General features: G+C 48.9%; 37 protein-coding genes (1 of these 37 running past the window's edge). 9 read left to right on the top strand and 28 right to left on the bottom strand.

Features of this window, described 5'->3' with window-relative positions; genetic code table 11:
- Positions 1 to 120: 120 nt before the first annotated feature.
- The 10 genes from AB4Z29_RS23870 to AB4Z29_RS23825 form a co-directional block, all read right to left on the bottom strand.
- Positions 121 to 378 carry a transposase gene (locus AB4Z29_RS23870; protein ID WP_441945481.1) on the bottom strand — a complete coding sequence of 86 codons (258 nt, stop codon included), beginning with the start codon at positions 376 to 378 and terminating at the stop codon, positions 121 to 123.
- 82 nt (positions 379 to 460) lie between these two features.
- Positions 461 to 835: a hypothetical protein gene (locus AB4Z29_RS23865; protein WP_441945480.1), complete on the bottom strand. Its 375-nt coding sequence runs from the start codon at positions 833 to 835 to the stop codon at positions 461 to 463.
- A gap of 26 nt (positions 836 to 861) precedes the next feature.
- Positions 862 to 1,509, bottom strand: coding sequence for an HNH endonuclease (locus AB4Z29_RS23860; RefSeq protein WP_441945479.1), 648 nt, complete (start codon positions 1,507 to 1,509; stop codon positions 862 to 864).
- Positions 1,510 to 1,642: 133 nt separating this feature from the next.
- The gene (locus AB4Z29_RS23855) at positions 1,643 to 1,783 is read right to left on the bottom strand and encodes a hypothetical protein (RefSeq protein ID WP_183560203.1); all 141 of its coding nucleotides are present in this window, start codon (positions 1,781 to 1,783) and stop codon (positions 1,643 to 1,645) included.
- Positions 1,784 to 2,205: 422 nt separating this feature from the next.
- Positions 2,206 to 3,153, bottom strand: coding sequence for a carbon-nitrogen hydrolase family protein (locus tag AB4Z29_RS23850; protein ID WP_441945478.1), 948 nt, complete (start codon positions 3,151 to 3,153; stop codon positions 2,206 to 2,208).
- A gap of 198 nt (positions 3,154 to 3,351) precedes the next feature.
- On the bottom strand, positions 3,352 to 4,794 hold the full coding sequence (locus AB4Z29_RS23845) for a DHA2 family efflux MFS transporter permease subunit (RefSeq protein ID WP_441945488.1): 1,443 nt from the start codon (positions 4,792 to 4,794) through the stop codon (positions 3,352 to 3,354).
- 58 nt (positions 4,795 to 4,852) lie between these two features.
- The gene (locus AB4Z29_RS23840) at positions 4,853 to 5,437 is read right to left on the bottom strand and encodes a TetR/AcrR family transcriptional regulator (RefSeq protein WP_441945477.1); all 585 of its coding nucleotides are present in this window, start codon (positions 5,435 to 5,437) and stop codon (positions 4,853 to 4,855) included.
- A gap of 147 nt (positions 5,438 to 5,584) precedes the next feature.
- Positions 5,585 to 6,211 carry an FMN-dependent NADH-azoreductase gene (locus AB4Z29_RS23835; protein ID WP_441945476.1) on the bottom strand — a complete coding sequence of 209 codons (627 nt, stop codon included), beginning with the start codon at positions 6,209 to 6,211 and terminating at the stop codon, positions 5,585 to 5,587.
- 159 nt (positions 6,212 to 6,370) lie between these two features.
- Positions 6,371 to 7,030, bottom strand: coding sequence for a response regulator (locus AB4Z29_RS23830; protein WP_441945475.1), 660 nt, complete (start codon positions 7,028 to 7,030; stop codon positions 6,371 to 6,373).
- Positions 7,031 to 7,039: 9 nt separating this feature from the next.
- Positions 7,040 to 8,692, bottom strand: coding sequence for a GAF domain-containing protein (locus tag AB4Z29_RS23825; protein WP_441945474.1), 1,653 nt, complete (start codon positions 8,690 to 8,692; stop codon positions 7,040 to 7,042).
- 281 nt (positions 8,693 to 8,973) lie between these two features.
- Between AB4Z29_RS23825 and AB4Z29_RS23820 the strand changes: the two genes are divergently transcribed.
- From AB4Z29_RS23820 to AB4Z29_RS23805, 4 genes are all read left to right on the top strand, one after another.
- A complete protein-coding gene (locus AB4Z29_RS23820) occupies positions 8,974 to 9,915 on the top strand; it encodes a ribose-phosphate diphosphokinase (protein WP_441945473.1) in 942 nt (313 codons plus the stop codon).
- Positions 9,916 to 10,069: 154 nt separating this feature from the next.
- Entirely contained in the window at positions 10,070 to 11,575 is a 1,506-nt protein-coding gene (locus AB4Z29_RS23815) for a spore germination protein (RefSeq protein WP_441945472.1), read from the top strand.
- A complete protein-coding gene (locus tag AB4Z29_RS23810) occupies positions 11,572 to 12,672 on the top strand; it encodes a GerAB/ArcD/ProY family transporter (RefSeq protein WP_441945471.1) in 1,101 nt (366 codons plus the stop codon). Before AB4Z29_RS23815 ends, AB4Z29_RS23810 begins: the two co-directional genes overlap by 4 nt.
- Positions 12,669 to 13,796: a Ger(x)C family spore germination protein gene (locus AB4Z29_RS23805; RefSeq protein ID WP_441945470.1), complete on the top strand. Its 1,128-nt coding sequence runs from the start codon at positions 12,669 to 12,671 to the stop codon at positions 13,794 to 13,796. The genes AB4Z29_RS23810 and AB4Z29_RS23805 overlap by 4 nt, the downstream gene beginning before the upstream one ends.
- 66 nt (positions 13,797 to 13,862) lie before the next feature.
- On the opposite strand, the gene AB4Z29_RS23800 is transcribed toward AB4Z29_RS23805, so the two are convergent.
- The 8 genes from AB4Z29_RS23800 to AB4Z29_RS23765 form a co-directional block, all read right to left on the bottom strand.
- Positions 13,863 to 14,639 carry a DUF3891 family protein gene (locus tag AB4Z29_RS23800; protein WP_441945469.1) on the bottom strand — a complete coding sequence of 259 codons (777 nt, stop codon included), beginning with the start codon at positions 14,637 to 14,639 and terminating at the stop codon, positions 13,863 to 13,865.
- A gap of 29 nt (positions 14,640 to 14,668) precedes the next feature.
- Complete coding sequence (locus tag AB4Z29_RS23795; protein ID WP_441945468.1) at positions 14,669 to 14,974, bottom strand: chorismate mutase; 306 nt, start codon at positions 14,972 to 14,974, stop codon at positions 14,669 to 14,671.
- Positions 14,975 to 15,207: 233 nt separating this feature from the next.
- Positions 15,208 to 16,323, bottom strand: coding sequence for an LLM class flavin-dependent oxidoreductase (locus tag AB4Z29_RS23790; RefSeq protein ID WP_441945487.1), 1,116 nt, complete (start codon positions 16,321 to 16,323; stop codon positions 15,208 to 15,210).
- Positions 16,324 to 16,584: 261 nt separating this feature from the next.
- Positions 16,585 to 17,412 carry a carbohydrate ABC transporter permease gene (locus AB4Z29_RS23785; RefSeq protein WP_441945467.1) on the bottom strand — a complete coding sequence of 276 codons (828 nt, stop codon included), beginning with the start codon at positions 17,410 to 17,412 and terminating at the stop codon, positions 16,585 to 16,587.
- On the bottom strand, positions 17,409 to 18,293 hold the full coding sequence (locus AB4Z29_RS23780) for a carbohydrate ABC transporter permease (RefSeq protein ID WP_441945466.1): 885 nt from the start codon (positions 18,291 to 18,293) through the stop codon (positions 17,409 to 17,411). The genes AB4Z29_RS23785 and AB4Z29_RS23780 overlap by 4 nt, the downstream gene beginning before the upstream one ends.
- A gap of 93 nt (positions 18,294 to 18,386) precedes the next feature.
- Positions 18,387 to 19,679, bottom strand: a complete 1,293-nt coding sequence (locus AB4Z29_RS23775; RefSeq protein ID WP_441945465.1) for an ABC transporter substrate-binding protein — start codon at positions 19,677 to 19,679, stop codon at positions 18,387 to 18,389.
- A 101-nt stretch (positions 19,680 to 19,780) separates the two neighbouring features.
- Positions 19,781 to 20,842: a response regulator transcription factor gene (locus AB4Z29_RS23770; RefSeq protein WP_441945464.1), complete on the bottom strand. Its 1,062-nt coding sequence runs from the start codon at positions 20,840 to 20,842 to the stop codon at positions 19,781 to 19,783.
- Positions 20,820 to 22,616: a sensor histidine kinase gene (locus tag AB4Z29_RS23765; RefSeq protein ID WP_441945463.1), complete on the bottom strand. Its 1,797-nt coding sequence runs from the start codon at positions 22,614 to 22,616 to the stop codon at positions 20,820 to 20,822. Before AB4Z29_RS23765 ends, AB4Z29_RS23770 begins: the two co-directional genes overlap by 23 nt.
- A gap of 602 nt (positions 22,617 to 23,218) precedes the next feature.
- Here AB4Z29_RS23765 and AB4Z29_RS23760 point away from each other — a divergent pair.
- Positions 23,219 to 29,926: a DUF7507 domain-containing protein gene (locus AB4Z29_RS23760; RefSeq protein ID WP_441945462.1), complete on the top strand. Its 6,708-nt coding sequence runs from the start codon at positions 23,219 to 23,221 to the stop codon at positions 29,924 to 29,926.
- Complete coding sequence (locus AB4Z29_RS23755) at positions 29,923 to 31,602, top strand: DUF11 domain-containing protein (RefSeq protein WP_441945461.1); 1,680 nt, start codon at positions 29,923 to 29,925, stop codon at positions 31,600 to 31,602. Before AB4Z29_RS23760 ends, AB4Z29_RS23755 begins: the two co-directional genes overlap by 4 nt.
- Before the next feature lie 430 nt (positions 31,603 to 32,032).
- On the opposite strand, the gene AB4Z29_RS23750 is transcribed toward AB4Z29_RS23755, so the two are convergent.
- Positions 32,033 to 32,899, bottom strand: coding sequence for a sugar phosphate isomerase/epimerase family protein (locus AB4Z29_RS23750; protein ID WP_441945460.1), 867 nt, complete (start codon positions 32,897 to 32,899; stop codon positions 32,033 to 32,035).
- Positions 32,899 to 33,708, bottom strand: a complete 810-nt coding sequence (locus AB4Z29_RS23745) for a phytanoyl-CoA dioxygenase family protein (RefSeq protein ID WP_441945459.1) — start codon at positions 33,706 to 33,708, stop codon at positions 32,899 to 32,901. Before AB4Z29_RS23745 ends, AB4Z29_RS23750 begins: the two co-directional genes overlap by 1 nt.
- A 133-nt stretch (positions 33,709 to 33,841) precedes the next feature.
- On the opposite strand from AB4Z29_RS23745, the gene AB4Z29_RS23740 reads away from it, so the two are divergent.
- Positions 33,842 to 34,654: a helix-turn-helix domain-containing protein gene (locus AB4Z29_RS23740; RefSeq protein ID WP_441945458.1), complete on the top strand. Its 813-nt coding sequence runs from the start codon at positions 33,842 to 33,844 to the stop codon at positions 34,652 to 34,654.
- A gap of 29 nt (positions 34,655 to 34,683) precedes the next feature.
- Here the strand turns inward: AB4Z29_RS23740 and AB4Z29_RS23735 are convergent, their stop codons facing one another.
- Entirely contained in the window at positions 34,684 to 35,622 is a 939-nt protein-coding gene (locus AB4Z29_RS23735) for an aldo/keto reductase (protein WP_441945457.1), read from the bottom strand.
- Between the two features lie 28 nt (positions 35,623 to 35,650).
- Positions 35,651 to 36,652: a Gfo/Idh/MocA family protein gene (locus AB4Z29_RS23730; RefSeq protein WP_441945456.1), complete on the bottom strand. Its 1,002-nt coding sequence runs from the start codon at positions 36,650 to 36,652 to the stop codon at positions 35,651 to 35,653.
- Between the two features lie 219 nt (positions 36,653 to 36,871).
- Between AB4Z29_RS23730 and AB4Z29_RS23725 the strand changes: the two genes are divergently transcribed.
- Positions 36,872 to 37,708 (top strand): AraC family transcriptional regulator, encoded by an 837-nt coding sequence (locus AB4Z29_RS23725; RefSeq protein ID WP_441945455.1) that lies wholly within the window; start codon positions 36,872 to 36,874, stop codon positions 37,706 to 37,708.
- Between the two features lie 123 nt (positions 37,709 to 37,831).
- Here the strand turns inward: AB4Z29_RS23725 and AB4Z29_RS23720 are convergent, their stop codons facing one another.
- Genes AB4Z29_RS23720 through AB4Z29_RS23710 form a run of 3 tightly spaced genes read right to left on the bottom strand, consistent with a single transcriptional unit; the run spans position 37,832 to position 40,384 of the window.
- Complete coding sequence (locus tag AB4Z29_RS23720) at positions 37,832 to 38,842, bottom strand: Gfo/Idh/MocA family protein (RefSeq protein WP_441945454.1); 1,011 nt, start codon at positions 38,840 to 38,842, stop codon at positions 37,832 to 37,834.
- 28 nt (positions 38,843 to 38,870) lie between these two features.
- On the bottom strand, positions 38,871 to 39,719 hold the full coding sequence (locus tag AB4Z29_RS23715) for a sugar phosphate isomerase/epimerase family protein (RefSeq protein ID WP_441945453.1): 849 nt from the start codon (positions 39,717 to 39,719) through the stop codon (positions 38,871 to 38,873).
- Between the two features lie 23 nt (positions 39,720 to 39,742).
- Positions 39,743 to 40,384 (bottom strand): carbohydrate-binding family 9-like protein, encoded by a 642-nt coding sequence (locus tag AB4Z29_RS23710; protein WP_441945452.1) that lies wholly within the window; start codon positions 40,382 to 40,384, stop codon positions 39,743 to 39,745.
- A 165-nt stretch (positions 40,385 to 40,549) separates the two neighbouring features.
- On the opposite strand from AB4Z29_RS23710, the gene AB4Z29_RS23705 reads away from it, so the two are divergent.
- Positions 40,550 to 41,455, top strand: coding sequence for a helix-turn-helix domain-containing protein (locus AB4Z29_RS23705; protein ID WP_441945451.1), 906 nt, complete (start codon positions 40,550 to 40,552; stop codon positions 41,453 to 41,455).
- A gap of 64 nt (positions 41,456 to 41,519) precedes the next feature.
- On the opposite strand, the gene AB4Z29_RS23700 is transcribed toward AB4Z29_RS23705, so the two are convergent.
- The 3 genes from AB4Z29_RS23700 to AB4Z29_RS23690 all read right to left on the bottom strand — a co-directional run.
- Positions 41,520 to 42,569 carry a LacI family DNA-binding transcriptional regulator gene (locus AB4Z29_RS23700; protein WP_441945450.1) on the bottom strand — a complete coding sequence of 350 codons (1,050 nt, stop codon included), beginning with the start codon at positions 42,567 to 42,569 and terminating at the stop codon, positions 41,520 to 41,522.
- Between the two features lie 210 nt (positions 42,570 to 42,779).
- On the bottom strand, positions 42,780 to 44,141 hold the full coding sequence (locus AB4Z29_RS23695) for an ABC transporter substrate-binding protein (RefSeq protein ID WP_441945449.1): 1,362 nt from the start codon (positions 44,139 to 44,141) through the stop codon (positions 42,780 to 42,782).
- 58 nt (positions 44,142 to 44,199) lie between these two features.
- Positions 44,200 to 44,541: the final stretch of a carbohydrate ABC transporter permease gene (locus AB4Z29_RS23690; RefSeq protein ID WP_441945448.1), read on the bottom strand. Its footprint extends 501 nt past the window's final position; the window shows 342 of its 843 coding nt (coding positions 502–843); the start codon falls outside the window, past its right edge; it ends in the stop codon at positions 44,200 to 44,202.

Below are 44,541 nucleotides of genomic sequence, written 5' to 3'. Positions count from 1 at the left end.
GTTATTGAGTGTGAACCACTTGCAGCCAGAATGGATCGTCTTTTTGACGAGCGTCTTAAACTTTCCCTAAAACCAAAAATTGGTTAATCAACAGACCTGTACTTTGTACAACGTAGCCCCTCAGGCGGCAGCACATGTGAGGTTTCTATTGCACTTTCTGCATCGTAGTCTCCAATATAGCTCATCTTGTTTATAAACCTTAACCCAGTCTCTAACCGTTGTATCATGCACACTAATCTCCTTGGCTGCTTCCGAATCGGTTGATTCTTCAGCCATAATACGCAGGACGACCTGCTCCTTAAATGCTTTGTCGTATTCCTTTCCTTGTCCCGTTTGAACCCCTCCGTGATTTATTATAGATGTTTTCTTCGTGTCCATCTATTCGGGCAAGGTCAGACATCTATTCGCATGGACGTATAGGGCGGAGTTTCGGTCAACTAAGAGCCTTAAGATAAGCGCTTTAAGCTAGCGCTTTTCGTTTTGTGTTTTTGCGCTTTGCGCTTTGCGTTTTGCGTTTTGCGTTTTGCGTTTTGCGTTTTGCGTTTGCGTTTTGCGTTTTGCGTTTTGCGTTTTGCGTTTTGCGCTTTGCGCTTTGCGTTTTGCGTTTTGCGTTTTGCGTTTTGCGTTTTGCGTTTTGCGTTTTGCGTTTTGCGTTTTGCGTTTTGCGTTTTGCGTTTTGCGTTTTGCGTTTTTCATTTTTGTGTTTTTGTGTTTTTGTGCTTTTGTGTTTTGCGCTTTGCGTTGTGATTTTTGAGCTTTGTGTTTTAGTTTCGAGTTTTAAGTATTTGTTTTGACTACGAGTTTTGACAATTCGATGCGAAACTATTGTGCACACCAAAAAGGACCTGTTCGCAAGGAGAATCATTCCTTGAAAAAAGGTCCTTCGTTGTTCATGAAAGCATGCAGGTCCTGATCGGCTTTGGACTGGTTGCAGGCGTTGCAGGCACACACGCAATTGAGCGGAGTGGTATGTCCGCCTTTCGCGCGAGGCAGCATATGATCAATCGTATCGCCGAATTCACCGCAAAAATAACAAATGTGGTTATCTCGCTCCAATATATACCGCCGAAACTCCTTATTGCTGAACAAGCGTCTAATCGTATGCCGGTTGACGATAACCGCAGCTTGCTCTTTAATAAGCGTTACTGCAAGCTCCAGCTCTATTTCCTGGTACCATCGCCGTCCCTTGTCCGTCTTCCCCCTCATCCAAATTGTGCCCTGGCGCGTTTTCTTCAGCGCTGCCGGGTCGTTAGGAAGCGGTATCGTAGGCATGTGCGGCATGGTGCGCGGCTTTCGCGCTTTTTCAATTTCTGTTTTGACTTTCTCGCCTTGAACGGCAATAGTCGGCGGCTCAAGCTTCGCTATCCGAGCCTTTCGGCATGTACTGCATGCGCCGCGCCGTGATCCTGCACTGGCACGTCTGCCTGTTCGGCGCAAAAACTCTGACAGCGGCCTCATCTGCTTGCAGCTTGCACAAGGCTTTGTAACTAGGGGTTCGGTTTCATCCATCGGCTATTCCGGGCTTGCCTTGCATGCATGCAGCGCCCGTCTACTTCCCCTCATGTTTTTCTACTATTGTAGCACTAATTTATACTCGAAGGGAGTATGAGCCGCGCTTGATGGATGAATCCGTACGATTGGATTAAAAACGATTGCCATTATCCTCTGAATCATGATCCTCCCACCTACGGGAATAGGCTTTATTCGTTATCCAAAAGGTTATCCACGCTAAAATAGCAACAATGATGCCCGCCGCAATCCATACGCCAACTGGCACTTCCATTTGATCATCTCCTCCAAAGTTTTGCGAAGCAAACGCTTAGTTTTGTGATACAAAACTTGCTTCGTAACCATATTCTTAGTTTTGCGAAGCAAAACTGCTTCGTAAGCAAACGCTTAGTTTTATGATACAAAACTTGCTTCGTATCCATATTCTTAGTTTTGTGAAGCAAAACTGCTTCGTAAGCAAACGCTTAGTTTTATGATACAAAACTTGCTTCGTATCCATATTCTTAGTTTTGCGAAGCAAAACTGCTTCGTAAGCATATCCTTTGTTTGGCGAAGCCAAACTTGCTTCGTAAGCATATCCTTTTTTTGGCGAAGCCAAACTTGCTTCGTAAGCATATCCTTTTTTTGGCGAAGCCAAACTTGCTTCACTTGCATTCATCTTTTTTCGCTAAGCAGGCATAGCCGCATCTACAACATTCAGCTAAAGCTTACGATGTTTTGCTTGGCTTCATTAACCTGCAGCTGGAATACGTCGGGTCTATTGTAATGTCCTGCAGCGTCGAAGTCGAACCGACTTGCCGTAACGGATGCCATATCCAGATCCGCATAAATAACGGTCTCCGTATCGTATACTGGCTCAGCTACATATTCGCCCAAAGGACCTACGATCGCGCTGCCTCCTCTGCAAAGAATAGTTGGATCATTTGCAAGCTCAGCATATCCGTTGAGGCTCTCCGGATAGGATTCCTTGGTGGCGAACTGGTTGCTCGACAGCACGTAACATCTACCTTCGCAAGCGATATGCTTAAGGGTTGCCTGCCATGTATCGCGCGCATCAGCTGTCGGCGTTACCAATATATCGATACCTTTGGCATACATCGCCATTCGCGCAAGCGGCATATAGTTTTCCCAGCAAATCAAGCCGCCAATACGCCCAAAAGGTGTATCAATAACGGTCAGGGTACTTCCGTCTCCTTGTCCCCATAATAATCGTTCGGAGCCTGTCGGAATCAGCTTGCGGTGCTTGCCAAGCAGCTTGCCGTCGGGACCAATGTATACGATGCTATTGTATAACGTTGATTGACTGTATTCTTGGTCGCGCTCTACAACGCCAATAATCAAATAAACGCCTGCTTCTCTTGCAATCTCTCCTAATAGGTCCGTGTCCGTACCGGGAATCGTAATTGCACTGCTCCCATATTTTGCCCAATCCTCGCGTCCTTCCATCGTTCGGCTGCCTACCCTGGCGCCAAAGGAAAACCCCCGCGGGTAGCCGCCAATAAATACTTCTGGAAACAGCAGCAGCTTAGCACCATTTCCTTTAGCTTCTTGGACGTATGCCGCTATTTTTCGAAAGGCAGATTCTTTATCGAACAAAATAGGAGCTGCTTGTACGACGGCTACCTTAACCTTCTGCTCACCCATATCGTCAATCGTCTCCTTTTCCATGCAGAACAACATAATTAACCGATTGCAATAGGTTTAGCATACCTCCGAGTCGACTTGCTGTAACCGTCCAATTGGTTGTTAATGCACCCAACCAATTTATCGCTGCATACAAAAAAGACGTTAGCTGTTTGGCTAACGTCTTTTCCTGCGGCTAACTTCTAATCGCGCTAAAAACTAATGCTGTTTCTCAACATGAACTCGTTTAATAAACAAAGCTACGATCAAGCCAACGATAGCGACTACCATCGCGAAGATAAATGCATTCTGAATGCCGGCTGTCATGGCAAGCGGTGCATTGGCCGGATCTGTCGGATCAGCGACATCCTTCATAAAGCTGTTCATGCCTGCGGTCATAATGCTTACCGCTACTGCTGTTCCGATCGCGCCTGCGACCTGCTGCAGCGTGTTCATGATTGCCGTACCGTCTGGATACAGCTCGCGTGGAAGCTGATTAAGACCATTCGTCTGAGCTGGCATCCATACCATCGAAATACCGATCATGAGGCATGAATGCAGCACAATGATCAGCGCGATTGTGGAAGCAGTCGTAATGCCCGAGAAAAACCAAAGTACGGCTGCAACGATAGCAAGCCCAGGTATGACCAGCCATTTCGGACCGAATTTATCGAACAAGCCGCCCATGATGGGAGACATAATCCCATTAATAAGTCCGCCTGGCAGCAGGATAAGCCCCGCTGTCAATGCACTTAGACCTAGACCGCTAATCAAATACATCGGCAGTACAAGCATCGATGACAGGATGACCATCATACAGATAAAGACCATCAGCGTTCCCACAACGAACATCGGATGCTTAAAGGCACGCAAATTCATCATCGGCTGCTTCATCATAATCTGGCGAATCGCAAATATAACAAGTGCAACGATACCGATAATCATAAACGAAACGACCTTCGTGCTCGTCCAGCCGCCTTCTCCTTCACCCGCGCTGCTGAATGCAAACACAATTCCGCCAAAGCCGAGTGTCGAGAATACGAGCGAAAAAATATCGATTTTCGGTTTTGTAATCGTAGATACGTTCTGCATAAACATAATGCCGAACAGAAGCGCAATAACCAAGAACGGCAATGATAGCCAAAAAATCCAATGCCAGCTCAAATTTTCAATAAGAAGACCAGCAATAGTAGGACCTACTGCAGGAGCAACCATAATAACGAGCCCGATTACTCCCATTGCTGCCCCGCGTTTTTCAGCAGGGAATATAATGAGAATCGTATTGAACATGAGTGGAAGAAGAAGTGCCGTGCCAATCGCTTGAATAACGCGTGCTGTCATCAGCACCTCAAAGCTTGGCGCAAGCGCGGCCACAAGCGTGCCGAGCACTGAAAAGCTTACCGCAGCGATAAACAGCTGCCTGGTGGAGAACCATTGCAGCAGCAGCCCTGATACGGGTACTAAAATACCAAGTGTAAGCAAATACCCGGTAGTCAGCCATTGAACTGTCGGTGCCGTAATGTTGAATACTTCAATTAAATCGGTAAGCGCTACGTTTAACGCCGTTTCACTGAACATCCCGACGAAACCTGCTAAAAGCAGGGATATCATAATGGGTACAACTTTAAATTTCTGCCCTGCCTGTTGTTTCGTTTCTGTCATTGTTGCTTGCAAGCATTCCACTCTCCTATTTCTATCTATCTTTGTACATGTCCCTCAATCAGAAGGAGGGACATTGATTTATGACATACGGTACACATTTCGCTGCTGTAAGAAGCGGCTGCTTGTCGCGATTCGTCAGCGTAAGGATGAGCGCACCTTCCAAAAGCGAGATAATAACGACTCCGATTTCCTTCGCTTTCCCCTGCTCCATGCCAGCGGCAATCAGACGGTCAGAAATGACCGCTTGCCATGCGGCAAACACAGCTTGTCCCGCACTCCTAAGCTTCTCGCTGATCGACGACGTTTCCACCGCCATCCAGAAGCTAAACGGCATGTAGCCTTTATAATTACACTTCTCGGCATCCTCCGCCATATCTAGGACAAATGACTGAACAGCATCAGAAGGCTCATCGAACTCAGCGAACTTGCTGGACCACTTCTCGATCACAAGATCTCTCGTGCAGTTAATACATTCCAGCGCCAGCTCTTCCTTACCATCTGGAAAATAATAATAAAGCGAGCCCTTCGGACAATCGCTCTCTTTAATAATTTGGCTCAACCCCGTTGCATGATACCCTCTCGTGAAAAAAAGCCTTGCTGCCGTCTCAAGGATAATTTGTCGCGTATTTATTTTTTCTGACATCCATTCACTCCTCGATTATAACGATTGGTCTATATAATTTATACATGCTCAGACCTATCAAGTCAACCTTTTAATAAAGGAAATTTGCCTGTAGACGCAGAAAACAGCCGAACGTTAGTCCGGCTGTCTCTAATAAGGAGTTAGAAATTAGAATCCTGCTGCCACTTTTTTCGCTTGCTCAAGGCCAGTTGCTACGATAGCTTCCGCTTGGTCAGGCAATTGGTTGTGTCCTTCGATAATGACACTCTCAAGGTTCTTCACGCCGTAGAAGCCCATTACGTTGCGAATAAAGTTGAATGCCATTTCTGCGCCAGCAGCAGGGCCTTCGGAATAGATGCCGCCGCGGGCATTAAGAAGCGCTACTTTTTTGTCAGGGATTAGACCGACAGGACCCTCAGCCGTGTAGCTGAACGTTTTGCCAGCTTGCGACAGGTAGTCGATGTATGTGTGCAGAACAGCTGGAACCGTGAAGTTCCAAAGCGGGAATGCGAATACGACTTTATCAGCTGCTAGGAATTGGTTGATATATTTATCGGAAACCGCTACAGCAGCTTGCTCGCCCTCAGTAAGGTCGTAGCCGCGTGCTGCTTTAAAGTTGCCGTTAATCATATCTGCATTCAGATATGGCAGCTCTTCTTGGAACAAATCAAGCTCAACGACTGTATCCTCAGGATGGCTAGCTTTGTAGCTGTCCAGAAATGCATGGTATAGTTTAACGCTAGTTGCCATTTCAATTCCGCGATCGTTTGCTTTAACAAATAATACTGTACTCATTTTGTGTTTCCCTCCAGGATATATGATTTACTTTTAGTAAGTACCTTTATTGTATATAGTTTTTCGGGGGGAAACATCGGCAATTAGGCTGAAAAATAATTAAAAAAAGTCAGAATAGACGGAGACGTGGTCTTACGACTATAGTCTGACTGTGATGCGTTATTCGCTTTCATTCATTAACTGCACAGCGTAAATCGCAGCTTGCGTACGATCAGTCATATTAAGCTTGCTCAAAATGCTGCTTACATGCGTTTTTACCGTTTTCTCCGCTACTGTCAGGGCGGATGCAATGTCCTTGTTGCTCATGCCTTTCGTAATCAACTGCAGCACTTCAAGCTCACGCGGCGTTAACTGCTCCATTAATTCGCGGCCAGGACCCTCTTTAACAGGTTGGGCATTCGGTGCAACCTCCGCCAACAGCGCGCTCGCAATGTCGGGATGGAGCTGGATATTACCCTTATAGGCACTGCGTATCGCTTCAGCAAGCTGATCTGGCTCCACATCCTTCAGCATATATCCGATTGCGCCTGACTGAAGTGCCGGCACAATATGACTGCGGTCAGAGAAGCTTGTCAGCACGAGTATTTTAATATGGGGATTCTGCTTGGCGATCAACGTGCTTGCTTCAATGCCATCCATAATCGGCATGTTGAGGTCCATCAGAATAATATCTGGATTTAGTTCCTCCGCTTTCTCCACCGCTTCTTGCCCATTGTGCGCTTCGCCGACCAATTCAAAATCCGGCTGCATATTCAGAAAAAAAGAAATGCCTTTCAAAACAATTTGATGATCGTCAACTAAAAGGATTTTGATCTTCACTGCCGCTCCTCATTCCTCGTCCCACGTTTCTGTTTCGGTCGCGACCGGAATTGTAGCCTTTACGCTGGTCGAACGTCCTTTGGTGCTTGTGATAGATAATTCACCGCCGAGCGTCTCAGCCCGCTCCCTCATGGTTAGCATCCCCATGGTCAGCTTGCCCTTACGCTTCTCTGGTGAAAAACCGCGTCCCTTGTCTATAATTTCAATGCTAGCAAGCCGCTCGGACTTCATTAACCGCACATGGACGGTTTCTGTATCGGCGTGCTTCTTTACGTTATTCATAGCCTCCTGCCCAATTCGCCAGAATGCTTCTTCAATCGCACGGGGCAGCTCGCGTACGCCTTCCACATGCTCATAAACGGTTAATCCCATGTTCTTTCCATACTGCTTCAAAGCCGTCAGCAGGCCATGCTCCAAGCCGGCCGGACGGAGCTGCCAGATCAGTGTACGCATTTCTTTCAGCGTTTCTTGGGACAGCTGCCTAATTTCTTGGAGCGAGCGTTCGACGATCGGCTCCTTGCCGGCAAGAACGGTTTCCGCGCCTTTAGCAAGAAATGACAACGAGAAGATTTTCTGAATGACGGAATCATGCAGATCTCGCGCCATCCGATTCCGCTCTTCCATGCGTGCCAACTCGCGCCTCTGTTCGTATACGCGAAGATTCTCAACGCTTAGCGTGAAATGATCACCTAATGAATATAAAAAATCTTCCAAATAATCGTCAAACTGCCTGCCTAGCTCACTGCTAATAAACAACACGCCTATCGGTCTGCTCCTAATCCGAAGGGGAATAGCTACAGCGGATGAAAAGGGCGGGATGCCGATCGATGACAGGGATGAGCTCGGCACCTGATGACAATTCGATAAGGTTACGATTCGATTCTCGCGGAAAGCCGTACTGACTGTCCCGCCTTGATCAATCTCAAGCGTCAGCCACTCTTTCTTCACATGCTTATCCGTATATGTCGCCCGCAGCGACAATTGCTGCTGCTCATACATAAACAACGAGACATGCTGCCAATTGAACGTATCTCCGATATGTCTGACAGCTTGGAGCGGCAAGTTGTTAATATCCTGGATCGCGTTTATTCGCTGAATGACATCGCCAAGCTTGGCATAATGCAGCGCATGCCTCTCCTGCACCTGATAGAGCCGAATCCGCTTAATCGCTGTTCCGATCTGATAAGCCACAGCTTGAAGCAGTGCCAGCTCCTCCTCGGAGAAATGGCTTTTCCCTGTCTGAGCAACGTTTAATAGACCGAATCGATCCGTCCCAGCATGGAGCGGTACCGTGGCATGATGAGAAATGCCCTCCGTATCGCCCAGCTCATTGTTTATGGCATATGTAATTCTCGAGCATTCTATAATATTGACTGCTTGCTCCAGCTTGTTTTGCTTAAAGCGCTCAACGCACCAGCACAAGGAGCCGCACATCACTTCCTGATTGTTTGCTCGCAGGCCTTCCGGCAAATTATGGGTAGCTACACATATTTCTTCGCTGTGGCTGTCCATCATGAACACCCAGCCAGTCGTAAAGCCTGTTACCTGAAGCAGCTTGGCAAGCACGTCGTTCAGCATTTCATCCATATCATTCGTGCTGTTCAGCGTTTCAGCGATCTCCTTCAACGCAACTAGCTCATAAGCTCTGATTTCTGCGGACATGCCCCCACTCCCTTCTTAGCAACCATTATACACCCGCCCTTTTTGCAAAAACAGAGCTCTTTTCCAGCAGTGCTTCCATCCCGCGGCCTTGTCATCGTTTGAGCTCGCTCTTACTTGGAAAAACTGCATTTGATCAAAGAATATATCCGGCGGCTTCCAATCCGAGATTAATAGCTGAAATATTTGTTCTCATTATATTTGTTCTCATTTGCTTTGTTTGTTATGATTGAGCAAAGACTGTCGTAATCTGATGAATTTTGTTTATCTTTAAGGAGGAACACATGCAAAAGGTTAAAATATTTTCCGGCACCTCAAACGAAAGACTGGCCGCCGAATTGTGCAAAGAGCTGGATCTTCCGCTCGGCAATGTTGCGATTTCGAGACTGCAAAGCGGTGAAATACACGTATCCTACGGAGAATCCATTCGTACCTGCGATGTTTTTATCGTCCAATCGCTTTCGCACCCTGTCAACGAGCATTTGATCGAGACGCTTGTCATGATCGACGCTGCCAAACGCGCTTCAGCCAAAACGATCAATATCGTCATGCCTTATTACGGGTATGCAAGGCAGGAGAGAAAGTCTGCACCGCGCGAACCGATATCGGCTAAGCTAGTTGCGGATGTCCTGACGACTGTCGGCGCGAACCGAATCATTACCGTCGACCTGCATGCCGACCCGATTCAAGGTTTTTTCGATATACCTGTCGATCATTTAACCGCGTTGGATCTGATCATCGAATATTTAAGAGAGAAAAAGATTACGAATCCAGTCGTCGTATCTCCGGACGCGGGAAGGGCCACGACAGCCGAGAAGCTTGCAGGCCTGCTTGATTGCCCATTTGCTATTATGATTAAAAACCGGCCAGCGCACAATCAATCGGAGATCACGCATATTATCGGCGACGTAGAAAACATGACGCCGATTATTATCGAGGATTTAATCGACACGGGAAGCACGATCGTCAACGTGGTAGAGGCGCTTAAGAAAAAAGGCGCGCATGATTCATACATATGTGCTACGCATGGTCTTTTCTCAGCCAATGCGCTAGAGAAGCTTGACCACCCGAACATTCGCGAGGTAGTCATCACCGATACGATCGATATCGGAGAAGAACGGTCCAATAAGTTCGTTGTATTGCCTATGTCACCGCTGCTCGCTACCGCCATCAAGATCATTACCGAAGGCGGTTCGATCGCAACGTTGTTTAAAGCAGGCACCTAAGCAGACAGCACGGTTTGCTCAATTTCATGAAGCTATAGAAATACCTCCTTGCTTAGCTGCACGGGGGTATTTTTTTTGCCGTGAATAACCATGGAAAACCGTGGCAAAATAAAAAACCAACAAGATCGAGAAGACGGGACGGTGTGAACGCGCTATGGTTGATCAGTCAAAAGAGAATAAACCTGACTATACAGCTGTCATCCGTTCCAATCTCGAAGAAAACATTCAACATATACATCGCTTATTTTCGAATACATCCGATTTAATTATTCGGAAATTTACTATTAATCAAACAAACGAGCAGGCAGCAATCATCTACATAGACGGGCTTACTGACAGGCCTACCATCAATAACGGTGTTTTGCATCCCCTTCAGAACTATTCAGAAACCGGCAAGCCGGGCGACGAGCTAATGATGTCCGTCGGCCACATCGAGAGGGAATATAAATTCCAGCAGGCAGAAGCCTCCGTGCTGCACGGCAACAGCTTGCTGCTTATTAATGGACGTGAATACGCTTATATACTCGGAACAGGCGGCTGGCCGCAGCGGGCGATTGAGGATCCTCAAATGGAAGCCTCGCTCAAAGGCGCCCACCAGGGTTTTGTGGAGACCAGCGGATTAAATATCGCTATGATTCGCCGCTATCTTCCGAACCGGGAATTAAAAATGAAACGCCTTGTCGTCGGAGAACGTGGACAGACCAATGTTACGATCCTCTATTTGGAAGACGTTACGAATACCACTCTGATCAGCGCCTTGGAGAAGCGGATTCAGCAGGTTGACGTAGATGTAATTCTGAATACGGGAGAACTGTCCGAGCTGATAGAGGATAATCCTTTCTCTCTTTTTCCTCAGTTTGTATTGACCGAACGGCCTGACTCTGCCGCTTCGCAGCTATTGCAAGGAAGATGCGTCGTTGTCGTGGACCGCTCACCTAGCGTGCTGGTAGCGCCAGTTAGCTTCTTTTCGTATTTCCAAAGCATTGACGATTACAGCACTCGCTGGTCCATCGCTACTTTTCTGCGGTTTCTGCGCATGTTTGCCTTTGTAACTGCGACTTTTTTGCCTGCTTTCTATATCGCGGTCGCTTCCTATCACTTTGAGATCATTCCTATGAAGCTGCTGCTCACGCTCGGTGAATCGCGAGGCCAAGTGCCATTTCCTCCGTTCGTGGAAGCCATCATCATGGAAATCACACTGGAGATGCTGCGCGAAGCCGGAGTGCGGCTGCCTGCGCCCGTCGGTCAGACGGTTGGCATCGTAGGCGGTATCGTGCTCGGACAAGCAGTCGTGCAGGCCGGATTAATCAGCAATGTCATGGTTATCGTGGTTGCGTTCACCGCGATCTCCTCATTCATTCTGCCCAACTATGACATGGTCGCGGCAGTACGCTTAATTCGCTTCATTCTCATGATTCTGGCATCACTGTTTGGGTTCGTAGGAATCATAATCGGCTTGATGACGATGATCGCCCACCTATTAACGCTTAAATCGCTTGGGATGCCCTATGGCATTCCGCTTGCCCCTGTCAGGTTCTCTGATTGGAAGGATACCCTTGTGCGTGCGCCGCTATGGCTACTAGACAAACGTCCCAAAAGCACAATTTCCAAGCAAGACACACGAAAGGCCACCAGAAATCCACGGGAGGAAAAGCCTTGATTCAAACAGACAAAAATTCCATTACGTTTTTGCAATTTGTTTTTATCATCTCTGGCATTCAGATCAGTGTTGCCGTGCTCTCCCTGCCTAGAAAGCTAGCGGAAGCAGCTGGCTCTGATGGTTGGATGGCTTTGCCTCTTGGTTTCGTGCTCAATCTTATTTGCAGCTATATCATCGTATCGGTAATGAGAAAATGCTCTGAAAAAACGTTGATAGACGCGATTTCCACCATGATGGGCAAATGGATTGGGAAAGCGTTTGCACTTATCATCGCTCTTTACTTTTTCCATCTGATGTATGACGGCCTAGTTCGTGCGATTCTTATTGTGAAAATCTGGCTTATGCCGAATACGCAAGCCTATGTACTTATGCTGCTCCTTTTGTTTCCCGCCTACAAGGTGGCATTGGGCGGGCCGCGAATTATCGGGAGATATGCGGAGTTTGTTGCCGTTATTTCCTGCTGGCTGCCCTTTGTTTATTTGTTTACGCTGAAATATGCCCATTGGCTAAACTTATTGCCATTTCTGAAAGAAGGCTTCCAGCCCGTTTTATATGCGGTGAAGGAAACGATCTATCCGACCCTCGGACTTTCCGCCGTGTTCATTTTGTATCCTTATTTAAAAAACAAGGAAAAAGCAGCTTCCGCTCTTTTTCTTTCCAACGCCGTCACAATGTCGGTTTATATGTTCATTACGATTATTTGTTTCATCTATTACAGCCCCTATGAAAGCAAGTACTATAATGACCCGATTATCAGCATTCTCAAAACGATCGAGTTCCGGTTTATCGAGCGAATCGAGGTCCCGTTCATTTCGTTTTATTTGTTCGTATTCTCGCTCGTTTGGATTCCATGCATGTACATCGTATCTTACTGCATAAGGCAAATTTTCGAATTGGACAGCCATCGTACGCCGCTTCGAATCCTTTGCGCCTTGCTTATCATTGGCACCTATTTCTTCATACCAACCTTCAATCAAAGCGATAAGTTGCAGCACTGGCTGATCTGGTTTGGCTTCAGCATGGAATACATACTGCCCAGCCTATTGCTCATTTATATCATTCTATATAAACGGCTGCGCCCTAGGAGCATCTTATGAATAGGCGTCACGTTCCCGTCAAGCTGCTCGCTCTGATTGCCGCGTCCTTCTTCCTATCCGCTTGCGGAGATCAATTAACATTAGAAAACGCATCTACGCCTTTGGCACTCGGCTTGGATTTGGATGAAAACGAAAAGTTTCATTTTTACTCCTCCGCACCGGTATTCAGCAAAAACATCAAGAAAAAAAGCCAGGAATTTTCGGATCAAGCAGAGACGCTTCGCCAATCCAAAGCGATTCAAGATTCGCATTCGGCAGGATCTGTCCAGGGAAGAAACTTTCAGGTCATTCTGCTTGGCAGGCATATGCTCCAATATGATGACTGGTTCAGCATGCTCGACGTTATATTCCGCGATGCCCGCAATACGGTCACAGACCGCATTATAGCAGTTGACGGCCCCGTGAACGAGCTTCTTTACTTAAATCCGCCCGACCAGCCGCTGCTGCCGATTCTGCTTCGAACCATGGTCGATACGAAAACCAAAAAGTCGGAAACCTATTCGACGACTGCGCAAGAGCTCCATCGGCAATTCCTTGAAAAAGGTGTCACGCCATATATCGCTGAGGTCAAGGTCGTCAACAATCAAGTGCAATTAAAAGGTAGCGCGTTATTAAATGAACAGGGCAAATACAAAATGTCCTTGAACGCGCAGGAAACCATTCTGCTGAACATCATGCAAAAGCAGGCCGACCCTGGCTTCAGCCTCTCCTATCGCATCCCCGGAAAACCGGTCAAATTGCCGTTCGCGACCAATATGCTGAGCTTTACGGGTGGAAAGGTTAAAACAAAAATAAAAACGGCTTACAAAAACGGCAAATTCATGTTCGATATTCATATCAAAATGACGGTAGGCCTCTCGGAGCATCTATTTCCCATCGACGTCGCGAATGATGCGGCACCGCTAGAGAAGCAGGTTTCTGGACTGATACAGGATCAGGTTGAAGGGATAATCAAAAGGCTAAAAAAGAATAAAATCGATCCGATTGGGCTTGGCGTATATGCAAGAGCCTTTCAATATGCCCAGTTCAAGCAGGCACAGGACAATTGGGGAGACGCCGTCTCGCAGGCAGACTTCAAAGTAAAGGTCGATTTGAAAATCGGAGCTATGGGTCCGGTCAAATAAAACAACAAAGGCGCTCCCTCCTACTACTCAGGAAACGCCTCTTGCAAGTATTCTATTCAATTCCAGCTATTTCGGGACAAACTGTATGCGATGCTCGCGATGCTCAGCCATTTGGTAGACTTGCGCTATCCCATCCTTGGCAGCGGCCGCTTTGTTTACTTCCTTATATGAAAGGGTCGATTCAACGGTTCTGCTGAACGGATACGGCTCCAGCGCGATCGTCCGTTCATCTTTCCATTCCGCGATCAAGCTCGTTCCGCCCGTGCGGTCGAACCAATACGGAAATCCACTTGCAAACCACTCGTAGTGCTCGCGAGGCGTCCCCGGCCGCTCCATGCATGCAAACAAGGATAGCTCGTCGCAAAGCAGCAGCGCTTTGGCATGCTCCTGGAGCAGCTTCACGTTTAACTGCAATTTCTCCAAGATAACGCTTTGCCGTGCAAACTCGCGCTCGACAAAGGAGATCGTATCTTCGTTGCGAAATCTTTCGGCCAGCGTTGTGTAAAGAATGCTGCCCAGCAGCGCTGCATATTCACTTGTTTCCTGCAGGCGGTCGATTGCCTTGGAGTAGAAGACGAAACGTATATTCCCTGGAAAATCACGGAACGAAAATGGAGCGTTTGCCGCATCGTTCCAAAGCGGAATTCGGTCAAGCTCAACCCAGCTGCTATCATGCTCATAAGCAGCCAGATTAAGCTCATCCCGTCTATCCTCGCTGCCGAACAGCTCATTCGCCCAAGCCGTGACAAGATCGCCAGATATTCTGGCATGGTCATGCTGCGCAATTAAGATGTATGAGTTCTCTTTCTCGTATACGATCAACGTTACCATTCCTTTCTTCATGAAATAAACGGTAGATTCTCACATGCGATTTAAATGATAGGTACGCTCTCTTTATGGGCTTGCTCTATTTCCTTATGTCTGGCGATCGCTAAATCCATGATGCAACGGTAAATGACTGAAGCATGCTCTCCGTCGAGTTCCCGGCTCTCCGCCAGACGCCTTATCTTATCAAATTGCTGCTGTTCGCGGTCGGAGTCCTGAGCAGCAAGCTTATGGGTTGCCTTATAAATACCCACTTCCTCCGTCAGTTGAAACCGCTTTGCAAGCAAGGAAATCATTTCTTGGTCCAATTGGTCTATGCCTTGTCTTAACTCATCTAGCTTGGAAGCCTTCATGCGCCTCTCCCTTATCTGTCAGTTTTCCTATTATTGTACCATCTCAGAAGCCGTTCAGCTATTGAGATTGCCTTTTATTCATAAGCCATCCAAAAAAACTGACGTATATTGCTGAAAGTCACTGGATTTCTTTTCATGCATGTATCTATTTGAAGCAGCTAAACAACAGAAAAAGGACCGCAACAAGCCTAATCGCAGCTCGTAACCATCCTTCAGATTGAATATCAAATTAATTAACGCACGCTTTCCATGGTCGATTTGCGCAGCTCTCTGCGAACAACCGGCATGACCTTAGCGGCAAGCAGCTCGATGGAAGCGGCAACCTTCGAGAATGGAATGCCTCCGATATCGAACTGAGCCATGAAGCGGTTATGTCCAAACAGCTCATGCTGCGCTAATATTTTCTCGACTAAGAGCTCAGGACTGCCTACGGCTAGCGCGCTCAATGGATTCGCAAGCGAATCGAACTGCTCGCGGGTCATCGGCTCGCCCCTGCCTTGACCGCTCATGAAGCTGCTCACATAATTCGCGTAGTAGGGATAATATTCAGCCAATGCCTTCTCATTCGTGTCCGCGATATAAGCATGGCTTGTAATGGCGACCCGCAATGCCTCAGGCTTATGACCAGCTTGAACGCCTGCAGACCGGTACGCTTCAACAAGCGGCTTGAACCTTGCCGGATCGCCGCCAAGAATCGCAAGCGCCATACCGGTACCCGATTGGCCGGCAAGCTCTGCGCTTTGCGGGGTGCCGCCAACGCCGACCCACACAGGCAGACGAGGCTGGAGAGGGCGCGGCGCAATTTCTGCATCCGTCAAGGCCGAACGGTAGCGTCCGGACCAGCTGATCCGCTCTTGCTCATTCAGCTCTAGCAGCAAACCGAGCTTTTCTTGAAACAAAGCCTTATAGTCGCTGAGCTCGAAACCAAACAACGGGAACGACTCGACGTATGCGCCCCTGCCTACGATGATTTCGGCACGTCCATCCGATAACAAGTCCAACGTAGAGAAGTCTTCGAACACGCGAACCGGATCCGCTGTGCCCAGCACCGTAGTTGCACTTGTCAGCTTTATCCGTTTTGTAGCATGTGCAATGGCAGCTAATACGACCGGAGGGGAGGATAATACGAAGTCAAGGCGATGATGTTCGCCAACGCCGAACACGTCAATGCCTGCCTCATCGGCAAGCATGGCTGCGGCTATAATTTCTTTCATCCGAGCACGCGGGCTTGCCAATAATCCGTTGACGGGGCTCGCGCTTAAATCCCCCAGCGTATAGATGCCGAATTCAAAATCAAAGGGCTGCTTCTCTGTAGGAAGTAAGCCGGACTGATGTGTTTCCTCTTTGATGACTAACACCACTTTCGTTCATTTTCATGCGGTAAATCAATCGTTATTTATACTGCACTGTTAGTTACTATTCGTAAGTAATGATACATAAGTAATTTAATTTCGTCAAGGTAATATGCCTATTGCTATGTACCAACACCTATTAGCTTACGCAAAAAAGGCTGAAGCAAGTCAAGCCTGCTTCAGCCTTTGAATGAATCCGCCTTATTTACCGAAGGGAATCAAGGACGCCGTTTTGCGGCTCGTGAGGTCTCACGCCAATTAGCCTTTGACCGCACCTTCGGCAATGCCGTGCATAATGAATCGTTGGAAAAAGGAGTAGATGATGATAACGGGAATTGCCGTCAGTACGAGTGCCGCCAGAATAAGCGCCCACTCCTTGTTATACTCTCCGAAGAGCGTATTCGTCGACAGAATCAACGTGTAGTTCTCAACGTCCGTCAGCATTAAGAGCGGCAGCAGGAAATCATTCCATATCCATAGGAAATCAAGAATCGCAATCGTGACTGTAATAGGTACGAGCAGCGGAAAAATAATGCGAAAAAACGTTTGATATTCGTTGCAGCCATCGATCTGCGCAGCTTCCTCAAGTTCTCTCGGGATCGACTTTACGAAGCCATGGTACAAAAACACAGCCATGTTGACGCCAAGTCCGATGTAGATGATCGCGAGCCCGTAGGTAGTGCCTTGCACCGATAACGCTTTAGCCATTCTTGTTAGCGGAATCATAATCGAATGGAACGGAACGAGCATAGAAGCGATAAACAAGAAGAAGATGATGCTGCTTATTTTCCCGCTGGTACGAGATAGCTTATAGCCGGCAAGCGACGCGCATAACACGATGCCTCCAATGCCGATTACCGATATAATGATTGAATTGAGCGTGCTGTTGAGCAAATTGATTTGTTTAAATGCGTTCACGTAGTTATCGAATGAAATGCTCGTAGGCAAAGAAACGAATGATGCGAACATCTGCCCCTGAGTCTTGAAAGAATTGATCACCGCTAAGTAAATAGGGAAAAAGGAGATGGCCGCTGCGATGGACAGCAGAACCGTGATGAGAATCGACGTTGATTTTTTCTGATTCATGCTTCCAACTCCTTTTTCTTCATGACTTGAATTTGAATCAATGTGAAAATGAGGATGATGACGAACAAGATAACCGATTTGGCACTTGCATACCCATATCGGAAGTTGTTCGAGAAGGCCTCCTCATAAATATTCATCGTAATGACCTGCGTGCTCCGCCCAGGACCGCCGCCGGTTAAGCCGTACACGACCTCGAACACTTTGAATGCACCATTCAAGGTTAAGAAGAAACAGATCGTAATCGCATGCGATATCATCGGAAGCGTGACGTTCCGGAACGTTTGGAAAGCGGAAGCGCCGTCGATTACCGCTGCCTCCTTCAAGCTTTGCGGCACGCCTTGCAGGCCTGCCAAATAAATGATCATCATGTACCCGACGCCATTCCAGAGAGACACGGTCAATATGGAGAAAAAGCTGATTTTAGGATCGCCGATCCAAGCCTGGTCCAAAAACGAGATGGCCGTTTTTTCGGCAATTTGCGGAATAACCTGCGCGAACACAAATGTCCACATAAAAGCGCTGATAATAGTAGAGATCATATTGGGCATAAAGAAGATCGTACGGAAGAAGCCCTTCGACCTTTTGCGTGATTCAATAAAAACGGCTAGCAGCAGAGCGAATACATTTTGCAGCACGACCATGAACAGCACGTATTTCAACGTGAAGAATATCGAAGATACGAAATCAGGATCTTCCTTAAGCGCCTCGACGAAGTTTCCGAAGCCAATGAAATCATAATCTCTATTTAATCCGTTCCAATCCGTGAAGCTGTAGTACATGCCCCCAAGCGTTGGAATTAGCAGGAAGACGGCATATAAAATAAATGCAGGCCCGACGAATGTGAACAGCGAGATGTATTTTTTGTAGCTCTTGATCGGCACAGTATCCGCCCCTCTCCTATGTGTCTCTAAGTATAGAAAGGGATGAAGCGAAGACGGGAAACCTTCTCCTCTTCATCCCTAGGCATATCTACGTTACTTGTTTACTTTGTTGTACGATTTCCACGCTTTATCAAGCGCTTTTAGCACATCGTCCTGTGAAATCTGGCCGGCATAGTACGCTTGCAGGCCTTTGCCTACCTCGTCTTTAACAGCTTGCGGTATAGCTGGATCCTGATAGGATTTTCCTTCTTTTACGTAAGCTGTCGCGTCATTCACCCATGGATAGCTTTCATAGGTATGAACGGTAGCAAGCGGGTTGAACTTCAGCGCTTGGAAGAAACCGTTCGAAGCTGTATCGTCAAGCACGTAGTTCATGAAATCAAGCGCAACCTCTTTATTTTTAGTCGTCTTGGATACAGCCAGCGATGTGGATGCGCTCAGGTTAATCAAAGTCGCGTTAGGATCGTCGTTGATTGGCAGCGGAGCCACTCCGAAATCCAAATCCGGGTTCGATTTCAGAATCGTTTCCGCGTACCAAGGACCTTGCAGCCACATTGCGCCTTTGCCTGCAGCGAACGCCGCCGCGCCGTCATCGCCGCCCACCTCTGTTGCTTTCTCCGTGCCATTGGCATTGATGAGATCAAAAATATCGAACATCTCTTTCATTTCCGTGAAGGAGCCTTCATCCTTGTTCATGCGATCAATGAAGTCTTTATCCTTCGTGTTGATAATCGCGCCAGCCGCCAGCGGCAGAACCAATTGCGGAATCCATGCTTCTTTATAAGAGAGCACAAATGGCGTTACGTTATTGGATTTCAGCTTCTCGACAACGGCTTTCATTTCCGTTAATGTCGTTGGCGGCGTCAAGCCTAGCTCCGTGAATATTTTTTTGTTGTACAGGTAGCCCCAAGACAAGGTTTCAAGAGGCAGCGCTACAACCTTGCCGTCCGTTGTCGTCACGGATGGTTTGACGCTGTCAAGCAGCTTGCCCGCGAAAGGCTGGTCGGACAAGTCCTCCAAGTATCCAGCTTTATAGTAGGAAGGAATTTCGTTGATCGCATGCAGCGCAAAAATATCAGGCGCATCATTCGAAGCCAATCTTGTTTTCAAGATTTGAGCAGCGTTATCGGCAGTCGGCATTTCCAATTGAACGGAAACGTCGATATTTTTCTCGGCTTTTTCTTTCGCTACAAAATCCGCGATATATTTGTCATAATGCTCCTTGAAGCGCGGCTGCGCGATGAACATTTTCAGCTTGACGCTTTTGGCCTCGCCGCCGCTTGCCCCTTCATTCGTGCTTCCCGCGTTATTTGCATTATTGCCGCAGCCTGCAAGCAGCGTAGTAGCGAGTACGGTAACCAGTAGACCCTTGAACATTTTTTTCATCTAATTTGACCTCCCAGAAGCTTGTTTTGTTTACGCTTTCATTGTAATGGATTTTTGAAAGCGTTTAATTGGACGGAATTAGACACTTTCGTTGGACAATTTTAAACCTCGCTGTTTTTTCTCATTTCGCCTGGCGCGATGCCAAAATGCTTTTTAAATACACGGTAGAAATAAGTGATATCCTCATAACCCGCCATCTCTGCGATCGCTTTAATTGGAATGGTTTCGTCGAGCAGCCACTCCTTTGCCTTCACCATGCGCAGATGCAGCATATAATCCGTTACATTGCGGCCATACTCCTGCTTGAACATTTTGCTTAAATACTCCTTGCTCACGAAAAAAGCTCTTGCCAGCTGTTCTAATGTTACCGATTCGGCATAATGCTTATCCATATAGTGCCGTACCTCGTCCAAATTTAATTTGTTTTTGAATTTGCGATGCAGGATGAGCTGCTCCAAGGCTTCCTCATAATAAAGAGTGAGAAACGTGCATGTCGCTGTACAGGACTCTAACACCTCTTGTCCATAAATCGTGTTCAATCCATCGCTGTCCTGCGAGTTGGCGATCATCAGCTCTTTTAGCAGCAGAAGCATTTCTTGAATCACTTGCTCCAGCATAGCCGGCTTACCGTTTCCGTTCCGCTCGATCTCATTCATCATCTGGGTAAGAGTAGCTGCTGCGCCTTCCTTATTCAGTTCATTGTAATGGGACTTTACGAGCTGCTTATATGTGCCGAGCGTTATGGAAATATCCAAGTCCAGCGACCAAGCCCCGCGATCCAATGGCGCGGCTTCAAGACTATTTTTGCAATGGAGCAGCGCCGTATTAAGCTCCTTTGGATCTACGGGCTTTAGCAAATAGTCCATCGCTTTGTATCGCAGAGCATGCTTGGCATATTGGAAGTCATCATAGCCGCTTACGACGATCGTCTTAATCTGAGGAAATCGGTCGTTAAGCAGCTGAAGCAGCTGAACGCCGTCCGTTCCAGGCATCCGCATATCGGTAATGATGATATGCGGCTCCAGCTCTTCCGTCTGCCGAAGCGCATCCTGTCCATCCTCCGCTTCCCCTGCAATGACCATGCCAAGCTCCTCCCACTCCCCAAAGGCTTTAATAATATCCCTTGTCCAGCTTTCATCGTCAACGATCAATACTTTTATCACCCAGCTCACCTCTTCCTTCCTTTGGTATGATTACCGTTACCAGCGTTCCTGCTCCATGCTCGCTCTCTACCGTTATCCCGTATGATGTCCCGAAATGCATCGCAATGCGGGAAGCAACATTCTGTATGCCGATGCGGTTGCCTCTCGTCCACACCTGTCCGCTCTGATTGTTCAGCCTCCGCTCCAGATCCGCGAGCTTCTTCTCTTGAATGCCCACCCCGTTGTCTTGAATGCGAATATGCACCGAATCCTGCACATGCGCGACGGAGACAGACAGCTCCCAGCTTCCCGATTTATTCTCCAAGCCATGGAAGAATGCATTTTCCACAATGGGCTGAAGGGTAAGCTTCGGAATCGAACAGGCAAGCGCAAGCTCGTCGATATYGATCGAATAGCTGAGCCTCGAAGAGAAACGCTGATTCTGAATGAGCATGTAATTATTTAAGTGCTCCATCTCCGCTTTTAGGCTAGCAAGATCGTTAGGGTCTCGGATGACATAGCGAAACATATCGCTTAATGATCTAATGATTTCGTAGCTTTCTGCTGGTTTTTTGGTGAACAGCATGCTGCCGATCATCTGAAGCGTATTTTGCAAAAAATGGGGATTAATTTGCGCCTGCAGCGCCTTAAGCTCCGCTGTTTTTTTCTCGAGATTCATGCTGTACTCCGTCTTGATATGTTCTCTAATCCGGTAGGACATGTTGTAGAGCTTCGTCTCCAGAAGTCCGATCTCATCCACGCGGTTGCTTTGCGGCAGCTCCGTTTCTTTGATCAAGCCAAGACCTTGCATCGAACGCGCCAGTGTGACGATTGGCGTCGCCGTACGCCATGCGAGTAGAATCGCAATCAGAATCGATACGGCGATAGAGATCGCACCAACAAGAAGACCAAATCGCATGGTCGATTGCGCGCTTTTGTTAATAAAGCTGGTAGGTATAATCGTGACAAGCTTAAGGCCTACCGGATCGATAGTATTATAAAAAACATAAGCCTTAGGCAGCTTGAAGTAGCCTTGTCCGCCAGTGGCGTGCTTTACGCGGTCCATAATTTCAGGGGAGGGGCTTTCCCCGATAGGCTGATAAAGCACGCTGCCGTCATCGCCTGCAATCAGTACCCTATGCTCCTCGCCTCGACCGATCAAAGCGAGTGTCTGATCCAGCATGGACCACCGGATATTCAATGAAATACCGCCAAGCTTATCGCGGTTTTCGAACCGGTTAATGCTTCGGACCAGTTGGAATTGTCCGTCATCGCCGCTTGTCGATTGAATAATGAAGTCTTTATTTTCGTCAAACAGCCTCTTATAGGGTGAAGGGATAACTTTCGTAGACTTAAGGTCGTACTGGTTGGCATTGATATTAAACAGCTTGCCCGGCTCTCTCAAATAAAGTCCGGCTCCGACGACGTGATTGCCCGCAGAGTAAAATAAATTGTTGAGCGTGTCCATTATATTTTTTTGCGCGGCATAGGGATTGTACAGCACCGAGCCTTCCGTGCTCGCCAAATAATCGCTCAAATGCGGGCTGATCAGCACGGTATAGATAAGGTTGTTAAGCTGCGCGAATTGCTCTCCCAAATAAATGCCTGTCCACTTCATATTGGACAAATTCGTACTTATAACTTCCGTCTCCATCGATTTGCGGTTATTCTCAGCCGCCAATGCCGTTACCGCAATAATGGGTACAACCGATAAAAAAATCATCGTAAAAATTAATTTGTTGCGGATGCTTCGGCGGAATGGGTCCGTCAGCAGCCTAAATAGTTTGGAAATCATAGCTGTACATCTCCTCCAATGATTTCGAGCCAATATGGCGCAAAAAACTAACGCCTAGTAATTGATGGCGTTAGTCTGCTTGCATTCGTCATCCGATGGGGATCACGTTCGTATGAAAGGGTTCGGGCTCGAGCTGGAATTGCAGCCTTGTGCCACCGATGGCTAAGCGCCATATTCCAATAAATATAAGCGTTTACGACGTTCGTAAATTAATGCTGGTACAAATGAAATACGTATCGGGCATAAAACCATGTATTTTCTGATTTTCTTCTGTGCTTGACCACCATTGTATCCGTTTCTGTTCCATTCCCGCAAACCCAACTCCCTGTAAGCGTTTTTCATTATAACAGCTGGATGTAAGCGTTTAATTAGACATATTTAATTCCTGCAGTTGGACAATATTAAACCAAAAAAGCTAACTGCGTTTTTTTCTCCCATAATGTCAAGGAATCTTACCTTATGCAACAATTGAGACGATTACACATTAATTTTGTCGTACAAACAGATTATTCCCGATTCACACATACATTTAAAACAAGGTTTACTAAGCTTAACCAGCGGAGATAGGGTATCTCTCGCTCTATTCCATTCATTCAAAGGGGGTGAATCCAATACCTCTGGTCGTCCGAGCAACCTTTAATGCTACCGGTGCCATTACGTTCACGGGCAATGCGCTGGGTCTCAGCCGTTCGGAAACCGCAGGCGTCCCGGGGACCTCCGACAGTATCGGCGCCTTCACCACAACGAACACCGCCGTTCGTTTTGGCACATATCCTTTTGGGACGACAAGCAACTATTTAGTCAACAGCGCTGCTGCCGAGCTTGTCCTTCCTGCAGGCAGCACAGTGCTTTACGCGGAGCTCATATGGGGCGGGAGCTACATTAATGGAAGCGTGAATCTGAGCGCCGCGATTAACAATCCCGTTTCCTTCATTACCCCTGCTGCCACAGCAAGCGTGTCGCCTGATGCGGCAACGAGCAATACGTTTGACCTCGGAGGCGGCGCGTTCGGCTACGTTCGCTCTGCGAATGTGACTTCGCTTGTCCAAGCAGGCATGGCTGGCACTTATTCAACTGGCAGCGTAGTGGGTACAATCGTGATTCCCGGTGATTCCACGGCGAATCATGCGGGCTGGACATTGGCGGTTATTTACCAGAATCCTACCCTACCGTTCCGTAATATGTCTCTCCGGGCAGGCGCCGTACTCGTGCAAAGCACATCCGGTCCCGTTAATACGACAATTACCGGATTCGCTACCCCAATCTCAGGCGCACTAGGCGGCAGGGCCTTGTTCAGCGCGCAGGAAGGCGATGCCAATCGAACAGGAGATCAAGCCTTATTCGGTCCTACCGCCGCCACGCTCGTCGCCTTATCGGGAACGAACAATTTTGCCAATAATTTCTTCGCTTCACAGATCAATAACAATGCCGGCGCGCTAAATACTACCGGAACGTTCGGCGCTCGCAACCAAACGAACGGAGCACCAGGGTCCAATATTGTCGGCGGCCGGCAAGGCTGGGATATTACGAATGTCGATATCTCAGCTAGATTAACGAACAACCAAAGCTCTGCCGTGCTTTCATTGACAACCTCAGGCGATGCATACGTTCTTAACGCCAATGCGATTCAGGTGGATATCAATGCTCCGATTATTAATGTGGCGCTTAGCGAAAATGCAACGGGACCAACGATCGGGGACGTCATTACATTCACCGTTACTGTCAGCAATTCAGGCACAGCGAATGCGGCTAGCGTCGTTTTGACCGACACTTTGCCTGCCGGCGTAGCCTTCGTACCAGGCAGCGTTGTCGTTGGCGGCGTAACGAAGCCTACCTTCGATATCCGAACAGGCGCTCCGCTCGGATCTTTAAATTTAGCATCATCGATTACCGTTACCTATCAAGCGGTCGTTACTTCCTTGCCAGCGAGCGCCCAGATTTCCAGTACGGCCAACGCTGCTTTCACCTTCCAGAGCGTAGCCGGCGGACCGATCATAACCGGCGTAATTCCATCGAATACCGTTACGGTACCGGTATATGCGCCTAATCTTTCCATGGTCAAAAGCGCAAATACGCAAAACGCAACAGTAGGTGACCAAGTTACTTATACGCTGCAGGTATCCAATACAGGCAGCAATGCTGCCAGCGTCACGCTTAGCGATAATATTCCTGCCGGTACGACCTTTATCCCGAACAGCTTCCGCGTCAATGGTATAGTTGTCCCCGGTGCCAATCCGCCTGCTGGCGTTGCGATTGGTTCTGTTGCTGCGGGAGGAGCATCAACGGTAACGTTTCAAGTACAGGTGAACTCGCTGCCTTCGCCGCCGCAGCTTGTGAATCAAGCAACAGCAACCTATTCGTATCAAATCCCGGACGGACGAATATTTTCAGGCTCATTCGCCTCCAATACCATAACGATTCCGGTCAGGCTGCCGAACGTAACATCTGTCAAAAGCGCAAGCTTTGTCGATATTGCCGTAGGCGAGACTATGACCTATAACGTCGTCGTAACGAACAGCGGAATCGCAGCTATCTCTAATGTTATCCTGACGGATGCTATACCTGCAGGCGCCTCTTTCGTATCAGGCAGCGTTGTTGTAGGCGGAACGGCCCGGCCGACAGCCAACCCTTCCAGCGGGATTAGCATCGGCACTATTGCACCTAGCAGCTCCGTGACGGTTACATTCGCAATCACCGCCGTTTCCGTTCCGGTATCGGGCAGCTTTACGAATCAAGCTTCGGCTTCCTACAATTCAGGCTCATTTACAAGTCTTTCGCTATCCAACAGCATAGCTACACCCGTGTATCAGCCTATTATCGGCATCTCAAAAAGCGGATCGCCCACAAGCGCAACCGTAGGCCAGATTGTTACCTATTCCTTCACCGTTAACAATACCGGAAATCTTGCAGCTCAGACCACCTTGACAGACAACATTCCGACAGGCACGTCTTTTGTACCAAACAGCGTAATCGTAAATGGAATCAGCAGGCCTGGGGAAAGCCCGGTAACCGGCATCGCTCTCGGTTCCATTGTGCCCGCAGGCAGCTCATCGATTTCGTTCCAGGTCACGCTGAATTCGCTGCCCTCTCCACCAACCTTAGTCAATCAAGGAACAGCAAGCTTTTCTTATCAATTGCCGAGCGGAAGAACGCTAAACGGAAGCAGCTTATCCAATACGATGACGCTGACTGCGCAAGCGCCGAACGTATCCATCGTCAAATCAGCAAGCAACACCGCAGCAGCAATAGGCGATATCATCACTTACACCGTACTCGTCACCAATAACAGCATCGTTCCCGTCAATAACGTAATCGTCTCGGACGATATCCCGAGCGGCACCGCTTTTGTCGCTGGCAGCACGACGGTCAATGGCGTACCTTCCAATGCCAATCCAAGCATAGGCATCTCACTAGGCACCATAAGTCCGTCAGCCTCCGTAACCATCATGTTCCAACTCGCAGCCGTCTTTTTGCCTAATCCGGCTGTGTATGCCAACCGTGCAGGCGTCGCCTATACGTCAGGCGCTTTCACCGGATCATCGATTTCTGAGCCTGTCAATATTCCCGTCTTTCAGCCAATCATTAGTCTTGCCAAATCGGCCAGTACGGCTAGCGCCACTGTTGGCGATACGTACACGTATACCATTAACGTAACCAATAGCGGCAATGCCGCAGCGAACGTTGTATTAACAGATAATATCCCAGCCGGTTCAGCCTTTGATACGAACAGCGTCTTGATTAATTCGATTCCTTATCCCGGATTTAGTCCGTCAGAAGGCATTCCGATCGGCACCGTGCCACCCGGAGCCACTTTCGAGGTCAGCTTCGTCGTTACGGTTATCACACTGCCAAATCCACAGTTTCTCGTGAATCAGGCAAATGCGGCATTCGACTACTTGCTCCCTGACGGCAGACAAATATTCGGAAATTCACTTTCAAACAGTGTTTCTATTCCGGTCTCGCCGCCAAATGTATCCGTTGTGAAATCGTTGCTCCCAACTGTAGTAGTCGTTGGCGATACGTTCACCTATACTTCCGTCGTGACCAACAACGGCATCGCACCGGTCAATAATGTTATTCTTAATGATCCGCTCGCCTCGAATATAGCTTTCGTCAGCGGAACGGTAGCAGTGAACGGCACTCCCCGGGCGGATGCAGCGCCATCGTCCGGCATTCCAATCGGTACCTTGGCTCAGGGCGCCACGGCTACCGTAACTTTCGAGGTGAGCGTAACGATGGCAGTACCTTCACAAATTACGAACCAATCAGCAGTAAGCTTCACATCGGGCGCGTTCTCGGCCTCCTCGTCGTCCAACACGACGACGACTCCGGTCACGCAGCCGCAAATCAGCTTGGTGCTCAGCGCCAATACGGCGAATGCAACGCTCGGAGACACGGTTACTTACACGGTTCTAGTGACTAATTCAGGGAATGTAGAAGCAATTCTGAACTTAACCGATCTGCTTCCTGCGGGTACAACTTTCTCTGATAATAGTGTTGTGGTCGGAGGCGTTCCGCAGCCTGGCGTCTCACCTGTGACCGGCATCAACGTAGGCTCCGTCCCTCCAGGCTCCACTATTCCCGTGACCTATTCGACCATCGTAACGACGCTGCCCAGCCCGCAGTTTCTCGTTAACCAAGCATCTGCGACGTACACCTATTCTCCGCCTGACGGCAGGCTGCTGAATGGCTCAGCGGTGTCGAATACGTTATCTATTCCTGTATCTGCACCAAATGTTGCCGTCGTCAAAAGCACGACAGCCATTGATCTTGCGCTTGGCGATACCATTACTTATTCGGTAGCCGTCAACAATAGCGGAATCGAAACCATCAACAACGTCGTATTGACAGATCCCCTTCCGGGAGGTGCTGCATTCGTGCCGGGCAGCGTGACGGTTAACGGGACGCCTGTACCGGGAAGCCCTGTCAGCGGAATATCGCTCGGTTCCATAATCGCTTCCGCTACGGTAACCGTAACTTTCCAGCTTAGCGTCATCTCTATTCCCGTTTCCGGCCAGCTCGGCAACCAAGCGAATGTTACGTTTACATCAGGCGTATTCTCGGGAAATACGATATCCAATGTCGTCAACACCCCCGTCTACCAACCTATCATTTCGTTTGCCAAAAGCGCGAATTCCATAAACGCCACGGTCGGCGATACGATCAGCTACACGATAAATGTCAGCAATACCGGCAATTATCCCGGCTCGGTAACGGTGACGGACAATATACCGGCAGGAACTATATTTGTGGCAAACAGCGTTCTCGTCGGAGGCGCGCCGTTGCCTGGAGCAGACCCTGTTACTGGAATCGCGGTTGGATCTGTAGCCCCGAATACAACTGTCCCGGTCGTATTCTCAGTAATCGTTGATTCGCTGCCTAACCCGCAGCAGCTCTCGAACCAAGCGAATGGCACCTTCGCCTTCACGCTGCCAAGCGGCCGACCGCTTAGCGGCAGCGGCAGCTCGAATACGGTTGTCATTTCTGTATCGGCGCCTAACGTCAGCGTAACGAAGAGCACAACGTCAACCTCCGTTGCCATCGGAGACGTTGTCACTTATTCCATCTCCATTCTCAACAGCGGCATCGCCGCCGTCAATAATGTCATTTTTACCGATCCTTTGCCTGTCGGCAGTGCTTTAGTTCCTGGCAGCGTGCTAGTCGACAACGTAGCCCGGCCAACTGCCAACCCGGCAACCGGCGTTGCCATTGGCACGATCGCGCAGGGTCAAACCGTTATCGTTAGCTTCAACGTAACTGTCATTTCACTGCCTGATCCCGCTCAGCTTAGCAACCGCTCATCGGTCAGCTTTACGTCGGGCGTGTTCTCCGGCGTCACGTTCTCCAATACTGTCATCGTTCCCGTCTATCAGCCGATTCTGACTGGCACGAAGAGCGGCAGCACCATCAACGCAACGATCGGCGACACCGTTGTTTATACCATTCTTGTGCAAAACGCCGGGAATTATCCGGGCAACGTGACGTTGACCGATACGATTCCGGCAGGCACAAGCTTCGTAGTGAACAGCGTCATCGTCAACGGCCAGCTGCTGCCTGGCGCGGATCCTGCTTCGGGCATCGTACTCGGCGCTGTCTCACAACCGACCTCCGTCATGTTCTCGGTTGTCGTCGATGCTTTGCCGCCTTCCCAGCAGCTCGTCAACCAAGCTTCCGCGACCTATTCCTTCACGCTGCCGGACGGGCGGACCTTGAATGGATCCTTCAATACGAATACGCTGTCGATTCCGGTATCTGCTCCTAACGTGGCAGCTGTCAAAAGCACAGCCGTCATTGATGCTGTGGTTGGGGACACTGTTACGTACCGCATTGCCGTGACGAACAGCGGAATCGTCAATATTAATAACGTGCTCGTGGTAGATCCGATTCCGGCCGGGGCAGCCTTCGTCGCTGGAACCGTTATTGTCGACGGCACACCTAGGCCTGCTGCAAGCCCGACGGTCGGAATCTCTATCGGAACGATCGCACCGAGCGTTACCGTACTGATCGATTTCAACATTCTTGTGACTTCGCTCCCGAGCCCAGCTACACTGAGCAACAGAGCGACAATTAGCTTTACTTCAGGCGCATTCTCAGGAAATACTTTCTCCAACACGCTCGTAACGCCTGTCTATCAACCGATTCTGGCGCTTCTCAAAACGGCCAACACTTCAAATGCAACGGTTGGCGATACGATCACCTACTCCCTAACGATTACAAATACAGGCAATATCGATGCCCAAGCAACCGTTTTCGATACAATACCAACCGGTGCAGCTTTCATACCAAACAGCGTGCTCATCAACGGCGTTCCGCAGCCGGGCATTGATCCCTCGACTGGCATACCAGTGGGAACCGTTCCTGCCGGCGGATCGATAAGCATATTGATCACACTCGAGGTAACCGTCGATGCCCTGCCTTCACCGCAGCAGCTCGTCAACCAGGCTTCGGCTAATTTCTCCTATTCGCCTCCTGATGGCCGATTGCTCACGGGTACGATATTGTCCAACGTCCTTTCGATTCCGGTTTCTTCACCGAATGTAACCGCCGTGAAGAGTGCTTCGTCCATTGATGCTGTCGTCGGCGACACGATTACTTACACGATCGTCGTAACCAACAACGGCATTGCGCCGGTCAACAATGTCATTCTCGTCGACCCCGTACCAGTGGGAACCGTATTTACGGCCGGAAGCGTGCTCGTGAACTTCTCGCCCGTGCCAGCTGCTAATCCGAATTCCGGCATTTCAGTCGGTACGATTGCCGCGGGTGCCAGCGCAACGGTTAGCTTCGAGGTGGTGGTCGTCACGATATGAGCCCGTCACCTGCCGGCAACCCGATGCTTCAAAACCAGTCTTTCGTCCAATTTGCATCGGGAAGCGTCGAGCTTGTCACTTACTCAAATACGGTTAATACCGCGCTAATCGGTACGCAGGTTGCTATTGTCAAACGTGCTTACGAGAGCGAAGTACTGCTAGGCAGCACAATTACGTATGAGCTGCTTCTGACCAACAATGGAAATGTTACAGGAGCCGTAAACCTAACCGACAAGCTTCCGGAGGGGACCGCCTTCGTTGCAAACAGCGTGCTGCTGAACGGTGCTCCTGCTCCCGGAGCGAATCCGGACATCGGAATCGCTGTCGGAAACTTGGCTCCACTAGCTTCCGCCCGTGTCGTATTCCAGCTTATCGTTGTGTCCATTCCAGCCTCGCTTCAGCTTGTTAACCAAGCCCGGGCAGATACGGTTTTCCAAACAGCGGAGGGGCGTTCCGTAACGAGCAGTACGTACTCCAATACAATCGTTACGCCCGTCAATGCCCTTTCCATGTATGCACGGCTTCGAGCCAGCACGAATCAAACGTTCGTTTCCGATTATGTGGCCTATGAGCTAACCGTCTTGAATGACGGCAATCTCAGTCTTAGAGATGCCGTTGCTTTTATTAAATTGCCTGTCGGGGTACTTTTTGTCCCCRGCAGCGTTACGATAAACGGTGTCATCACGCCGGGAGCCGATCCAAGATCAGGCATTTCACTCGGTACATTGCGGTCTAACTCGACCGTTATTATCACGTACCGAACGCAAACCACCGACCAAACCGAATATTTATCGATCAGCCGAGCAACAATCCGCTACCTGATTAACGGTGCGCTGAGCTATACGGAATCGAATGAAGTTTCCGTCGTACTCATCCAGCCAGAGATCCTCATTAACAAGCAGGTCGACCAAACCATCGCCGTACCTGGCGACACCTTGCTCTATTCGGTAGCCATTAAGAACGCCCAGACGACCGCAGTCGATGCCGTTCTCGAGGATATCTTGCCTGCGGGCATTTTATTTATGGCAGGCAGCCTGAAGCTGAACGGCATTCCGCAGCCAGGCGCTTCATTTGAAGATGGCGTGAATCTCGGTACGCTGCTTGGGAATTCTCAAACCATCGTGACCTTTGCAGCCAAAATACCTCTCCAGCTCTCATCCACCGCTCCCTTGATGAATTCGGCAAAGGTCGCTTATACCTTTCGCCTTGCCGATGGAAGGGTCGTTAGCAATAACAGTCTTTCAAACACGGTCGCTACGGCCGTAGCTGCACCTGTTATCCAGTTGACGGGCAGCGTGGTGCCGCCTGTGGTTGAGTATGGCGATACGATAACCATTCGCTCTGTCCTAATGAACAAAGGCAATCTATCTGCTGTCGTCTACTTCACAAGCGACTTTCCTTTTGGCGTAGATCTGCTGCCCCGAACCTTTCGCGTAGACGGCACCCGATTGGGCCCGGAAGCCTACGACGGCAACCGTACCTGGTTTCTCGGCAGCATACCGCCTGACGCAAGCCTGCAAATTGTTTACTCGGCAGTCGTTACCGACGCGATTCTCTCCGATGATGTGACTGGTTATGTTAGAGCCAATTTCACGTATGAGGTAGGCGGAAGAAGCTTTAGCGGAGAGGTAAATTCCAATGTACTTGAGGTTACCGTTACCGGTGATGACGAATAGTTTATTATGAAACTACAAAAAATAGAAAGTCCCTTCTATTGAGAAGGGACTTTCTATTTTACATTTAGGTCCATTTTACATTTAGGTTGTTTTGATTACTGGAATCTATCCGGGTAAAGCTCTTTATTGAGTTTGGAAGTTTCTTCATAAAACTTCTCCAGCAGACCGTTTACCGAATTGCTCGATTTTAAATTTTTAAATTGAGCTATCAACTACCCCTTTTGTTCCAAAGAATATAGTACTTGCTGGACCACGGGGTCTGTTGAATCTTTTTTGTCTTCTTAATGCTCGCTTTGGATGAGATATAAGAATTTAAACAAGAGGTAAGCTTCGCTCACCCCTAACCTAAAACAAATATATTCTTATCTGTCAAAAAAGGGTATCTCGGTAAGGCATTTACCTTCCGAAATACCCATTTCTCAACCTTCCTTTATTGCAACCCCTTCTGCCAAAGCTGTCTCACCAACTGCTTCAGATACAAGGCTTGAGACCACCGGTCTCCAAGCTCCTCCCGTCTAGCGCCTGCCTCATCCCTCGTAATCGCGTAAGGTGCCGGTCCCAGCTCAATAACAACGGGGAAGCGCTCACTCTCCCGGCGCTCCGCTATTCGCCACTGGTCCATGGCCCCCTCCCACCATCTTGCAAAATGGGGCAGCATCGGGTGCTCGCCTGCTTCGCCCGGATCAATCTGAACCTGCTCGCCGTTTGATATCCGCGTGTGGATACTGGCTGCGTGCGGCAGCAGGCTTTGCAGCATCTCTTCCGCCTCCGCAGAAATGGTGTGCAGCTCGCCCGCCACGACATAATGCGAGTAATCAATCGTAAGCCGAAGCTCCGGAAGCGCTTCAAGAAATTGCCGGGTACGGATCAAATCCTGGGTGATGGTGCCTCGATGTGTCTCTATGAAGATCGGAATCCCAGCATGCCTAGACAGCGCGTCAATACCAGACAAAAGCTCCAGTGCCTGGTCTCCGGTTAGGAAAGGCTTCATCACTTGGACATTTATATAGTCAACGCTGCCGAACTGGATGGCTTTCTCCATAAAAGCCGACATGTCCGCAGTGGACGCAGGATACGCGTTTACGCTGAAGGACAAGCCGTATTGCTCAAGCTTTTCCTTCCATAATTGGCTGTCATCCGGTGAAGGAACGAAAGCATTTATGCCGTCAAAGCCATTTTCCGCGATTCGTTTAATCTTCTCCTCTGTCGTTGCCGCGTGTCCTGCCGTTCCAGCTAACCCTTCCATCCCCCACCATGACATTTCGACCAGCAGCTTATTTTGCCATTTGTTCAACATTAGTGAGGATACGCCATGTCGAATTCAGCGCCGCAAGGCCCTCCGTTCGGATTGATTTCCAAATCGACAGGTGTGCCGTCTTGACGAAGCAGGGGGCGGTAATGGTTGCTGATATGGGTTGCCGAAGCGTTCGCATAATGGCAAATAAAGGCGCGGCGGAACTGATCCTTCGTCTTGTTGCGGTATGAGCCATGGATCAGGTTCCCATTGAAGAACAATACATCGCCTTTGTCCATAATTACCGGCATCGCTTTGTGCTCCTTAGGCGGCTTAACGTAATGAGTCGTAAATGATTCCGAAGAATCTGCAAGCTCTGGGCAGCTGATTTCATGCTCGCTCGTTTTCGGGACGACAAGCAATCCACCGTTCTCCTCCGTTGCCGCATCGATGGCCGTCCAAGCCGCAATGCAGTTGCCCGGCTCAACCTGCAAATAGAAATTGTCCTGATGCAGCGCTTGGCCGCGCGAGCCGGGAGGCTTGTAATAGAACATGCTTTGCGCTGCCAGCGCTTCCTCTCCGTACAGCTCGCCAAGTACATTCATTACGGGCTGATGAAGCATATATTGCTTAGCGACCTCGTCGAAGCGATGCGGATGCATGACTCGCGGATAACGCTTGAGCGGATCATCAGCATTCTCGCTCAGATCAGGCTCGAACAAACCAGGTATCGTTTGATGGCTGATCGCTTCAAAGCGGTCTTCAATGACACGCACATCCTCCTCCGTGAACAAACCTTTTACTATAATGTAACCTTCTGTACGGAATTGCTCGCGCTGCTCTTCATTTAAAGAAATGAACGGATTAGCCATTGTGCCTCTCTCCTCTAATTTTCATTTAATCTTCTTGACATCATCATAAGACTATCGCTATTTTTAAGGAAGCAAGCTTACTGCTGAAAACTATCGGTATTCTGCTATTTATTATTTTAAGGAGGAATGCGCCTTGCCTAAATCCCAGCAGTCAAAGTCTGACATAAGCACCTCATACAACAATCTTTTCGGCGGACGCCTAGATGAAACGGACACCTACAAGCATCGTAGACCAAGCGGCATGGAGGATTGGCTCCTGTTTTTTACGTTGGAAGGAGAAGGCTACTTGCGGACTGCCGGGGAGGAACAGCTTTGCCAAAGCGGTCAAATCGCGTTTCTCCGTTCCGGCATTCCGCATGAGTATGGGACCACGAAGGGCAAACGCTGGCATTTCTACTGGGTTCATTTTCAAAAACTACCTGAAATCGACTACCTGCCGAATAACGAAATCATTATTGCAGACATTCCCGAGGGTCAGCTGTTCCAGAGAGTGCAGCAAACGATCCAAAATGTGCTGGCAGATTCAAGGGAGAGGGCTAGCTTCTGGCATATGCTGTGCGAGAATTCGCTGCGCGAAATGATTCTGCTTGCCGCACGCCTGCTCGAGAAAAGGCTTGATCCTAGAATCGAGCTTGCTTTGCAATATTTATCTCGAAATATGACCCGCGCAATTAGGCTGGAGGATGTAGCCAGCGCAGCATCATTGTCACTCTCCAGACTGTCTCATCTATTCAAACAGGAAACGGGAGGAACGATTATCGAGCATTTGAATCGACTTCGTCTTCAACAGGCTGCGTTGCTCATGGAGCATATGGGCAGAACCGCAACCGAAGCAGCGCTTGATGTCGGCTTCAACAACTATAATCACTTTGCCGATTTATTCCGCAGTGCATACGGCCTTAGCCCGAGAGCATACAAAAAAGAAAGGGCTACCCGCGTGGAGTAACCCTTCCCCTTCTTGCATTTGCAGCAAGCTTATACCTTCTGAGCAGCCAAATCCAGCCATTCCATTTCTTCCTTCGTCAGCGCGATAAGCGAGCCCGCGTCACAGGAATGAAGCTCTTCAATGGATTGCGCACCGATCAGCGCGCAGGTAGGAAACGGCTGATTAAGCACATAAGCAAGTGCAATCTGGATTGCGCTGACGCCTTTTTGAGCAGCAAGCTGTTTCGCGCGCTCCAAACGCTCCCAGTTATCGTCGCTATAAAACACGCGTACGAGATCGGCATTGTCGCGAATTTCCGGCGAGAATCTGCCTGTAAAAAAACCTCTCGCTTGCGAGGACCACGATAATAGCGGGAACTGCTGCTGTTCATGCCAAGCGATTGTTTCTTCGTCAGCGGATACACAGCCCGCCCAGAACGGCTCGTTTGCTTTGGCAAGGCTTAAGTTCGGACTGCTGAACGTGAAGCCGACAAGCCCCTTAGCTTCGGCATACTCATTCGCTTCTTGAATCCGCTGCCACATCCAGTTCGATACCCCGATTGCCCGAACGCTGCCTGCTTGAATATGCTCGTTTAATATTTCGATCACTTCTCCCGCCGGTACGGCAGGATCATCACGATGCAGCGCGTAAAGATCAATATAATCGGTCTGCAGCCGAGCAAGACTGTCTGTCAAATCAGCGAGAATCGCTTCCTTATTCACACGTGGACCGTTATGGTCATGATGTGCGCATTTGGTCAGAATGACCATATGCTCCCGATTTCCCCTCTCCTGCATATACCGACCAATGACTTCCTCGCTTTGTCCGCCGCAGTAAATATGTGCCGTATCGACGGAGTTGCCGCCTATCGCAATAAATGCATCCAAGTTAGCCGCCGCTTTCTCGTACGAATGATGGAAGAAATAGTCCGAGCCCTTCATCAAACGGGATACCTGCTTCGGGGAACCTTTAATTTGAATATATTCCATGTTAAATAGCCTCCTCTATAAGTTGTTCTTAAAGTGTAATTCTTGAGCGCGAATGAGCAGATGCCAGGCAGGCATCTATGACTCTCATATTGGCCAATGCGTCCTCTGCGCCGTATAGAATCGTCTGCTCGCCATTGATCGCGTTTGCCATTTGATCCGCTTGCTCGGTATATGCGTTAACATGCGGCACCACAATTTCCTTCCGCTCGCCTTTGGCGCTCACAAAGAAATTGCCGCTGCCCGGCTCGCCCGTCACGAATGCGGAAGGAACCTCGATGACTCCCTCGTCGCCTAGCACCTCGAGCGGATTGCGGAATGCAGCCCACATGCCGCAGTCGAAAGTCAGTGAGACCGATCCGCCGAATTCAATCAAGCCGGAAGCCATCATATCGACATGGTCATGCTGCTCCGAGAACATAGCCTGTACCGTTACAGCCTCCGGCTCCTTGCCTAGAAGCAAGCGGGCCGCGTTAATCGGATAGCAGCCGACATCGTACAACGAGCCGCCGCCCCATTCCTTGCGGTACCTGACGTTTTCTTTGTGTCCCGCGTTATTGAAGGTAAAGGCGCTGCGTATGCCCCTAACCTCGCCGATCTGCCCTTCATCGATGATGTTCTTGATCATCGCATAGCGCGGATGATATCTGTACATAAAGGCTTCTGATAAAAGCACGCCTGCCTTCGCTGCCGCTTCCGCCATTTCCGCCGCTTCTTTCTCAGTCAAAGCCAGCGGCTTCTCGCATAAAATATGTTTGCCCGCTTCCGCGGCGCGGATCGCCCATTCCCGGTGCAAATGGTTAGGCAGCGGTATATAAATAACGTCGATGGCATCATCTGCAAGCAGCGCTTCATAGCTGCCGTACGCTGTTGGAATATTCAGCTCTTCAGCCGTTCGTTTAGCATTTTCTTCATCGCGGCTGGCAATGGCCGACACCTCGCTCAGCTCGGAGAGATGAAGACCCGGTATGACCGCTCTTTTGGCAATGCCCGCGCAGCCCATAATGCCCCACTTCAGTTTTTTCGTTGTCATTTCATCAGCCACCTCAAATCATAAATTTATGACTATATTGTGATTAAAAGCACTTATGCGCAGCTGTCATTATTACGGCAGAAAGCTGTATCCGTCAGTTATTTCACAAAATTCCAACGCATATCTTGTGCTTGTTATTAGTTTAATGTAGAATCTCCAAAAATAAAATGATATTATTTTGTTGTACATTAAAACTATATTGTCATTGGAGTGCACCTCATGCAAAGGCAAAGCCATCTGCTTACGCTGCCGAATAACCCCTTCTTTTGCTTTCCCGAATCGGTCGGCAATTATTGGAGCCATCCAGAGCATTATTCCCTTCGGGAAGCCGGCTCTTTGAACAACTTCAACATCCATTATGTCGTTTCCGGGAAAGGCTATGTCGAATGGGATGGCAAGGTCCACACGCTCGAAGCAGGAGAAGCCGTATTATACTTCCCCTTGCAGCGCCAGCAATACTACAGCAGCAAGGATGACCCATGGGATATCCGCTGGTTTCATTTCTACGGAACGGGACTGCAGGATTACATGATTGAAAGAGGCTTTCACAAAAGCCAGCTTTGGACGGTTAGGCAGCGATCCGCCTTCGAACAGGCTCACGAGGATTTACTCGTCGAAGCCGAGACCCATCGCATGCTGCATCCGACCAAGCTCTCCGCGCTCACTTATGCCATTCTTGCTGTATTTGTCGAGCAAGCTGTGCCGATATCCGGCAGCAAAGCGAGCACCGCAGGCAATCGTATCGTTGAACTGCTGCCCCTCATGCAGCAGGAGGCCGCACAGCCCTTCGTACTGGAGCAATGGGCGGAACAAGCTGGCGTCAGCCCTTATTATTTCTGCAAGCTGTTCCGCAGCGTCATGGAGATGACGCCGATGGACTTCATCACGCGGTCCCGGCTCCAGATGGCGAAGCAATGGCTGCTTGAGCGCAAAGATACGAACATCGGGCAAATTGCCGAAGATGCAGGGTATCCGAGCGTCAGCTATTTCAATAAACGGTTTATGGAGCATGAAGGAATGACGCCAACCTTATATCGCCAGCTATATGGGATTTGAAACATCGCTAAATGCATAAAACAAGATAAGCCAGCATTTATAGCCAAAAGGGGCAGTCCCATCAGCCATCGCTGTGGAAACTGCCCCAATTCTAAATGCATTTATAAGATTGCTCTAACCCTTTTATAGCGAGACCCAAGTTCCGCCCTGATCCGCTGAACGAAGCTCAGCCTCAATGATTTCAAGCGTGCCAACCGCGCTTGATGGCAAGCATGTCGACACAGCTTTGCCTTCATTCACCGATTCGATGAAATACTTGATCTGGCGATAATACCCCATATCTTCCGAAAGCTCGGCCACAAAGCCCGGAGCGTCATTCGGATTGACCTTCACCTGACCATTCTCAAAAACCAAGTTGCCGCCTTCGAAATTGACGCGGTAAGTCATCGAGAAACCATAATCCCCTTCCAGCGTCCAATCGGCTTGCGCATTCAGCACTTTGCCATCCGGATAGCTGTAATGCGTGGACACGACATCGTAGCCGCTGCCCGGAATTACGTTGCGCGCAAGCGTCGATACCTTATCAGGCTTGCCGAACAGCCAGTGCACCATATCCGCATCGTGGATATGCATGTCAAGCAAACATCCGCCGCTCTTGCTGCCGTCAAGGAACCAGCCCTTTGGCGCAGCAGAGCCTCTGAAGAAATAACCGCCTGTAACTTTTCCATAACGGCCATCCGCAACAGCAGCCTTCAAATATTCATAAGCAGGCCAGAAGCGCAGACATTGCCCGATCATCAAGGTGTTACCCGTCTGTTCAGCAGCATTAGCCATGCGATAACCGTCTTCCGAGGTGCCCGCTACCGGCTTCTCGCATAATACATGCAAGCCTCTTTCTAGCAGCGATACAGTAAGATCCGCATGTAGATAAGTAGGCAGCGTGATGTCGACGATATCCAGCTCCTCGTTTTCCAGCATCGCGGCAATGTTATCGTATAGGCGGTATGGAGAGAGATCATAAACCTCTTGCTCCGTCGCCATATTGCCGGAAGCCTTGCCTTCTTTAAGCTCCTCAATGAGCAGGTCGCAGATTGCAACGAGCTGCACCGGCGCTCCCTCTGACGCTAGGCGTACATAATTGTCAAAGTGCATGCGCCCCATAAATCCAAACCCAATCAACCCAACCTTTAACATGATATGACCTCCGATTTCGTATTTGAAATTAACCGACTTTACGACCCAGTATGGCGTCCATTGCTCGTGATGTGTTGTAAATGATTTGCTCGGAATGATGCGTATACGGGGGAATCATCTCGCCGGTAACATAATTGCTGTATCCGATGGCGTTCAGCGCATCCATAACCGCAGGGTAATTGACATCCCCGGCTAATAGATCGACAAACCCGTGCAATCCGCCGGCTTGACGGCGATAGTCCTTGAAATGCACTTTCTTAATGCGGTGCCCCAATATGCGAATCCATTGCTCTGGATATCCGTTTTGCACTGTATTTCCTACATCGAAGTAGGAGCCTACGAATTCCGAAGCATGCGAATCTATGAAGGAACGCAGCTCTAGCGGCGATAGCAGAAACTTATTCCACACATTTTCAATGCCGATGGACACGCCTGCACTCTCCGCGAAAGGAACCAGCTTATGGATGGATTCGAGCGCGCGATCATACGCATGCTCATAATCGACGACCTCGCTGCCCGGAATGAAATCTACGCCTACCGCGCCTGGAATAACCAAAATCGTGTCCACGCCTAATGCAGCCGCAAGCTCAAGCTGCTTCTTGCAGACGTCACTCGCCTTCTCGCGCGTCCCCGCATCTGCGCTTGTCATCGAATAAGACCAATATAATCCTGTGGCCAGTCCGGCGATTTCCAGCTCAGCCTCTTGCAATCTCTGTTTAATGTCGTTGATTTCCTTGTCCGTTGCGGCAAGACTCAGCTCACCGGTCTCATTCAAAGAAAGCTCAATGCCGTCGAAACCCGCTTTCTTAGCCGTTTGAATACAATCCGCAATCTTCGCGTCACCTTGGAATGACCAAATATTAATGCCCTTTTTCATATGATAGCCTCCTATTTGAATGATTATATAAATACCAGCCTGCCAAATTGGCGAGGGAGATGGAAATTTACTGCTTTTGTCGCCTGCCATGCTTGATACTCCCGAAGTCCGTCACGGTCCTCGTCAATACGATAAAAGTTCACGCGCCAGCTCAACCCAGACTCAAACTTACGTTTGAAATTGCCGGCAGGAATATGAATGGTATATACACGCTTACTCTCTTCTAGCAGCTCGACTGTGGATACTAGACCGTCCAACTGCCATGTCAAATCGGTTCCCGTTACTTTGGACTCCCCATCATGTGAGATGAGAGCATCAAACACGACATTATGCGGACTTACCTCCAGCTCAATGTAACGTCTGCCGTCCCCTGTCTCATCAATAAACAGCTCCACGACATCCTGCTCATACAGTGGCTCGTCGCGTCTTGTAAAGGTTGATCTGGTAAAAGAATCGCTGCATTCATAGCGAATGTGAAGATAAGCCGAGCTCCAGCATGCACGCACTACGGTTCGTTCCTTCGGCCTTGCTCCCGTCACCGTTTCAACCAAATCCAGCGCATCATAGCTCTCCCAGTCGATAGAAGCAGCGGACAAGCGAGCCGAATCGATATGCAGCTGTCTGCAATAGTAGACTCCACTTTCCTGAAACGCGGCAGCATCCATAATTAAAGCTCCTTTTAACAAATTACGTGATATTGAATATTAATCACTCACATGTGATAATACATATAATACATGATCATTCCGTATATTTATTTAGCTGAAAAAGCGATTATTTGGACTATTCCGTTCTCTTTCGGATGGAATATGTGGAAGGAATGATTACACTTGAAAAACGATCCAGCCCCCTATCCGAATCAAAGAATGGCAAGCATGAGCGAATGGTCGCCAAGCGTTCACTATGCCCAGTTTCAACATATGCCTGCCGGTATTCTTCCTGAGCGAAGACTGTATGATTTCGAGCTTCTATATGTCTGCCATGGCGAGGCAGCCACGCGCATGCAAGGACAGCGTTACATGCTCGAAGCTGGGCAGCTCATCCTGCTGCCCTCTGGCGTCTATCACCAGAATGAGATCATAGCTGCCTCCGGCGTCCGTTTCCTCGGTATTCATTTCGATTTTTTCAATGAGCTCGATATCCAGACGGAAGCGGATATGGTTGTCAATGAATCAGGCGTTTGGCCAGATAAATTTTGTTTTGAAGCCGTCGTAGAGGGACAAGTTCCATTAACGGAACATCCCGTCTACACGCCACCGCTTGCATGTGTCCAACTGATGGAGCAGCTTGTAGAAGAATTTACGATGCGTGCGCTTGGTTATGAGCTGGTCTGCAAAGGTCTGATGCTGAATATTCTCGCCTATTTGCTGCGTACTCCCTTATCCCGCACCCTGTCGCAAGCGACCCTCCATGGGAGACGGCTGGCGGAGCTCATGGAACGGATTGAAGCTGCTCCAGCCTCCTATTGGTCTAATACAGCCATTGCCGAACAAATGAATATGAGCGTCGATCATACGGCAAAGCTGTTCAAACAGATTGCCGGCATGCCGCCAAGCGAATTCGTCCAATCGGTGCGCCATAGAGAAGCCCGCAGGCTGCTTCGCGAATCTGATTTATCCATCGAGGTCGTCGGTGATCACGTCGGCTATTCGGATATCCACTATTTCAGCCGTATTTTCCGAAGACATGAAGGCATATCCCCCCGGGAATATCGCAAGCTATCCAAAATCCTATAGCACAGGTAGACGCAAAAATCCCCTCTACCGATTGGATAGAGGGGATTTAAGGTACTAACCGCCGTTACTTTGATGATTCTAGCTCGCGTACGATTTTGGATCTCGTTGAATGCCTCAGCATACATGTGTATGGAATGATCATTTTGACCGGAATTGTATATTGGTTTTCCAAATAATCAAGCAATAGCTTAACAGCAAACATCCCCATTTCCAGCTTGGGAACATGAATCGTCGATAATGGCGGCGAGGTGAATTCCGAAATTTCAATATTGTCCACGCCAAAAAAGGCAATGTCATCCGGAATTTTCAGCTCCCGCTCCGTTGCCGCACGCATTGCAGCGATCGCCATCATATCGCTCGCTGCAAATATAGCGGTCGGAGAATGATCATCCTTCTCGAAGGCTTGTTTCGTCAGCTCGTAGCTTAACGCCACATCCCACTTCACGTCGATGACCCAGTGATCATAAATGGGCAGCCCCGCTTCTTTCATTGCGCTTTGATAGCCCAAAAAACGCTTCTCGTCACGGAAGTCATCGTCCAGCTCTGAGCCACCGATATAGCCGATTTCCCGATGTCCTTGCTCAATTAAATGCTGAACGGCTTCCTTCGCCGCTGCCTCGCGGTCATAGCTGACAACGGGAACATCTTTATCGGATATATCGACGCCGACAACCGTTCTTACATTGGCCTTTATCCATTGATAAGCTTCTGAGTCAATTCGTTCCACGACCAGCATGCCGTCAATTCGATGTTCCTTCACAAGTGAGCGCAGCTCCTCGACATCCGTCTCCTTCTCAAGGCTGTAGACGAACTCAAGCCGCATGCCTGCTAGGGCAAGCGCTTTTTCGATACCTTCCAGAATAACGGAAAAATAAGGATTGTTATATTTATTTTGCGGAATCGCGACAACGCAGGCAATATGATACGAGCTCTTGGAGTCATTTTTTTTGGTCTTCGGTAAGCGATTGGTTCGGTACCCCAGCTGTTCTGCGGTTTCCCAAATTTTTTTGCGCGTTTCATCGCTAACCGAACGGTTGGAGTCATTTTTCATCACTCGTGAAACGGTCGAGATGGATACGCCTACCCGCTCTGCGATATCTTTCAGCTTAGCCATTTTCCAGCCCTCTCCCCACAAATCCAAATCTATACAAGTATGAATATTGGGGCAAATTAGATTCACATCTTAAAATTTGCCGCAAATTTAATTGTATATTCCTCGCCTTAGGATGTCAAGAAAACGAGCCTTTCCCACGCCAAAAAGCAGAGCAAACGCTGCATTGCGTTTGCCCTGCTTTTAATGAAAGATATATGAAACAAGATCGTTTTATTTGATTTTGGAAGCCAAGTCGCTAATGGCTGCTTGCAGGTCGCCTTCGCCTGAAAGCGGAAGCTTCAAAGCCTGTTCTCCGTACGTCCAAACCAAATCGGTTTTCTTTGCCGTGAATGGCGAAATGATCCCGTATTGCTGAGCATCCAAAAATATTTGATTCTCGTTGCCTGCTGTTTGAATATACGCATCAGCAGCTGCCTTGTTTGCTGGAATCGAATAGCCTTGCTTCGCTAGCTCTGTTTGTCCTTCCGGTCCAGCAAGCCAAGAAAGCAATTTGACAGCTGCGTCTTCATGCTTCGTATTGGCGCTGATCGCCATGCCTGCCGGCTGCACAACCGTTTGGTTTGTTTTGAATTTCGGCAAATAAGCAATACCGTATTTAATGCCTGCTTCTTTGTAATTCGTTGTATTCCAGTTGCCGCCTGGATTCATGGCAACCTTGCCTGTTGTAATGCTGAGATTGACTTGACCGCCTAGCCCTTCGATTTGTGCAGGCGTCGTGTTAATTTTTTTGTTCTTCGTCAAGTCGATAAAGAAGTTCAACACTTCAAGCGCTTCAGGCGTATCAAGGGCTAGCGAGCCGTCTTCATTGACTAGCTTTGCACCGTTCGACCAAAGCTCAGGCTCAAGGAACCAGTCCATCGTTGAACCTGGAGAGATCGACATGCCCCATTGCGCAATATTTTTTGCGTCAAAATCCGCATCGCCGGCATTTTTGCCATTTTTATCGAGCGTCATTTTCGTTGCGATATCTACGATTTCATCCCATGTCGGCTCTAGGCTCGGCATCGCTGCACCGTATGGATTCGTCTTGGAGTCGGTAAACAATGCCGTATTGTAATACCATACGATGACATTCGCATCAATCGGAAGAGATACCTGCTTATCCTGATATTTATGAAGGCCGAGCAGGCTTTCATCAATATTGCTAAGATCGAATGCGTTCGCCGTCAATAAGCTGTCCAGCTCTTTGAAAATACCTAGCTCCGCGTATTTTTCAATGTAGGCATAGCTCGTTTTGAACACGTCCGGCAGCGTGCCGCCAGCAGCATTGGCTGTCAAACCATCCCAGTAGCTGCCCCAATCCTTGCCTTCAAGCTTTACTTTAATATCTTTGTTCGCTGCCATAAATGTATTAAGAAGCTCCTGTGTGCGCAGCAGTTCCTCAGCTGTTCCCCACTGGGAATAAGTAATCGTTACAGGCTCTGCGGATGCCGAGTTCCCGTTGCTGCCGGCGTCAGGCTTGTTCGCCCCATCTGAGTTACTATTCGTATTGTTTCCGCAGCCTGTAAAAATAATAGCCATTGCCAAAACCATGATCCAAGCGCTGGACAACCATTTGCTTTTCGTATTCATGTAAAGTTCCCCTTTTACGATAGTTTAGAAAACGATAAATACGGTCCTGACTACAGAGCTATCCTTTCGATCCTGTAAGGACCACCCCCTCGACGATATAGCGCTGTGCGAAGAAGTACAGCAGCCCAATCGGGATAATGCTTATGAATGCACCGGCAGCAAGCGCCGGGAAATCCTGACTAGTTTGCCCGATCAACAGTTGAAGCCCTACGCTGAGCGTAAACATCTCATTGTTCTTGATATAAAGGAACGGGCCAAGGAAATCGAGCCAGGAATTCACGAAAGCGAATATAATCGTCGTCACGATAATTGGCTTGGAAAGCGGCATAATGACTTTGGCATAAACGGTCCATCGATTGCCGCCATCGAGATAAGTCGCTTCATCAAGCTCCTGCGGTAT

This window comes from Paenibacillus sp. 2TAB23 (assembly GCF_052115165.1).
GTDB lineage: Bacteria > Bacillota > Bacilli > Paenibacillales > Paenibacillaceae > Pristimantibacillus.
The sequence above is the reverse complement of the archived record's forward strand: the minus strand, read 5'-3'. Positions and strand labels throughout refer to the sequence as shown.

Bases quoted from the DNA above. Each gene is read 5' to 3' on its own strand.
- AB4Z29_RS23870 (WP_441945481.1), bottom strand. From the start codon at position 378: ATGGACACGAAGAAAACATCTATAATAAATCACGGAGGGGTTCAAACG.
- AB4Z29_RS23860 (WP_441945479.1), bottom strand. From the start codon at position 1,509: ATGGATGAAACCGAACCCCTAGTTACAAAGCCTTGTGCAAGCTGCAAG.
- AB4Z29_RS23855 (WP_183560203.1), bottom strand. From the start codon at position 1,783: ATGGAAGTGCCAGTTGGCGTATGGATTGCGGCGGGCATCATTGTTGCT.
- AB4Z29_RS23850 (WP_441945478.1), bottom strand. From the start codon at position 3,153: ATGGGTGAGCAGAAGGTTAAGGTAGCCGTCGTACAAGCAGCTCCTATT.
- AB4Z29_RS23845 (WP_441945488.1), bottom strand. From the start codon at position 4,794: ATGACAGAAACGAAACAACAGGCAGGGCAGAAATTTAAAGTTGTACCC.
- AB4Z29_RS23840 (WP_441945477.1), bottom strand. From the start codon at position 5,437: ATGTCAGAAAAAATAAATACGCGACAAATTATCCTTGAGACGGCAGCA.
- AB4Z29_RS23835 (WP_441945476.1), bottom strand. From the start codon at position 6,211: ATGAGTACAGTATTATTTGTTAAAGCAAACGATCGCGGAATTGAAATG.
- AB4Z29_RS23825 (WP_441945474.1), bottom strand. From the start codon at position 8,692: ATGTCCGCAGAAATCAGAGCTTATGAGCTAGTTGCGTTGAAGGAGATC.
- AB4Z29_RS23820 (WP_441945473.1), top strand. From the start codon at position 8,974: ATGCAAAAGGTTAAAATATTTTCCGGCACCTCAAACGAAAGACTGGCC.
- AB4Z29_RS23815 (WP_441945472.1), top strand. From the start codon at position 10,070: ATGGTTGATCAGTCAAAAGAGAATAAACCTGACTATACAGCTGTCATC.
- AB4Z29_RS23805 (WP_441945470.1), top strand. From the start codon at position 12,669: ATGAATAGGCGTCACGTTCCCGTCAAGCTGCTCGCTCTGATTGCCGCG.
- AB4Z29_RS23800 (WP_441945469.1), bottom strand. From the start codon at position 14,639: ATGAAGAAAGGAATGGTAACGTTGATCGTATACGAGAAAGAGAACTCA.
- AB4Z29_RS23795 (WP_441945468.1), bottom strand. From the start codon at position 14,974: ATGAAGGCTTCCAAGCTAGATGAGTTAAGACAAGGCATAGACCAATTG.
- AB4Z29_RS23785 (WP_441945467.1), bottom strand. From the start codon at position 17,412: ATGAATCAGAAAAAATCAACGTCGATTCTCATCACGGTTCTGCTGTCC.
- AB4Z29_RS23775 (WP_441945465.1), bottom strand. From the start codon at position 19,679: ATGAAAAAAATGTTCAAGGGTCTACTGGTTACCGTACTCGCTACTACG.
- AB4Z29_RS23750 (WP_441945460.1), bottom strand. From the start codon at position 32,899: ATGTTGAACAAATGGCAAAATAAGCTGCTGGTCGAAATGTCATGGTGG.
- AB4Z29_RS23745 (WP_441945459.1), bottom strand. From the start codon at position 33,708: ATGGCTAATCCGTTCATTTCTTTAAATGAAGAGCAGCGCGAGCAATTC.
- AB4Z29_RS23735 (WP_441945457.1), bottom strand. From the start codon at position 35,622: ATGGAATATATTCAAATTAAAGGTTCCCCGAAGCAGGTATCCCGTTTG.
- AB4Z29_RS23730 (WP_441945456.1), bottom strand. From the start codon at position 36,652: ATGACAACGAAAAAACTGAAGTGGGGCATTATGGGCTGCGCGGGCATT.
- AB4Z29_RS23725 (WP_441945455.1), top strand. From the start codon at position 36,872: ATGCAAAGGCAAAGCCATCTGCTTACGCTGCCGAATAACCCCTTCTTT.
- AB4Z29_RS23720 (WP_441945454.1), bottom strand. From the start codon at position 38,842: ATGTTAAAGGTTGGGTTGATTGGGTTTGGATTTATGGGGCGCATGCAC.
- AB4Z29_RS23715 (WP_441945453.1), bottom strand. From the start codon at position 39,719: ATGAAAAAGGGCATTAATATTTGGTCATTCCAAGGTGACGCGAAGATT.
- AB4Z29_RS23710 (WP_441945452.1), bottom strand. From the start codon at position 40,384: ATGGATGCTGCCGCGTTTCAGGAAAGTGGAGTCTACTATTGCAGACAG.
- AB4Z29_RS23700 (WP_441945450.1), bottom strand. From the start codon at position 42,569: ATGGCTAAGCTGAAAGATATCGCAGAGCGGGTAGGCGTATCCATCTCG.
- AB4Z29_RS23695 (WP_441945449.1), bottom strand. From the start codon at position 44,141: ATGAATACGAAAAGCAAATGGTTGTCCAGCGCTTGGATCATGGTTTTG.